This window comes from Arthrobacter sp. P1_B11 (assembly GCF_056406715.1).
The window spans coordinates 1-57671 of sequence record NZ_JBFTZQ010000024.1 but is presented as its reverse complement, the minus strand read 5'-3'; the positions used below and the strand labels follow the sequence as shown (position 1 = coordinate 57671).

Here is a 57671-nt window from a genome sequence, read left to right as displayed (position 1 = left end):
TGTCGTGATGATGCCGGCAGTCCGCGACTGGATCAGGTCCTGAACAGTGGCATCTTCCACCTCGGCCGTGTAGACGCCCTCCGCGGCGATGTCTGCCACGACGGCATTGCGGTTGGATCCGCGCAGGACCCGCTGGATGCCCTTCATGAGGTCCAGGTAGTAGTAGTTTGAGGTACTCGCCGTAATGACGGCGATGGAACTGCGCGTTTTCTTGCGGAGTTCCTGCGCAGCGCGGTTCGGAACGTAACCAAGCTCCCGGGCGGCCTTCAACACGAGCTTCCGGCTCGCGTCCGAGACATCCGCGCCGTTGCTCAACGCCCGGGAAACCGTGTAGGAAGACAGGCCCGTCACTTCGCTCAGGTCCCGCAACGTGGGTTTCTTTGCCATTTGCTCGATCGCCTCCTAATCGTTTAGGGGAAAGGCTCGGCGAACTCTCGTTCGCGTTACCTAAAGGATTAGGGTCAACGATAATGTGATTCTGTGCACACGTCAAGAAGCCGTCATTCACGAAGGCCGCACAGGCCGCAGCGGGGGCTGAAAGCAAGCTGGGGGCCCGTTCAGCCCGGGAGCTTTACGGAAGACCGGTTATCGGCGCCTCCCGGGATTCCTCCACGTGCCCTAACCGATGCGGTTCCCACCCTGCATGGCGGGCAATTGGCTGCGGCTGCATGCAGCAACTTGCGCCAAGGAGCCAATGTCCGCGGCGATCAAGGCGGAGTTGGCCGGGCGTCTGATCCGCGGAAGGTCGCCGATCGGCGCAAACGTATCACGAGTGCTCATGCTGGCAGGGTGTCGAATTCCGCTGTGACGCTGTGACGCTGTGGCGCGGGAAGCAGAGCAGCACCTCCCGGCCCACCACTCGCCGTCGTAGTACATGGAAAACACGGCGCAATGTTTCGAGCCCCGCCGTAGTCTGTTTAGATGCCTCGTTTTGCGCTTGATATTGAGTCCGTTCCCCGCCCCGTCCGTTCGCAGGAGCTGCTGGATGCCGTGAACCACCGGCTCGTCATTGCCGATGGGGCGATGGGCACCATGCTGCAGGGGCGCGAGCTGTCGCTCGAGGACGACTTCCTGGGGCTGGAAGGCTGCAACGAGATCCTCAACGCCACTCGGCCGGATGTCCTCGCGGACATTCATGACGCCTACTTCGCGGTGGGCATCGATGCAGTCGAAACCAACACCTTCGGCGCCAACTGGTCCAACCTCTCGGACTACGGCATCGACGACCGGATCGAAGAGCTTGCGCGCAAGGGCGCGGAGATCGCCCGCGAACGTGCGGAAGCAGCAGAAAAAGCAGACGGACGGATGCGCTGGGTCCTGGGCTCCATGGGGCCGGGCACCAAGCTCCCCAGCCTCGGCCACACCACCTACGACTACCTCAAGCAGACCTTCGCCCTGCAGGCCGAGGGCCTCATCGACGGGGGAGCGGATGCCTTCCTCATCGAAACCAGCCAGGACCTCCTTCAGACCAAAGCCGCGGTCAACGGCTGCAAGCAGGCGATCGTGTCCCGCGGCATCCGGCTCCCGATCTTCGTCGAGGTGACCGTCGAAACCACCGGAACCATGCTGATGGGATCCGAGATCGGCGCGGCCCTCACCGCGCTCGAGCCGCTCGGCGTCGACGCCATCGGCCTGAACTGCGCCACCGGGCCGGACGAGATGAGCGAGCACCTGCGCCACCTGGCGAAGCAGTCCTCCGTGGCAATCGCCTGCATGCCCAACGCTGGCCTGCCCGTCCTCGGTGCCAACGGCGCGCACTATCCGCTCTCACCCACCGAACTCGCCACCGCGCACGAGCAGTTCGTGCGGGAATTCGGCCTGGGCCTGGTGGGCGGATGTTGCGGTACGACGCCGGAGCACATGGCCGCCGTCGTCGAACGTCTTGCGCCCTTGCGCGCCAGCGCCGCTGTCACCAGCGGCGGGAGGGGCGCCGACGGCAGCCGCGTTCCCACCGAGCGTGAAGCGGGCATCGCTTCCCTCTACCACCATGTGAATTTCGACCAGGAGTCCGCGTACCTCGCCATTGGCGAGCGCACCAACGCGAACGGTTCGAAGGCGTTCCGCCAGGCGATGCTCGAAGAGCGCTGGGACGACTGCGTCGACATCGCCCGCGAGCAGGTCCGTGTGGGCGCGCACCTACTCGACGTCTGCATCGACTACGTGGGGCGCGACGGCGTGGCCGACATCAAGGAGGTCGTCTCACGATTCGCGTCGGCCTCCACGCTCCCGCTCGTCATCGACTCCACCGAACCGCCCGTCCTGCAGGCCGGGCTCGAACACATCGGCGGACGCCCGGTGGTCAACTCCGTCAACTATGAGGACGGCGACGGCCCGAACAGCCGCTTCGCGCGCATCATGCCGCTGGTGAAGGAACACGGCACCGCCGTGATCGCCCTGACCATCGACGAGCACGGCCAGGCACGCACCACCGAGGGCAAGGTGGCCATCGCCTCGCGCCTCGTCGACGCCCTGGTGGGCGAATGGGGGATGCGCGTCGAGGACATCATCGTCGACGCCCTGACCTTCCCCATCGCCACCGGCCAGGAAGAAACCCGCCGGGACGCCATCGAAACCATCGAAGCCATCCGCCAGATCACCGCGAAGTACCCCGGCATCAACACAACACTCGGCGTCTCCAACGTGTCCTTCGGCCTGAACCCGGCAGCGCGCATGGCCTTGAACTCGGTGTTCCTGCACGAGGCCGTGCAGGCCGGCCTGACCAGCGGAATCATCGACGCAGCCAAGATCGTGCCGCTCGCCTCACTGCCGGAGGAGCAGCGCAAGGTGGCCCTGGACCTCGTCTGGGACCGCCGCGAATACGACGCCGACGGCAACCTCACGTACGACCCGCTGGCCAGCATGCTGGATCTGTTCGCCGGCGTCGACACCGCAGCGCTGAAGGACCAGCGCGCCGCGGAACTCGCGGCGCTGCCCACCGGCGAGCGCCTGGAGCGGCGCATCATCGACGGCGAAGGCAAGGGCCTCGAAGAGGACCTGGACCTGGCCCGCGCCGAGGGACTAACCCCGCTCGGCATCATCAACGACTATCTGCTCGAAGGCATGAAGGTTGTGGGCGAGCGGTTCGGAGCCGGCGAGATGCAGCTGCCCTTCGTGCTGCAGTCCGCCGAGGTGATGAAGACCGCCGTCGCTCTGCTCGAGCCGCACATGGAGAAGTCGGATGCTTCGGGCAAGGGCACCATGGTGATCGCCACCGTGCGCGGCGATGTGCACGACATCGGCAAGAACCTGGTGGACATCATCCTCACCAACAACGGCTACAAGGTGATCAACCTCGGCATCAAGCAGCCGATCGCCGACATCATCGCGGCGGCCGAGGAACACGACGCCGACGTGATCGGCATGTCCGGCCTGCTCGTGAAGTCCACCGTGGTGATGAAGGAGAACCTCGCGGAGCTGCAGTCCCGTGGCCTCGCGAAGCGGTGGCCGATCATCCTCGGCGGCGCGGCGCTGACCCGCGCCTACGTCGAGCAGGACCTCGCGGGGCAGTTTGAGGGCGAGGTCCGCTACGCGAAGGACGCCTTCGAGGGCCTGTCCCTCATGGAGCCGCTGGTGCAGGTGGCCCGCGGCGCTGACCCCGCGGAGGTCGGCCTGCCCGCCCTGAAGAAGCGGATCCATAAAGGAGGCCCGAAGTTCAAGGTGACCGAGCCGGAGGCAATGCCCGGCCGTTCCGACGTCGCCGCCGACAATCACGTGCCTTCGCCGCCGTTTTGGGGCACCCGCATCGTGCGCGGAGTCTCGCTCCACGACTTCGGGGCGTTCCTCGACGAGCGCGCCACGTTCATGGGGCAGTGGGGGCTCAAGCCGGGCCGCGGCGAGGACGGCGCCTCCTATGAGGAACTGGTGGAACGCGAGGGCCGGCCCCGCCTGCGGTACTGGATGGACCGCATCCTCGGCGAGGGAATGCTTGACGCGTCCGTCGCGTACGGCTACTTCCCGGTGGTTTCCGAGGGGGAACAGGTGGTGGTGCTGCACCACGGGGAGGACCGCGACGGCGTCCTCGGCACCGCAGGCCTGCTCGCCCCCGACGGCGGCTCAGGCGGTCCGCTCGGCACCGAGCGGCTGCGGTTCGACTTCCCGCGCCAGCGCCGCGACCGGCACCTGTGCCTCGCCGACTTCGTGCGCTCGCGCGAATCGGGGCAGGTGGACGTCCTGCCGGTGCAGCTGGTCACCGCCGGCGGCAATGTCGACCAGGTGACTGCCAAGCTCTTCGCCGGCGACCACTACCGCGACTACTACGAGCTCAACGGCCTGGTCATGCAGCTCACCGAGGCGCTCGCGGAATTCTGGCATGCACGCATCCGCTCGGAGCTCGGTTTTGCGGCCGAGGAGCCGAAGGACAAGGCCGGCCTGTTCAAGCTCGACTACCGCGGTGCGCGGTTCTCGCTCGGCTACCCCGCGTGCCCGGACATGGAGGACCGCCGCAAGGTAACGGAACTGCTGCGTCCCGAGCGGATGGGCGTGGTCCTGAGCGATGAGCTGATGCTGCACCCCGAACAGTCCACCGATGCGTTCGTGTTCCACCACCCGGAGGCGAAGTACTTCAAGGTGTGAGTTGGTGTCGGTCCCTGCCCTGCGTCGATGGAGCCTGGGTGGAATGAGCCTGCCCGGCCTGCCTGTCCAGGCTGGAGACCGGCTTCACTCGCCGGAGTGCGGCGAGAATGGCCCGCCCCACGACGGCGATTCCGACGATCGTGGTGATGGCACGCAAGGTGTCCCAGCCCGCCGTCGACGTCACCAGCGAGTAGAGCAGGAAGCTGCTGAGGTTGGTGCCCAGCGGCGCGCCCGGCACGTAGGAGATGCCGGTGCCGGCGCCCACCGCGAAGGGCCAGAACCACAGGTTGGTCAGCAGGCCGAACAGGTAGGACGCCAGGATGCCGTAGCCGCACAGCATCCACAGTTCGGCTTTGCCCCGCACCCGCCGGGGAAGCAAGCCGGCCCCCGCGCCCACCCACGCGCAGGCGAAGATCTGGAACGGTGTCCACGGCCCGATGCCACCCCACAAGGCGCTTGAGAGGGCGATGGTGGCGGCGCCGAGGAGCATGCCGAAACGGGCACCGAACGCCCGGCCGGCCAAGATCAGCAGGATAAAGACTGCCTCCACGCCCCCGACGCCGGTGCTCGCCACCCGCACCGCGGAACCTACGGCGGCCAGGACGCCGAGCAACGCCACCGTGTGTGCGGAACGGACCGACCCGTCCATGCAGACAACGACGGCGACGGCGGCGAGCGGCGCAATGGCCAGCGCCGCGTACGGGAGGGCCGCAGCGGCATCCTCCGGAAGGGCCGCCGCCAGCAAAGGCCAGCAGAATGCTGCGAGAGCCAGAAGGTTTGCAGCTGCGAGAACTGCCAGCTCGACGCCCCGCGGCATCCGGATGCGGCGCCGTCTTTCCGCTCCCGGGGAGTCTGCTGGTTCGATGGCCCGCGGCCTTGGTCCGGTACCCGCTTGCCGGGAAAGCGGGAGGGGCGGTTCAGGTGCATTGGCCGGCACAGAAGAGGGCACGACGCCGTCACTCATCTGCAGGATCCGGGCGCCGAGGCCGTGGGAAAAGTCGAGGTCGTGGGTGGCGATCAAGACCGCCGCTCCGTCGTCCGCTGCCGCCCGCAGCGCTGCCGACACTGCTGTGCGCGCCGCAGGATCGAGTCCGCGAGTGGGCTCATCGATCAGGAGTACCTGGGGGTCGTCCATGGTCTGCAGCGCGATGGCAAGGATCCTGCGCTCTCCTGCAGAGAGATCCCGCGGATGCTCATGTCCAATGGGAATCCGGACGTCTCCCCGCAAACGGGCAAGACGAGATGCCGCGGCGCCAAGCGTGGGCTGTCCGCCGTTCTTTCGGCGCGTAAGGCGCCGATCCGCCGCGCGGAGCTCTGCTGCCACCGTATCCCTGGTGAAGAGGTCATCCGAGGCATCCGGGACGAGGGCGACGCGGCCGCCGTCGACCGTTCCGCCGTCGACAGTGCCTTCACCGGCTGTACCCTCACCCAGTGCGAGCGCCACAAGGAGGGACGACTTTCCGGCCCCGTTCGGCCCCACCAGGGCCACCACTTCACATCGGTGCAGGGTCAGGGATGCGTCGCGCACGAGCGACGTGCCCTTGCGGTGCACCGCGAGATTTGTCGCAGTCAGGACGGGCACGTGCCCGGTATCTGCAACGGGCGTTGGATGCGCAACCGTCGGGGAAGCGGATGGTGCAGCACCCGGCACCAGGGCGCCGTCGTCGATGGTCCACCACGAGTCGGCAACCGGGACGAGCCGCTCCGCCCGGTGCTCCGCCACGATGACGCAGACACCGTCGTCGCGGGCGAGGGCGTTGAGCACGGCGATGACGTGTCCGCGTGCCGCGGTGTCAAGGTCGGCCAGTGGCTCGTCAACCAGGAGCAGGGCCGGATGCTCCACCACCGCGGCGGCAATGGCCACGAGCGTTGCCTCACCCGCCGAGAGGGTGCTGACATTCCGGTCCAGCAGCGCCGACACTCCGATATGCTGCGCGACCTCCAGGACCCGGGCCTTGGCGGTCGTGGATGTCATGCCGCGCAGCTCAAGTGCGAGGGCGATTTCGTCCCGGACCCGAGTGGTGGCGAAGGCGGCGCGGGGATTCTGTAATACGACGCCGACGACGCGGGCGGTATCGCGGGGCGGCGCAGTGGCACGGTCCGTTCCGGCGATGCTAACGGTGCCGGAAATTTCTCCACCGTCAACGTGTGAGAGCAGGCCGGCGATGCCTCGCAGGATGGTGGACTTGCCGGAGCCCGTCGGCCCGGTAATGACCGTTATTGACCCGCTCGACGGCGTGAACCCGGCGACGCGCACCTGCGCGTCGCCGATGCGGAACTGTGCGTCCCGGACCAGAAGCGGTGCCTCGGTACCGCGGCCGGGTTGATGGGCTGCCCGGCTCCCGAAGCCGCGCAACTCCAGGGCCGCGGCAACCCGGCCGGCGTGCTCAAGGGTGCGCTCGAGCACGGGCACAAGGGCGCGGGGTCCGAAGCGTTCGCCCCGCAACCGAAAGGCCAGGCGTACGGAGGCCACGGCGTCGGAGAGCGCCGGGAGTGCCGCCCAGGCCACCACGAGCGTCCGGGCCAATCCCTGCAGGGGGCCGCCGCGGGCCAGGTGCACGAAACCGCGGGCCACGTCCACCCAAGCGTTGAGCAGGCCGAAACCGAGGATCATCCCGGCAATCGGCAGGGCGGACAGGACCGCCTCCCGCAGGCCAGGCGCCGTTACCGGACCGAGGAGGACCACATGGGCGTACGGGGCGGGCAGCGGCACCGCCGGCAGACTGAACAGGACCGGCTCACCAATGCCGGCCCCGTTGAAAAGGATGCGGTAGATGACCCGCGCCGCGATGAAGACGGCGGCGAGAGCCGCCGCTGCGCGTAACGGCGCGGGTCGAAAGGTCATGCCGCGGGTGCGGCCGGTGCGCCGTCCACCGTGTAAAGCAGCTCGAGGCTCTGGCCGGGGCTCACCTTCAGGGTGGCGAGGCCTTCCTGCGCGTATGCCCAGGCGCCGGAGGCCGGCTTCACCCAGAGAGCCCAGTAGGCGAAGGCGGCGGGCATCTTGCCGCAGTCTTCCCGGTACGTGCCGCCCTTGTGGGCGATGTCGAAGTCCGCGGCGGGCACACCGTTCACGCGGCAAACCAGTTCCTTGGGATATTGGGCAGTGCCCTCAGTCTTCACCTTTGCCTCCTCGAGCACCTTGGAAGCGGGAGTCGCCGCGTCGACGGGCACGCAAACGGATGTGTCAGCGGCAGCCTGCTTCAGGGCGCCCGAATCGACGATGACCTTCACGCCGGCGCAGGGTCCGGCCGCGGCGCTGGATGAAGCCGTTGCCGTCGACGCCGGGGCAGAGGTACTTGGCTGGGTGGCGGCCGGCGTGGAACAGGCGGCGAGGGTAAACAGGAGACCTGCGGCGGCGAGGGAGCTCGCGGCGGCGGTGCGGATCTTAGTCAAAGTCACGTGTCAAGGGTAGGGCGTTCCTTGTCCGGATCCGGACGCGTTCGCGTTGTGTGACGTTAGGTCTCTCAAATGCGCGGGGGCCACTGACGCAAAAGGGCCGACGGCGGCGGTAAGGCGGGTGCCGTCGTCGACCCTTCCGGGGGCGTTACTAAGCTTCTGACGCGGCCATCTTGACTGCGGACGCATCCTCCGGGGCTTCGGACTGCGCGGCGCCGTACTGCGCGGCGCCCGACGACGGATGTGCTGCGACTGCCGCGGCGTGCTCGGCCAGCACCCCGGTCTGGTGGCGGATCTTCAGGCGGTAGAGCAGGGTCCCGCCAATGATCACGGCGGCCACGAAGATCACGCCGCCCCACTGCAGGTACCACTCGAACGGCGGCACCGAGTTGTAGATCTCCGGCCTCGGCCAGATGAGGTTCACGGTCATGGCCCCGCCCCAGAGGACTGCCAGGATGTTCACGGGCAGTCCCCATTTGCCTGTTGTGAACCCGGCTTCGGACTGCTCATCCCGCAGCGGCCACTGCTTCAGGAGCCGCTTGCGCAGCAGGGGAACCGTGACCAGGAGGTAGGACAGGTAGATCAGGACGATGCTGATGCTGGACAGGATGGTGAAGATGGCCGGCTGCATGACGTTGACCAGCAGCGGGATGACGGCCATGACACCGATCACGATCGCCGCGACCTTCGGGGTCCTGCGGACCGGATCCACCTTGCTGAGCTGCCGGCTGAACGGCAGGTTGTTGTCCCGGGCCATGGCGAACATCATGCGGATGGCAGCGGCGTGGACGGCCAGCGTGCAGACCACCACGGCAACCACGATGCATGCCAGGAACGCCTTGCCGAATGGTCCACCCAGAACGGAGAGCACGATGTGCTGGAGGCCGCCGTCGGCAGCCCCCACCTGCGGGTCGCCCAGGTCCGGTGCGGCCAGGATGCCGAAGAGCAGGATCAGCCCGCCCAGCAGGAACGAGGCAGTGACGGCGCGCAGGATGGCCTTGGGTGCCGTGCGCTTGGGGTCCTTCGTTTCCTCCCCGAGCGAGCTGGCGGTGTCGAAGCCGTACATGACGTAGCCGGACGCCATGGCGCCGATCAGGAAGACGCCGAAGAAGCCGAGATCGTGGCCCTCGCCGAAGCCGTTGGTTTCGAAAAAGACCTCCGGGCCGCGCACAACATGCCAGGCCAGCGCGAGGATCAGCAGGACGGCCGCGGTCAGCTCCACGAAGACGCCGATGCTGTTGATTCTGGTCATCAGCTTCACGCCGAACGCGTTGATGAGGGTGGAGATGGTGATCATGATGGTGGCCAGCACCACGCCATTCATGGCGAAGTCGTAGGGGCCGGTGCCGTCACCGACGAACTGGAAGCCGGACCAGAGCTGCGGCAGGGTGATCTGCAGGGCCAGCGCCACGGATCCGAGCGCCATGATGGAGGAGAGCAGGAGCAGCCAGCCCGCCAGCCAGGACGAGGTCCCCGACGCGAGGCGCTTGGCCCAGTTGTAGACCGATCCCGCAACGGGGTAGCGGCCGGCCAGCTCGGCGAAACAGAGCGCCACCATCAGCTGGCCGACGAAGACGATGGGCCAGGACCAGGCGTACGCCGGGCCGGCCATGGAAAAACCAAAATAGAACAGTTGGAAGACGCCGGTGAGGATGGAGATGTAGCTGACGCCTGCGGCGAAGCTGGCAAACTTGCCGATGCTCCGGTCCAGGGTCTGGGTGTAGCCAAATTCGTCCATGCCGCTTGAATCAATACTCTTGCTGGGTTCCAAAATGTGAACTCCTAAGTCAGAAAAGTACGCTCGATGCAACCCGCGGCCGCCATTGGATGCGGGTGAAATCAATAGCCTCCGGAACTTGCCTCTCAGGCGAAGGACGGACTGAGCTCCACCTCTTTCCTTACAGCGCCACCGGTGTGGCCGGTGCGGATGAGCTCGGCGCAGCGCTCGCCGATCATCATGACGGTGATGTTGGGGTTGACGGTGACGTGTTCAGGCATCACGGAGGCATCCGCCACGCGCAGACCGGTGACGCCCTTGACCCGCAGCTCGGGATCCAGCGGTGACATCCCGTCGTCGGCCGGGCCCATCCGGACCGTGCCCACCGGGTGGTACACGGTGTTGTGGGTCTTGCGGATGTACTCCCGCAGCTCCTCGTCCGTCTGCGCCTCGACGCCGGGGGATAGCTCGCGGCCGGTCCATTCGGCCATGGCGGGCTGGGCGGCGATTTCGCGGGCCTTGCGGACGCCGGCCACCATGACCCGCATGTCGTGGCCTTCGGGATCCGTGAAATAGCGCGGATCCACCATGGGCTTGTCGCGGAAATCGCGGCTGCGCAGCCTGACGGTGCCGCGGGAGCGGGCGTGCGTGACGTTCGGGGTGAGGCTGAAGCCGTTCTCCGTGGTGGGGTAGCCGTGCCGCAGGGTGTTCATGTCGAACGGGACGGAACCGTAGTGCATCATCAGGTCCGGGCGGTCCAGGCCGTCCTCGGTGGGGGTGAAGATGCCGATCTCCCACCATTGGGTGGACGTTTGCACCATGGGCTGCCTGGCCTCGAACTGGACCACGCCTTCGGGGTGGTCCTGCAGGTTTTCGCCCACGCCGGGGGAGTCCACCAGCACCTCGATGCCGTGCTGGGCCAGGTGCGCTGCCGGGCCGATGCCGGAGAGCATCAGCAGTTTAGGGGAGTCGATGGCACCGGTGGAAAGGATGACCTCGCGGTGCGCGGAGAGCCGGTGGGTCCGGCCGAACGCGGAGTCCACCACGTCCACGCCGGTGCAGCGCTTGTCCGCGTCGAACACCAGCTGGCGGGCGCGGAGGCCTGTGAGCAGTGTGAAGTTGTCGCGGTCGACGATCGGGTGGATGTAGGAGACCGAGCTGGACGACCGGGTGCCGTCCGCGCGGCGGTTGATCTGGAAGAAGTTGGCGCCGTTGATCACGGTGGTGCCGGTGTTGAACTTTGTGCGGGGGATGCCCGTCTGTTGGCAGGCGTCCAGGAGCGCGACGCCGGCAGGATCCACCGGGGGCACGTTCATCAGGTGCACGGGCCCTGAGTCCCCGTGGTGGGGTGCGTCCGGCCCGGCATCCTCATTGGTTTCCAGCCGTTTGTAGAGGGGCCAGGCAGCGTCGGCGTTCCAGCCGGTGGCACCGTACTTGGACTCCCATTCGTCCAGGTCCTCCCGGGGTGCCCAGAAGGCGATGCAGGAGTTGTGGCTGGAACAGCCGCCCATCACCTTGGCGCGCGCGTGGCGCATGAAGGAGTTGCCGTTCTCCTGCGGTTCCACCGGATAGTCCCAGTCGTAGCCGGACTCCAGCAGCTCCATCCAGCGGTCCAGCTGCAGGATTTCGGGCAGGTTGCGGTCATCCGGGCCGGCCTCCACGAGGGCCACGGTCACGTCTGGATCCTCGCTCAGCCGGGCGGCGACGGCGGCACCCGCGGATCCGCCGCCGATCACGACGTAGTCGAACCCGCGCTCGGTGACGTCGTCGATGTTGTCGTAGTGCATCTAGTTCTCCTTGCCGTGGTCAGCAAACCAGCCGGTTACCTGCGGGCTGGTGTTCTGGTAGATGTGCTTGGCTTCCTGGTATTCGGCCAGGCCCGTGGGGCCCAGCTCGCGGCCGACGCCGGACTGGCCGAAGCCGCCCCACTCGGCCTGGGGGAGGTAGGGGTGGTAGTCGTTGATCCAGATGGTGCCGTGCCGCAGCCGGGATGCCACGCGCTGCGCCTTGCCGGCATCCTGGGTCCAGACCGCGCCGGCCAACCCGTAAATGGTGTCGTTGGCAGTGACCACGGCCTCGTCCTCGGTGCGGAACGTCTCCACGGTGACCACCGGGCCGAAAGCCTCGTCCACCACCACCGACATTCCCCTCTGGACACGGTCCAGGATGGTGGGCTGGTAGTAGAAACCGCCGTCGTACTTTTCTCCTTGCGGCGCCGCACCGCCGGTCCGCAGCCGCGCACCCTCCTGGATGCCGCGCTGGACATAGGCGTGGACTTTGTCGCGGTGGGCCGCGGAAATCAGCGGCCCGGTTTCGGCGGCGTCGTCAAAGGGGCCGCCCAGCCGGATGTCCCGGGCACGGCGGACCAGCTCGTCCACGAAGCGTTCGGCGATCGATTCCTCCACCACCAGCCGCGCCCCCGCGGAGCAGACCTGCCCGGAGTGGACGAACGCGCCGTTCAGGGCATTGTCGACGGCGGCGTCGAAGTCCGCGTCCGCGAACACCACGTTGGGGTTCTTGCCGCCAAGCTCCAGTGCCACCTTCTTGACGGTGCCGGCGGCGGCCGCCGCGATGCGCTTGCCGGTTTCCAGCCCGCCCGTGAAGGAGACGAGGTCGACGGCGGGGTGTTCGGAGAGCGGGGCGCCCGCCTCCGCGCCGGGGCCGGTCACGAGGTTGGCGACGCCGTCGGGCAGGCCAAGGTCGTGCAGCAGCTGCATTGCCAGGATGCTGGTGGACGGGGTCAGCTCGGAGGGCTTGAGGACGAAGGTGCAGCCGGCGGCCAGCGCGGGCGCGATCTTCCACGCCGCCTGGAGCAGGGGGTAGTTCCACGGGGTGATCAGGCCGCAGACGCCCACGGGTTCGTACACGATTTTGCTGACGACCGTGGGGTTCCCGGCGTCGACCATGCGGCCCGCCTGCTGCCCGGCGAGCCTGCCGAAATACTCGAAGCAGGCGGCAATGTCGTCCATGTCGATGCGGCTTTCGACCATTCGCTTGCCAGTGTCCAGCGACTCGGCGCGGGCGAACTTTTCACGGCGTTCGCGTAGTCCGGCGGCGACCTTGAGCAGGAAGGTGCCGCGCTCGGGTGCCGGCACGGAGGACCAGACGCCGGAGTCGAAGGCTGCACGGGCTGCGGCGATGGCGCGTTCGGCGTCCTCCCTGCCGGCCTCGGACACTGTGGCCACCGACTCGCCATCGGAGGGGTTGCGGATTGCGCGCACAGCGCCGGAGGCGGCTGGCTCCCATGCGCCGTTGATGAACAGGGTCGATGCTGTCTCGGTTCTTGCGATCCGAACGACGTCATGGGCTGGTGTGGCGTAAGTCATACGAGGGACAGTACTGCACATTGAACGAGTGTTCAATACTTTTCTTGAACAGTTGTTCAATGCTACTTATGGAGCTCACTCTGCCCGGTTGCCGGTGGTTCAGGACTCGTGAAGCCGGTGATCCTTGATGGTGCGGTCCTGAAGCGGCGCGAAGGCGATTTGCTCCGTCCGGGCGATGCTTCGCTGGATGGAGGCCTCATCAACGCCGAGAAGCGCCGTCAGCCACATGCCGTTTTGGATGACGACAATGTCAGCCGCCCGCTCCCTGCATGCCTCCCATGAAAGATCGGGTTGGGCGTTGGAAACCAGCGCAGCGAGGCCGTCGAGATAGCGGTCGAAGGCCTCGGCGTTGATCTGTGCATAGCCCTCGTCCGCCTGGGCGAGGGCCCAAAGGTGCAGGCGCAGGGACAGATAGCGGGTGGTCAGCAGATCAGCGGCTGCCACTCGCCGCAGGGCCTGGCGCAGCTGTCGCTCCGGGTCTGACGACGGGTCGGGCGCCACGAGCAGAAGGTCGTGTTCGTCGACCCGGCGCAGGGCTGCCCGTATCAGGCTCGTCTTGTCGTCGTAGTAGTAGTTCACCAGGCCCAGCGCGACGCCGGCTTCGCGGGCCACGGCCCGCATGCTCACACCCGAAATCCCATGGCGGGACAGCAGATCCAGCGCCGCCTCGAGAATGCGCGACTGCCTGTCCATTTGTTCGCCGGAGTTCACGGCATTGGTCCCCATCTGGCCAGACTATTGCCTAACCCGTAACGAGTGCACTTTCCGGGGTCGCATGACCTTGCTTCGAAGTCCCGTCCCACACGCCAAAAGGCACGAAAAGTTGTAGGCGGTCAGGACGTCGACCGCGTGTCGAACGCCGCTGCCGATTCCCGTAGAAGGCGCGCGACGGTGTCCACGGGCATGCTGGCTGACCGCCGGCGGTCGAACCGTCGCAGGACGATGCGTCGCGTGCCCAGTCCAGGGACGTCCAGGACGTCCACCCCGTCATGGCTGACGCCGCTCAATGCCAAGGTGGGTACGATGGCGACACCCTCCCCCGCCGCGACCAGTGCCAGTGCGGTCAGCGTTTCCTGATATTGATGCACCGTCTCCATCTGGGCACCGATGGACTGACGGAGCCGGCCGAGCACCGCAGCGTTGGCGGCTGAGGAGTCGACACCGAGCCAGAGAAGTGGCAGATGCCCAAGGTCGATGTTCTCTGTAGTGAGCAGGGCGCCCGCGGGAACCACCAGTTTCCAGGGCTCGTCCAGCAGGGGCTCCTCGATCATTCCGGCGGAAAGTGAACGCTGGCCGGCCGTCATCGAATCGAGCTCGACCACAACAGCGTCGAGCTCGCGCTGCCGGAGCAGACGTAACAAGTCAGGGAAGTCGTCTTCAATCAGCCGGATCTGCAATTGCGGGTACCGGATGCGCCACTCGGGCAAGCGCGGGATCACCACCGTGCGGACAAAGCTGGTGAATCCGCCCACCCGCACCACCCCCGCGACCTTGGCCCCGCCCTCCATGCGGGCGCGGGCGACGCTGAGGGCGCGTTCGATCTCTTCGCCGGCTTCTGCAACGGCCATGCCGGCGGGTGTCAAAACCGAGCCTTTGGGTGTGCGCACCACCAGCGCATGCCCCGTCTCGTCCTCTAGTTTGCTGAGCTGCTGGGACACGGCCGAGGGCGTGATTCCCAGTTCGTCAGCCGCGGCGAGCACCCCGCCGGTGCGGGCGATCGCAAGGAGAACTCGCAGCCGGCGCGGATCAATATCCATGTTAAGTAGTTCTAAACCACATCTTCAGAGGAATGCAATTGAACTACACGCATGTCGTGCTCATAATTGCTTTTGAAAGCCAAAACCAACAGCGGAAATCCAGACTGGCGGTCCAAGCGAATGAAGCCCTCGCGCGGACGGCGGAGCAAACGCTGATCCAGTGATTCAGTCGGCAATGGCCTCTACCAAAACGCCCACCTATAGCCCGCCAGCTCCACTCCGCCCGGCGGATGGCAACCGGGCACCACCCCTGAAAGGACATCATGGAACTGCTGTTTGAAATTTCCGGCTGGGCAGGCGCGGTTGCGATTCTCAGTGCTTTCCTGGCGGTGTCCATGGGGTGGCTGAAGGCTGGCAAGGGCTTCCAAGCCGCGAATCTCCTGGGTGCCTGTGCCTTCATTATCAATGGCGCCTTCCACGAAGCGTGGCCGTCCGTGGTCACGAATATTGCCTGGTTCCTCATTTCCGCAGTAGCGCTTCTTCGCATGCGGTCCGTACAGGATTCGCCGGCGGCCGCTGCCGAGGCCCCGCAGGTGCAGTTTCCTGGCGTCCCTGACACCACCGGCCAACTGGCCATCGTTGAAGCGCCTCGAGCAGCCAGCTTTACTTAGCCAGCTTTTTCTGAGCGGACGACGGCGGGAAGTCCCGCCGTCGTCCGCTTCATCGCCTGCTTCGCGCCTAAACCTGGCTGCGCGAAGGCGCCCCATCCGCTCTCGGGAATCTGAACTATATTCGGACAAGGGAGAGGACCAGATTGCATCGCAGGAACAGGGAGGCGGATCTCTGAATGGCGGGGATGCCACCAGCAACGGTGGAAGTGAGTGACGCAGTCGTCCAGTGCCTCGTCCGGGACCAGCGGCCCGACCTCGGCGGTCGTCCTTTGGCGCGGGTTGCGAACGGCTGGGACAACGCGACCTTCCGGCTCGGCGAGGACCTGGCCGTGAGGCTGCCGCGCAGGGCGGAGGCCGTTTCGCTAATACTGCATGAGCGGCGCTACCTTCCCGACATAGCCCGCCGCTCCCCGGTTGCGGTTCCTGTGCCCGTCCATGCCGGCCGGCCGACGTCGGACTTTCCTTGGCCTTGGAGCATCGTGCGGTGGGTCCCCGGAGCCGCCGCGGCCGACGTCGGTCCGGCAGACCGCGGGCGGGCCGCTGAGGGCCTGGCCGATTTTCTCCGGTCCCTCCACGTGCCCGCCGAAACATGCGTCCCGATGAATCCGTTCCGCGGCGTGCCGCTGACGGACCGTGACGCTGCGGTGGTGGAACGGCTCGGGGACCGCGAACGCTACCCGCAGGCAGCAGCGCTGAGAGCGGTGTGGGCGCGGACCTGTGCTGCTAAAGCCTGGGATGGTCCGGCGATGATGCTCCACGGGGACCTTCACCCGGGCAATATCCTTCTGGCGGACGACGGCTCGCTGGCTGGGGTCATCGATTTCGGCGACGTCGGGGCAGGGGACCCTGCTGTCGATCTTGCGGTGGGGTGGCTGATGTTCGACGCCGGCGCCCGCCGCCGCTTCATGGACGCCTTTGGCCCCGCAGTGGAACGGGACACCTGGATGAGGGCCCGGGGCTGGGCTCTCATCCTGTCCACCGCCATGCTGAGCAACTCCGACGATAATCCGCGGATGTTCGCTGTCGGAAAGTTCGGGATCAGGCAGATTCTGGAAAGCTGACATTGCCTGGAACTCCGAGGCCGGCGTTATTGTCAGTGCCTGCTGTCATGCTGTGCGTATGGAAGGCAGAGCAGTTGCGGAGACGTTGGAGGCCATGCAGGCCTCCCTTGCTGCGTTGGCTGCATTTGCCGGTCGCGGGGCCGGGAACGTGGCCCCGCCTGGTGCTGATCCTCTTCAGGACGAAGCGGACGCCTGCCTGGACGGTCTGGCTGAGGCGGGCACCATGGAAGCCATGATGGCCGCGCTGAAAGTGCACTTCGCCGCCGGATACGCCCACGCTGCCGCAGCCATGGCGGCCCCGGCGGTTTCGCCGCAGGAGCGCACGGCCCAGGAAATGGCAGTGACAGCAGAGGTGGCCTGTGTCATGACGGTGAGTGAGAGATCGGCAGCGGCGTTACTGGCGGACTCAGCCACCCTGACCACCGGGTTGCCACTGACGTTCGCTGCGCTGCGGGCAGGGAGCATTTCATGGCAGCACGCGCGGGTGATGTGTGATGAAACATCGGGTCTGGACCCTGCCGCGGCTGCTGCCTTGGAGGCTCATTTCCTGGACCCCGAAGCTCCCTTTGCAGCGCGTGGCTGCCCGGCGGGGGAGCTGGTGCCGGGAAGGTTCCGCGCCAAAGCGCGCAGCTGGCGTGAGCGGCACCATCCCGTAAGCATCGAAGCGCGCCACCGCAGGGGTGCGGAAGGCCGCCGGCTGGAATATGTCCCGGACCGGGACGGCATGGCCTGGCTCTCGGCCTATGTGACTGCGGATGTGGCAGCGGCTGTTTGGTCCCGTGCCACGGAAGCGGCGCGTACCCTGCAGGGGCCGACCGAATCCCGGACTCTGACCCAGCTCCGTGCGGACGTCGCCGCTGACTGGCTGCTGGTGGGGGTGGCGGAAGGAACCCCGTCGCCCAAGGCGCAGGTCATGGTGACCGTTCCGGTGTTGTCGCTCTTGGGCACCGGGACGGACCCGGCCACGCTGGACGGGTACGGTCCTATTCCGGCGAGCATGGCCCGCCGGCTGGTCGCGGATGGCGCCGGATCGTTCCTGCGAGTGCTGACCGATCCGGGCAGCGGAGCGCCGCTGGAGATCGGCCGCACCAGCTACCGGGTTCCGAAGGCGATGCGCCAATGGTTGCGGCTTCGGGATGGACGCTGCCCTTTTCCCGGCTGCAACAACCACTCCTTGGATAATGAAGCGGACCACCTGCTGGCTTGGTCCGAGGGAGGCGGCACCGGCATCACCAACCTGGGCCAGCCGTGCCGGAGGCACCACCGACTCAAACACACCTCAGCGTGGAGGCCAGGTGACGCCACCCGGGACCAGCCGCCAAGCTGGATCTCACCCGCGGGACGCTCCTATCCCAGCGAACAACAGGAGTGGGAACCGCCCGACTGGCCGCACGTACTTGCCAGTGCCGCCGGTCCCGGAGAGACCGGGCCACCATTACCGGTGGATCCCTTGCCTGGCTGGGCACTATTCATCGCGGCGTAGGGTTGACTCTCGACGGTCTTGCTGACGTCGACAACCAGCAAAACCTAACCCGTGCCCACCAGAGTGCAGCCACAGCGCGGGGCTAAATCAATGTCGGCGGCGGGGACGTCCCGCCGTCGGCTAGCTCTCCAGCAGCCCGCCGCCGGCCCAGCGCCGGAGCGCGAGCTTTTCTGCGTCGTCGAACTCCATGAGGGCAAGCCGGCACAGCTCTTCAACATTTCTTGTCCACGCGGCAGCGAGGTCCCTGGCCGGCATGTCGTCCGGGAGGGATCCGCCCGCGTACACCACGCCTTGGATCACGAAGTTGACGGCTGAGCGGGACACCGGCTGCCCGGCCGCAACACAGTCGTCCCGGACGGACCGTGCCAGTTCGCTGCGATTGCCTGAGTGCTCGCGCAACTTCGCCTCCAGCGACAGGAAAACCTGACGGAACTGTTCGGACGACAGCGCCGGCACGTCAGTGACCCGGGTGACCTGCTCCTCGATCGCCGGCCGGCCCTCGGGTGCCAGCGCGGAGAGCTCCGGCGAAAACCGCTTGGCGTCCCACACCCAGCCGGGCGACGGCGTGGACGAGTACTGCACGCCCTGGCCGATCTGGGCGATCCAGGCCCCGAACTTGCCGAAGCCGCCCCAGTCGGTCTTGAGCGACGGGTCTGCGGTCAGGGCCCTGTGCGCCGCAACCGCCCCGGTGACCGGGCCCGGCGCAGCCTGCACCAGGGCGCGGACCTCGTCGGCCGCCGCCGTCGCGGATCCTGGGACACCTGGTGCGGTGCGGAGCGGTGCACCAAGTCCGGCAGACGCCACCATGCGGGGGACTCCGGCCGGGGTCCCGTTGAGAATTGCCACGAAGTCGTGGGACTCCACCACGTTATCGGCCATCTCCCGGTACGCGAATGCTACGGCGCCGGCGGCAATGACGGTTGTCATGCGGTCAGCCGCCCGGAACCGCTGGATCAGGGACGTGAAGTCCGCATCCGCCGACGCGATGAAGAATTGCTCGACTTGTGCCGCGCCGGACAGGGCGTCCATCGCGTCCAGCACCAGATTGATGTCGGTGCTGGACTTGCCCCGTTGCGTGAGGGAGGGGCAATCGATCACGCGGAAACCCGCCCGGGTCCAGTACGGCCTGTACTTGGAGTAGACCACCGGATTGAGATAGCAATTGCGGATCAGGAAGCGCCGGGATTCCTCACCTGCGCCGCCATCGGCCAACGCTTCCGTCCAATGTTTGGGATCCTCTGCGAATCTCCTGGCCGCGGCCGGGTCCAATGCCATCAGGCCCGTGTAGACGTTGTCGAAGTCAACGAACATCGCGGCGCGGATGCCGGGCCGCCTGGACTGGTGTTGAGGTTCCGTCATCGGCTCAGTGTGCCAGCAAGAGCGGCGGACAGACCAGATGTGTCCCACACCTTGGCGCCCTTTGAACCGTGGCTTACCCCGCTGGCATTCTCGAGGCGTACTAGTAGACGGAACCTTCGAGGAGTTCCGAGAGCCTGCCGGCGGCGCGCCGGAGTTCCGGAACGCCGGCATTGAGGCCGCCTTCGCTGGCTGTCTCGACGGGACTGGTCAGGGCGATGGATTCGCTGGGGCGGCCACCCCTGTTGGGCACGGCGACGGCTACGGACAAGACGCCGGTGGCCCGCTCATCGGCGGAATAGGCGTAGTCGACCCCTGGTTCCGGCAGGCGCGCCCGAAGCTCGTCGGCCGTGAACGTACTGTCTTCATGCCCGGCTGCGATGGCTGCAGACACCACCTGCTGAAGTTCTTCCTCCGAGACCGAGGCCAGCAGGATCTTCCCGGCCGCCCCCACCGTGAGGGGGAGGCGCTTGCCCAGCGGCAGGTCGTAGCGGAGGGGCGAGTCGCCGTCGACGCGTGCCACGAGGATCCTTTCGAAGCCGAGCCTCGTGTACAGCGATGCCGTTAGCCCGGTCTGGGAGGCCACCTGCTGAAGGATCGGTCGCGCGGCCACGACCAGGGGGTCGTTCTCTAGATAGCTTCGGGCGGCAGGCAGGACCGCCGGCCCTATCCGGTAGGACTTGTCAGTCTGGCTGACCATGCCGAAGTCCTGAAGGACGCGCAGGATCCGCAGCGTGGTCGGCAGGCTCATGCCGCAGGCCCTGGCCAGGTCACTGAGGCGCTGTGGCCGCTCCGCGCGTTGCAGTTCGGCGTAGAGCTCCATTGCCCGTGACAGCGAGCGCATGTTCCCGGACTTCGGGCCGTCCTCGGGAGAGCTGGCTGAGTGTGTCGAAGTCACCGTCATTCTTTCATTGTATGTAACTTCCTTGCGCTTGACAGGGCCTGTGTCGCCTGTCACTATTTCTTCAGGCGCAATATTCTTTCATTCTATGAAATGAACTAACACGGAGCGTAAGAAGGAAAAGATGACAATGGAGTCAGTAGTGACCAAACCAAGGAGCACCAGCCGCGTCGCTCCCTCGGTGCTGACAGGCATCGGTGCGTTCACCGCCGTCGGCGTGTACGTCCTGGTCAGCTCGGTCGGCCTCGGCCTGTGGACATCGCTGGGCCCTGGCCCCGGCCTGTTCCCGTTCGCCATGGGAGGGGTGCTGGTGGCCATGTCAGCTCTCTGGTTGGTCCAGGAGCTTCGCCGGCCGAGCGAGAGGTCCGAGGGGATCGACCGGGGGGTAGTGATCGCCGTCGTGGTCAGCCTCGTTGTTCTGGCGTCGGTCATGGACTTGCTTGGCTTCCAGCTGAGCATGTTCCTGTTCCTGCTGTATCACCTGAAACTGCGCGGCGGCCGGACCTGGGTGTCTTCGCTGATCATCGCCCTCGCCGGAAGCGTCGGCGCGTTCTATGCCTTTAACTACGGCCTCAACGTCGCACTTCCCGTTTCGGCATTCGCTCCGCTGAACTTGATCGGACTCTAATCGTGGACACACTCAACGAACTGCTCGGCGGCTTCGCGGCCGCCATGACATGGCAAAACCTGATCTTCGCCTTCCTGGGCTGCCTGCTGGGCACCATCATCGGAGTCCTTCCCGGCGTCGGCCCCGTAGCAGGCGTGGCACTGCTGATCCCTCTCACCCTGAACCTGGATCCGACCGGCTCGATCATCATGCTGTGTGCCATTTTCTACGGCACCCAGTACGGCGGAACCATCACCAGCGTCCTTTTGAACACACCGGGTGAGGCATCGTCGGCGATCACTACGATCGACGGCTACGCGATGACCAAGCTCGGCAGGGCAGGTGCCGCGTTGACCCTGGCCGCGGTGGGATCCTTCGTTGGCGGAACCATCGCCACCATCGGCTTGGTCGCCGCCGCCAAGCCACTCGGTGAACTGGGCCTGCTCGTCGGCCCGCCGGAGTTCTTCGCACTCATGGTCGTCGGCATCTCCCTGCTGGTTGCCTTGGCCGGCAAGTCAATGGTCAAGGCCCTCATCTCCGGGGCCCTGGGCCTGCTGATCTCCATGGTGGGTATCGACCCTGTCGCCGGCGCCCCTCGCTTCACCTTCGGGATGGACCGGCTCCTGGACGGCGTCAGCTTCGTCGCCGTCATCGTCGGCGTCTTCGGGCTCTCCGAAATCCTGTCCTACCGCAAGAACGCGGAGACCCCCTTGGTGCACGCCCCCGGCATGCGCTCACTGCTCCCGACCCGGGCGGATTGGCGCCGCAGCGCCCCCGCCATGGCCCGGGGCACAGGCGTCGGCTTCGGCCTCGGACTCATTCCAGGCATGACCGGATCGGTGTCGTCCCTCCTGTCTTACGCCGCCGAGAAGAAGTTCTCCCGCTTCCGCCACCAACTCGGCAAAGGCGCGGTGGAAGGAGTGGCCGGCCCCGAAACAGCCAACAACGCACACGCCAACGCCGCCCTGATCCCGCTCTTCACCCTCGGCATCCCGGCATCCCCGACCATCGCCGTGCTGATGGGCGCCTTCCTTCAGCAAGGCCTGACGCCCGGACCCAGCCTGTTCACTGAACACTCCGACATCGCCTGGGCCATCATCGCCAGCCTCTTCATCGGCAACCTGCTACTGCTGCTGCTCAACGTCCCCCTGGTCGGCCTCTGGACCTCTATCCTGCGCGTCCCCACTCCCATCCTGACCGCCCTGATCCTGCTGTTCATGGTCATCGGTGCCTACACCATCAACTTCAGCGTCTTCGACGTCTTCGTCATGATCGGCTTCGGACTCCTCGGCCTGGCCCTGAGGAACCTGGACATCCCACTGGCGCCGATGGTCCTCACCCTGGTGCTGGGCCCGCTGATGGAACGTTCACTGCGCGAATCCCTGGAAATCTCCCAGGGCGACTTCAGCGTCTTCGTCAACCGCCCCATCTCCGCCGTACTGATCGGCCTTGGGGTGCTGATCATCTGCAGTCCGCTGCTGAAGTTCCGCAAGCCCAAGGCCCTCACCGAGGACCCCGAAGCCTAACCCTGCTTTATCCCCTACGTCCGACTACCTACCAACCCACACCTCTCTTCGAAGGAGAAGACCCTTGTCACGCATAAAAATCACCGCAGCCTTCGCCGCTGCAGCCCTCATCGCTCTCACCGGCTGCGGCGCCAACGCCGGCGCCTCCACCGTCTCCGGGGACGACTTCCCCAAGAAGGGCAAGTCCATCGACCTGATCGTGGCCTTCTCCTCTGGCGGTGCCGTGGACACCGCGGCCCGCCTCGTCCAGCCCATTCTGGAAAGAGAACTAGGCACGAACGTCGAGGTCATTAACAAGCCCGGCGCCGGCGGGCAGATCGGCTACACGGCACTGACCAGCGCCAAGCCCGACGGTTACACCATCGGCGCAACGGGCTCCCCGTCGGTCGTCGTCTCACCTCTGGACCCGGCCCGCGGCGCCAAGTACACCCGGGCCAGTTTCCAGCCCCTCGGACGGCAGGTTGTCGATCCGGCCGTCATCGCCGTGCAGCCGGACAGCCCCTACAAGACGCTGAAGGAACTCCTCGACGCCGCCAAGGCCAATCCGAAATCCATGACCGCCAGCACCACCGGACTGCAGACCGGCGAACACTTCGCCCTGGCCCAGATTCAGGAAACCACCGGTTCCGAGTTCGCCCCGGTGCACTTCTCCGATGGCGCATCCCAGGCCACCACCGCGTTCCTTGGCAAGCACGTGGATGTCCTGGTCGCCAACGTCAGCGACGTGACCGACCTGACCAAGCAGGGCAAGGCCCGTGTCCTGGGCATCATGACGGCCGAACGCTCACCCTCGCTGCCGGACGTCCCCACCTTCAAGGAATCCGGCTACGACGTCGAAGCGGGCACCGCCCGCGGATACTCCGCACCCGCCGGGCTCCCTGACGCCGTCGCCAAGAAGCTCGAAGCCGCCCTGCAGAAGGCCATCGAGGACCCTGCCGTCAAGGAAAAGATGAGCGCCCTCGGCCTTCAGACCAGCTACCTCTCAGGCGCCGACTACGAGAAGTTCTGGGCCGGACAGGAAGAGGACTTCAAGAAGGCCCTTCCGCTGGTCCAGAAGAAAAACTAGCCCCTCCTCCTGCCGCCACCCACGGAAGAATTCACCATGACAACGCCCGTCCTTGAAGACACCAACGCGGACTTCGCCCGCCCCGACCGGGCCCTAGTCGAGCGCCTCGCCAAGCTCCCCGCCGCCAACATCGGCGACGCCATGGACCGCCTCGGAGTCGCCGACTCAGCCATCCAGGCCATCTGGCCCGGCGCCCGCCTGGCCGGACCCGCCTTCACCGTCTGGACACGCCCGGGAGACAACCAGGGCATCCACCGCGCCCTGAAGCTCGCCCGACCCGGAGACGTCATCGTCGTTAGCGGCGGCGGGGACGAATCCCGGGCGCTGCTGGGTGAACTGATCGGTGAACGGGCCATCAACCTCGGCCTCGCCGGATTCGCCCTGGACGGCGCGGCCCGCGACGCCGAAGCCCTCGGCGAGATCGGCATGCCCGTCTTTGCCCGAGCCACCACCCCCGCCGGCCCCTACAAGGACGGGCCCTCCCGCTTGGGGACACCCGTCTCCTTCGGAGGTGTCCCCGTCCTGCCCGGAGACATCATCATCGGCGATTCAGACGGCGTCGTCGTCGTCCCCCGGGAACAGGCAGCAACCGTGGCGGAAGCCGCCGAGGCCGTCTTCGCCGACGAAACCGACCGCCGGGCCACCATCGTCGCCTCCCGCCACTAAGCAAGAAAGACACAAACTCATGACAGCATGCACCGTCATCGGTCTCGGAGAAGCAGGGGCAACCTATGCATCAGCCCTGGTCGCAGCAGGCCACAGCGTTACGGGATTTGATCCTGTCGCCCCGTCCACTCCGGCCGGAGTCGTCCGGGCGGCAACCGCCGGCGAGGCCTGCCTCGGCGCGGACATCGTCCTCGTCCTCACCGGGGCGGCCGCCGCGCGAAGCGTGGCCCAGGAATGCCTGCCGGTCCTCCCTGCCGGCAGCTGCTATGCGGACTTCACATCCTCCTCACCCCAGGTGATGCAGGAACTGGGGCGGCTGCCCGGCGCCGCCCTCTTCGCCGACGTCGCCATCCTCGGACCCGTCCCCACCCAGGGTGTAAAGACACCCCTGATGGTCAGCGGCCCCGGCTCACAGGCGGTGGCCCAGCTCCTGTCCCCGCTGGGCGCCGACGTCGACATCGCCGCCGGGGAACCGGGAGCCGCGATGGCCCACAAACTGCTCCGCAGCGTCCTGATGAAAGGCATGGCCTCAGTCGTCGTCGAAGCGGTCACCGCCGGACGGGCCGCCGGGCTGGAAGGCTGGATCCGCACCCAGATCGCCGGGCAACTCGCCGGCGACGGCCAGGCAGTCATCGACAGGTTCCTGACCGGCACCACCAAACACGCCCTGCGCCGCTCCAAGGAAATGCAGGACACCGCCAGCTATCTCTCCGAGCTCGGAGTACCCGCCGAAATGACGGCGGCCTCAGCCACCGCCATGACACGCATGGCCCAGGAAACGGCGCCGATGGCGCCGGCCTTGCGCTGACCCCGGCATCGGGCAGAATCATTTACAGGAACCAACGATGAACCTTCTAGTACGAAATTCCCTGTCAGGAGCAGCAGCATGATCGGCATCTGGGCCCTTGGGGCCTACCTGGCCGTCATCCTGCTCTGGACGACACTGATCAAACGCAGCGTCGGAGAAGCCATGATCCTCGGCTTCCTGGCCGTGCTCCCGTTCACGGGAGCCGCCGCGGCACAGATCGGCTGGTCCTCCCTGTACTCGGCCGCCACGGACGAAATCGTCTACGCCACCATGGCGTTCGTCTTCATGGGATACCTGCTCGACAAAACCGGCGTGCTGGACAGGCTCATCGACCTGCTGAACTCCCTGATCGGCGGCGTCAAGGGGGGCCCCGCCTGGGTGTCCACCGTGGCGTCCGCCGGTCTGGGCGGGGTCGTGCACAACCAGGCTGCCATCGCCGCGACCGTCGGCTCGGTGACCATCCCCTGGATGGAGAAATCCCGGCTCGACAAGCCCTCGGCCGCGACGCTCGTGGCCGGAAACGCCGGAATGGGCAYCACCTTCCCTTTCAGTGCCTCCATGTTCGTCCTCGTCGGGTCCGCCACCGTCGGCCCCCTGCTGAACGTCAATTCGCTCGTTCTTCCCCTGCTCATCGGCGGTCTGTGGTGCTTCCTGCACCGGCTGATTGTCACCTGGCTGCTGATCCGCAAGAGCGGGATGACGCCGCTGGACCCCGCACACCGGCTGACTGCCCGGATAGCCTTTGGGCGTGGCTGGGCCACCCTGCTGCTGTTCATTGTGGTGGCCATCCCGCTGATCATCACCTCCGGCGCCATCGCCACGGCACTGTCGGAGTGGACCGGAGGCGACATCACCAAAACCGTCAGCGTCATCGTCTGGATCCCGGTCGTCCTCCTCATCACCGGGGCCCTGCTGGGCAGGAAACAGCTTCCGGGCAGCGGCCGCGCCTGGTGGGCCCTGCTGCGGGAGTCCTCCCCGAGGTTCGGCATTGTGGGGATAACGGTAGTTTTCGCCTTTGCCGGGGCCAACGCCCTCGCCGCCACCGGGCTGCCAAAACAGATGACGGCGCTGCTCAACCAGCTGAACCTGCCCCTGTGGCTCCTCGCGATCCTCATCGGGCTGATCGTCATCGCCGTCGCCGCGCCGCTCTCCGCCACGGCCACGATGGCCGCCGTCGGAACCGTGGGCGTCGCCACCCTCGTTGCCGCCGGCGTCCCGGCGACCACCGCCGCCGTCGCCGTGCTGATCTTCTCTTCCTGCGAAGCGGCGGTTCCCCCTGGAGGCGCGCCGCTCTACGTCGCCTGCGGCATCGCTGATGTGGACCCGCTCAAGACCTTCGCCCGCCTGCTCACCCACTATGCCCTGCCGCTGCTGGGAATCGGCGTGCTGATCATCGTCGGCATTCTGCCGATCTAAAGGAACCAAGACATGCACCAGACCAGACGAGCCATCGAAGCCATCTTCGTCCTGACCCTCGCTGCACTCCTCCTTGGCGGCATTCTGTTCGTGGCAGGCCAGGCCATCGCCCTCACCACCGGCCAAGGCGATTGGCTGGGATTCTTCAACGAATCCATCAAACCCCCGCTGTGCATCGCGGCCTCCGTGTGCGCCGTCGCCGGCTTCCTCCTCAGCTACAAGCACCCCCAGAAACAGGGACAGACACGGCAGGAAGCAACCACACGATGACAAACCCGACCGGCGACGGCACCTACCCGAGGTTCGCCGAACTGCTCGAAAGGGAAGGCCGGCTTGCCGGGACATCCTGGGGATTGTTTCCCGAACCGGACCGCGGAACGCCATCCTTCATCGTCCAGGACACCATCCTGGAAGCCAGGAGCTGCATCAGGACCGGCACGGTCTTCGGCCTCGACTACCCAGCCGACGCCTTCGATCCCGGAATGTCACTCAAACGCAGTGCACCGCGCCACACGATCTACTCCTCCCATCCTGCCCACCGCGACGACTACCTGGACGGGTACTACCTCCAGGGATCTACCCAGATCGACGGACTGCGCCACCGCCGGGCGGACGACGTCGGCTTTTACAACGGCACCCCGGATGACCGGATTAGGGAAGGCACGCCGGACCTCGGCATTCAAGAATGGGCAGACAAACCCATTGCCGGCAGGGGAGTGCTGATAGACCTCGAGGGATATCGCGCCGGCCAGGGTTCTCCCATCGACCATGCTGGAGGCGAACCGCTCGGCCTTGACCTGATCCAGGCGGCAGCCGAGGCCCAGTCCGTCAGCCTCCGGCCGGGCGACATCGTCATGCTCCACACCGGCTGGTGCGAATGGTTCCTGGACCTGACACTGGAGGACAAACAACGGACCCGTGACAGCCGGCGGGCCACCGGCGTCGGTCAGTCACAGGAGTTTGTCGCCTGGGCGTGGGACCACCGGGTCGCGCTCCTTGCCGCCGACAACTTTGCTCTCGAATGCCTACCCCCGGTCCCAGCAAGCCCCTTCCTTAGCAGTGCCCCCCACGACCACGGCATGATGCACCAGCAACTCCTCGCCAAACTCGGCATGCCCCTAGGCGAACTATGGCGGCTCGGACCCCTCAGTCGATACATGAAAAGCGCCGGCAACTGGGACGCGTTCATCAGCATCAAGCCTCTGAACATCACCGGAGGAACCGGTTCACCCGCCAACGCCACCGCGTTTATGTGATTCCGGTTGAAGAGGCAGAGCGCACGGAACTGGACCAATGGCGCGACCTCAGCCTCAGGCCGGGCATCGACGGCTGAGGTGCAGCCGTCAAAGAGTCCTGGACACTCACACCAGCGGCCACGGGTACCGCATGCCGGTGCGGTCAACCGGCAGCACCCTTTCGTGCAGCATGCGCCGCACCCGGCGCTGCAGTGCGGTGACCTCCGCGTCGTCGAGGAGCTCGGCCACCTCGACAGGCACGGCCTCCGCGAGCGGAGCGATGTCCTCGAGCAGGGCGCCGTGGATGGGTTCACCCGCGAAGTCCCAGATCACGGTGCGCAGCTTGAACGCTGCCGAGAAGCACAGCCCGTGGTCTATGCCCCACACCCGTCCGTCATGGCCGCGCAGCACGTGCCCGCTCTTGCGGTCGGTGTTGTTGGCGATGTAATCGAACAGGGCGATCTGGGACAGGTCGCGATGGGTCTCTGGTGCGTCGGCATACAGAGTGAAGTAATGCTCGCTGAAGTCGCACTCGATGAACCACTGAAGCGAACCGATCCCCAACGGGGCGTCCTCGCGAATCACCGTCAGCGGCACGATTCCCCACTCCAGGGCCTCGCTGAGCAGGTACGCCGCGCGTTCCCGACGGTACAGTCCGGGCTCGAAATCGGACAGCGGCCGTTCCCCGGTTTCCGGCTTGTAGACCGCCCGAGCGGAGTCGTCCCCATAGGAGACCTGAACAAGGAACGTCTCGTTGCTGCTGCGCGGGAGGCGTCCGAGCAGCTCGACGCGTCCCGCGCCGAGCAGTGTCACCTCCCGCCCCGACACCCGCTATCCCGCCCTCAGCCCACTGAGGGGTTCCGACGTCGAATTCACCATGAGCACAGCGGGCGCCTGGCCCTCCACATACGCGATGGCCGAAACCGACCCCGGGCTGATGGCGATCCGCTGGAAGAGGTCCAGGTGCGTGCCCAGGGCGTGGGCCACAGCGGCCTTGATGGGATCTGCGTGGGAGAAGCATACGACGACGCCCCCGGCGTGGGCTGCGCACAGTGCCTCGAGCGCCCCGACGATCCGCGCCTGCATTTGCGTGAAACTCTCGCCGCCTGGGAAGCGGAAGGCCGACGGACTGTGCTGCACGGTCTGCCACTGCGGCAGGCCCGCCAGTTCGGCGAGCTGGACGCCGGTCCACTCGCCGAAGTCGCACTCGATGAGGCCGGCGTCCTCTTGCACCGCCAGTCCGGTGCGGGCTGCCGCGGGCTCCGCTGTCTCACGGGTGCGCTCCAGCGGCGAGGAGTAGACGCCATCGACCGGAAGGCCCGCGAGCCGTTCCGCGACCCGGTCAGCCTGGGCCCGGCCCCGGTCGGACAGATGCAATCCCGGGGCCCGCCCCGGCAGGACCTTGCCCGTGGTGGGCGTTTCCCCGTGGCGCACCAGCAGGAGAAGGGTTCTCTGCGGTCCCGACGGTGGTGCCGGTGGTGCCGCCGGCGCTGCTGCAGTCATCAGGATCAAGCGTAGCGGCAGGGGCCCCGACCGGGAATCGGAAGAATTTGCTCGATTCCCCGCACGTTCGAGGACTACCGTAGAGAGGTGAGTGACCGTCCCGATATCTTCACTGTTGGCGAACTGCGTGCAGCCGGCCACGTCCACAAGGACCTGCGCCACGAAATCCGCGACAACCTCCTCGCTGCGCTCGCCGCCGGCCGCGATCCGTGGCCCGGGATGTTCGGTTTCAGCCGGACCGTCCTTCCCCAGCTCGAGCGTGCCCTGATCGCCGGCCACGACGTCGTCCTGCTCGGCGAACGGGGACAGGGCAAAACACGGCTGCTCCGCACGCTTGCCGGGCTGCTGGACGAGTGGTCGCCAGTGATCGAGGAATCGGAGCTGAACGAACACCCGTACGAACCGATCACGGAGCACTCCCGAGCCCGCGCCATCACCGAAGGGGACCGGCTGCGGGTGGCGTGGCGGCACCGCTCGGAACGTTACGTCGAAAAGCTCGCGACGCCGGACACTTCCGTCGCCGACCTCATCGGCGACGTCGACCCGATGCGGGTGGCCGAAGGCCGCCGTCTCGGGGACCCGGAAACCATCCACTACGGTCTTGTCCCGCGCTCCAACCGCGGGATCATCGCCATCAACGAGCTGCCCGACCTCGCCGAGCGGATCCAGGTGGCCATGCTCAACGTGATGGAGGAGCGCGATATCCAGATCCGCGGCTACGTGCTGCGGCTGCCGCTCGACGTGCTCGTCGTCGCGTCTGCCAACCCTGAGGACTACACGAACCGCGGCCGGATCATCACGCCCCTGAAGGACCGCTTCGGCGCCGAGATCCGCACCCACTACCCGATAGAGCTCGACGACGAGGTTTCCGTAATCCGGCAAGAGGGGCGGCTGGTGGCCGATGTCCCGCCCGTCATCCTCGAGATCCTGGCCCGCTATACACGAGCACTGCGGCAGTCCCCGGCCATCAACCAGACCTCCGGGGTTTCCGCGCGGTTCCCCATTGCGGGCGCCGAAACGGTGGCCGCCGCGGCCCTGCGCCGGGCCAGTATGCGCGGGGAGGACGAGGCCGTCGCCCGGATCGTCGACCTGGAGGCCGCAGCGGAAGTCCTCACGGGGAAGCTTGAGTTCGAGTCCGGTGAGGAAGGGCGTGAACAAGGCGTCCTTGACCACCTCCTGCGCACCGCCACCGCCGAAGCGGTGCGGGCGCACTTTAAGGGTCTCGATATGGCCCCACTTGTGGCTGCGCTCGACGGCCACAAGACCGTAACTACCGGGGAACAGGTCACCGCGCGGGAGTTCCTCCAAAACCTCCCGTCCCTTAACGGTTCCCGCCTTTACGACCAGATCAGTGAGCGCCTGGGCGCGAAAAGCGACGGGCAGCGGGCTGCCGCCGTCGAACTTGCATTGGAAGGTCTCTACCTCGCCCGGCGGATCTCCAAGGAGTCCGACGACGAGGCGACGACCTACGGCTAGGTACAGGAGGGGTCATGGGCGTTCACAACCGGTCCTCCAAATACGGCCGGTACACCGGAGGGCCGGATCCGCTCGCCCCGCCGGTGGACCTGGCGGAGGCACTTGACGCCGTCGCCGAGGACGTCATGGCAGGCTACTCGCCCCGGCACGCCCTGCAGGAGTTCCTGCGGCGCGGCGGCCGGAACCGGGAAGGGCTCGACGACCTCGCCCGGCGCGTTCAACAGCGCCGGAGTGAACTGCTTAGCCATCACCGGCTGGACGGCACCCTCAGCGAGGTCCAGAAGCTGCTCGACACCGCGGTGCTGGAGGAGCGCAAGCAGCTCGCCCGCGACGCCATGATGGACAACACCGACCGTGCCTTCCGGGAGCTGCAACTGCAGAACCTGCCCCGATCCACGGCAGCAGCGGTCAACGAACTCGCCTCCTATGACTGGCAGTCGAGCGCCGCCCGGGAAGCCTACGAGAGGATCAAGGACCTGCTGGGCCGCGAAATGCTTGACCAGCGGTTCGCCGGCATGAAACAGGCGCTCGAGAACGCCACCGATGAGGACCGCGCAGCCGTGAGCGAGATGCTGCGCGACCTCAACGAGCTGCTCGGCAAACACCGGCGCGGTGAGGACACCGACGCGGACTTCCAGGAGTTCATGGCCCGGCACGGCCAGTTCTTTTCGGAAAATCCACAATCAGTCGAGGAGCTGGTGGACGCCCTCGCCCAGCGGGCTGCTGCCGCCCAGCGGCTCCTGCAATCCATGTCCCCGGAGCAGCGCGATGAGCTGATGCGGCTGTCCGCCCAGGCGTTCGGCTCGCCCGAACTCATGGCCCAGCTCGGTCAACTCGACTCCAGCCTGCGCGCCCTGCGCCCCGGCGAGGACTGGAGCGGCTCCGAACGTTTCGAGGGTCAGGAAGGACTCGGGCTGGGCGACGGCACCGGCGTGCTCCAGGACATCGCCGAACTCGACGAGCTGGCCGAACAGCTCTCCCAGTCGTACAACGGGTCGCGCCTTGACGACCTGGACCTCGATGCCCTCGCCCGCCAACTCGGACAGAATGCTTCCGTGACGGCCCGCACCCTCGCCGAAATCGAGCGGGCGATGCAGGACGGCGGCTACTTGCGCCGCGGGGCCGACGGCGACCTTAGGTTGTCGCCGCAGGCCATGCGACGGCTCGGCAGGTCGCTGTTGCGGGACACCGCCAGGCAATTGTCCGGCCGGCAGGGGCGCCGCGACGCGCGCGTCGCCGGGGCGGCCGGCGAGCAGACCGGGTCCAGCCGCCAGTGGGAGTTCGGCGACGCAGAGCCGTGGGACGTTACCCGTACCATGACCAACGCGATCCGCCGGACCATTGCCGACGGCGGTGATCCCAGCCGCGGCCTGCGCCTTGGCGCTGGTGACATCGAGGTGACGGAGACGGAGGCGCGCACGCAGGCCGCCGTCGTGCTGCTCGCCGACGTGTCGTTCTCGATGGCCGCCGAGGGGCGATGGGTGCCCATGAAACGCACCGCCCTCGCCTTGCACCACCTCGTCTCAACCCGGTTCCGCGGGGACCGGCTGCAGCTGATCACGTTCGGCCGCTACGCCCAGTCCATGGACATCGGCGAGCTCACGGCCCTTCCGGCCCTGCGGGAGCAGGGAACCAATCTGCATCACGGTTTGCTGTTGGCTGGCCGTTTCTTCCGCAAGCACCCTTCGATGCAGCCCGTCCTCCTCGTGGTGACCGACGGCGAGCCCACGGCGCACCTGTTGCCCGACGGCGAGTCGTGGTTCTGCTGGCCGCCGGACCCGGAAACCATCCGCGCCACGGTCGCCGAGCTGGACCGCCTAGGGCGTGCCGGCACCCAAGCAACGTTCTTCCGGCTCGGCGATGACCCAGGCCTCGAAACGTTCGTCCAGCGTATGGTCCGCCGGATCGACGGCCGGGTCGTTGCGCCCGAGGCCGGGGACCTGGGGGCTGCCGTTGTGGGGGAGTACCTCCGCGCCCACTTCCGCGGCCGCGCCTACGACGACACCGACTGGGCGGTTTAGAACTTCGCCCCGGACCGTCTACGCATGTGCATTGGCAGGAACGACTGAAGGGCCCATATCGCAGGCCGAAGCGGGTTCGCGGTATCGTTCAGCACCCGGCAAGCAGGCGCCGGACTGATGTCCCGTAAATTCCGTTTGGCATCCTCCCGGATTCTGCGAAACCGATGTAATTTGCCCCTGCGCCGATGCGGTTTGCAAAGAACCGATGCTGATTGCTGGTTCAGCGGCGTTGCCCTTGCGCAGGATCCGCAGGAGGCCAGTGACCGAGATGAGGAACCAGACGATGTTGGTCACTACGGAGGGCCAGGCGCCGTGGTAGGCGCCGTTGATGATGAAGGCGAATGAACCTAGGAGATTGCCCACTTGGAAGCGCCGTCCCGTCCGGACCCAGCCCATGGATACGGACAGGTAGGCGGTCAACATCACTGCTGCTCCAGTCCATCCCGCGATCTCGGACAGCACGTCCATGGTTCTCCTTCTGCTTTCTTTGTGTTCTTCAGGGCTGGCGGGAGCAATGCCAGGGCTTGAGGGGGTTGCGTGAACGTTATGTTCACTCCGTGAACGTTCAGCTAATTGTGGCACGGCAAAAGGCCGGATTCAACGCCGGCGCCTGCTTACCCCCCGCTTAAAACCTCTTTAACCTGAGGGCGGCCGGTCCGCCTGGCGGCGTGCTTCAGTTCGCCGGCGATGGGCCTGCTCGACCAGTTCAATCATCCACGGACGGTGCCCGCGGTGGAACGCCATCCCTTCAGGCAGTCCCTGGACGGAGGGGACGGAGTTGGCAATATCGATAGTGATGCGGCCACCGCCCAGCGGAGCGTTGGTGATGTGCAGGTCCCCATACGACTCCGGAAGAACGGGATCCATCCATACGCCGCCGGCGGAAACGACCGGGTCATACCGCATCAGGCTGGTCACGAGCTGGATCGGGGCGGTCGCTGCCCAGGCCTGCGGCGAGCACGCCGTTGGATAGGGCACGGGTGTGGCGAGCTGCTCCCGGCTGAAGCCGCAGAACAGCTCGGGGAGGCGGCCGTCGGAGTGCTCGGCCGCATCCATCATGCCGGTGGCGATCCGTTGCGCCTCGGCCACGAAGCCGTAGCGGAGGAGTCCGGCGGCGACGATTGCGTTGTCGTGGGGCCAGACCGATCCGTTGTGGTAGCTGGCGGGGTTGTACGCGCCCATGTCGCTGGCCAAAGTACGTACGCCCCAGCCGCTGAACATTTCCGGGGACATCAGGCGTTCCGCCACCTGCGGGGCCTTGTCCTCGTCAATAAGGCCCTGCAACAGGCAGTGCCCCATGTTCGAAGCGCACGCGTCGACCTGCCGCTTCTTGCCGTCGAGGGCGATGGCATAGTACCCGCGTTCAGGTATCCAGAACTGCTCGTTGAACTGTTTCTTCAGCCGCGCCGCCCGGTCGGCGAGTTCGTTCGCAAAAGCCGTGTCCCCGGCGTCGTACGCCAGCCACGCGCGCGACAGATACGCGACGTAGACGTAGGCCTGGACCTCGCAGAGTGCGATGGGCGGCTCGGCCAGGGTTCCGTCGGCGAAGTTGATGCCATCCCAGGAATCCTTCCAGCCCTGGTTGATCAGCCCCTGGTCATTGAGGCGCTGGTACTCGACGAAGCCGTCGCCGTCCCTGTCCCCGTAGTTCATGATCCACTCCAGCGCACGGTCCGCATGGGGCAGCAGGGCAGCTATGGTATCCGCGGCGAATCCCCAGCGGCTGACCGCCCCGAGCACCATCAGGAACAGGGGCGTCGCATCGACGCTGCCGTAGTAGTTTGATTTGCCGCCCAGAGATAGCCCGCTGGAAACGTCGAGCCGGACCTCGTGGAGGATCTTGCCCGGTTCCTCCTCGGTCATCGGGTCCACCACGGTTCCCTGGCGGTCTGCCAGGGTCTGTAACGTGCCCAGGGCCAGGGACGGGTCCACCGGCATCGCCATTACCGAAGCCCACAGCGAGTCCCTGCCGAACAGGGTCATGAACCACGGCGCGCCAGCGGCCACCACGACACGTTCCGGATGATTGGGGTCCTCGATCCGAAGAGCGCCCAAATCGTCGTAGCTGCGACGCAGGGTCCTTTCTATCGAGCGGTTCCCCATCTGCAGGACCGGAATCTTCGCCACCCAATCCCGTCGGCGCCGGTCCCGGGGGGACAATCCCTCCCCGTCAGAATGGACAAATGCCGTCGCGGAACCGGCTCCCTCGGTGCTGGGCAGCACGGTCAGGACTGTGCTCCAGTGTCCGTGCGACGGGACGGACACCCGGTACGTCACGGTATCCGCCGAAATGTCCGCACCGGGGGCTTGGACAACCACGCCCTTCCGGACGTCCTGCCAGACGCCCCGAACGGTGAGAGCGTCGGCGTCGGCCTGGCGGCTTTCTTCCCAGCGCCGCTGGATCCGTGCCTCTTTGACCTCGAAGAGGTCCGCGAAGTCCGCCTCGATCCTCAGTGCTATTACGCAGTCGGCCGGTTCCAGGGAGTAGTTGCGAACGGTGACCTGCTCCTGGATGCCGGCCCCCACTTCCCGCAGGCGCTCCACGATCAGGGGGCTGTCGGCGTAGCCGTCTGAGCGGGGAACCCGTCCGACAAACAGCGCCCGGTACGGCTCCTTCGTTTCGGCCGCCAGCGGCTCAAGCGGCTGGCCGTCAACCGTAAGGCTCCAGCCCGAGAGGATGCGGGCGTCTTGCACGAAGAGGCCATGGGGATGTTCGGCACGGATGTCCCCGTTCGGCAAAGAAATGCAAAAGGATGAACCCTCGACCAACGTGACCGTCCCGGCCCCCAGCGGGCCGGCCGCCGTATCAGCATTCCACCCAGCCATCGAGGCCACCTCCGAGCAACTAGCGACAGCGTGCCGTCACCTGTGAGTCCTGCGGCTGCCCGCGCCGCCGTTTCTCCGACCGACGCTACGCTTGCTGGCTCCCCCAAGCTAGGGGCTGGCGTCGGTAGTGCTTTGCGAGGTTAGCGTGGGTGACATTGGATGCTGATTTCTCTATTCGCCGTACATCAGACCAAGGAGGAATGCATCCAATTCCTTGCTGACGCTCCGGGAGGATTCGGTGCCGCCGGAGGCATCAATCTCGTCGCCCTCCAGGCATAGGCCCACCCACGGCAGGCACGTTAGCTGAGGGGAGCGACGGTGTGCCTGCACGTCCGTTTCAACCTGGCGCGGGGAAGCAGCAGCCGCGGCGAACGTGCGGACCGGGTGCTTCTGGCCGATGGCGACGGCCCGATGAATGATCGACATGATGTCTTCCTTTCTGACTGTGCCGCGGGGAACGTCTATGTTCTCTCGGCGGACATTTACGGGGAGCGGGGTCTAAGATAATTGAACGTGACGTTCATTTTTCGAACGACTGCGTTTCATTGTGGCATGGCTCACCTTGGGAATCAATGCCCTTCCGGAGAATCCTGCTTGCGCCACCGAACGAAACGCTAGGGTTCTGCAGATCTTGCCAAAATCGGCAGGCAAAATGATTGGAAGAGCTATGCAACTTGAAGGCAAGACCGCCCTGATCACCGGCGGGGGACGCGGAATAGGCCGCGGTATCGTGGACCGCTACCTGGAGGAAGGAGCCCAAGTCGCCGTGGTCCAACGCCAGCCACTCGAGCCCGCCCTCGAGGGGCACCCGGGCCTTCTCGGCATCCAGGCGGACCTGAGCGTCCCGTCCGCTGCAGCTGAGGTTGTCGATGGCACAGCTTCGCACTTCGGCGGCATCGACATCCTGGTCAACAACGCCGGGATCATGTTTGAGCGCAGCGTCTCCGAAATCCTGCCGGCCGAGTGGGATCTGATGATGGCCCTGAATATGCGGGCGCCGCTGTTTCTGGCCCAAGCCGCGTTACCGCACATGCGCCGGCGAGGCGGGGGAAGCATCATCAATATCGGCTCCATCGAAGGTCTGGCCGCCAACCCCGGCCATGCCGCCTACTGTGCGTCCAAAGCCGGCATTCACGGGATGACCCGCGCCATGGCGGTGGACCTGGGTGCGGACAATATCCGGTGCAATGCGATTGCGCCAGGATGGATTGCTTCCGAACTGAGCGAAGCCTACCTGGCCTCCCAGCCCGACCCGGCAGCCGCATACAGGGCCCTGGATCGCCTACACCCTGTGGGGCGCATAGGGCGCCCCGCCGACGTCGGCGACCTCGCCGTTTTTCTGGCAAGCGACAGGTCCAGTTTCATGACCGGGGAGATCATAGTGCTCGACGGTGGCAGGACAGCAAAGCTGTCCCTGCCATTTTGAAGCGGCCGGCACCCGAAAGGCGCGGGTCCTCCAAGAATGCCCGGCCCGCCCGCCCGGCAGGCGTCGTGCCTGGCCTTCAGTCCGCTCCTGGGGCCGCCTTGATGACCAGGGCTTTATCGAGCCTGCAGATCATGACTCTTCCCAGGCCGGCATCCTGGATCATCCAGAAGACGCTGCGGTCTATGGCAATCATGTCTATCCTCCCGGAGATGGCGCTTCCGTCACTCCGAAGCACGCGAACAGCGTCACCCCGGGAGAGATGGGACCAATCCGGTACTGGCCGGGAAGGAAGGGCCGTTCTGCGGGTAAGGTTCCTGGGCCCTCTTGGAGTCACCTTCAGGTCTGGGGAAGCTGATTGCAGTGCTTGATGTCGCATGATGGCCGTCCGTTGGGGCTCGCTCTCGAATCCTGATTCGGCTGATGGGGGCAGTGGGCTTGAACGCGGTCGCCGTTGACGGCACTGCCAGACCGCCCCACATCTCAGGGTGTTCATACAGTGAACACGACGTTCAAGTTACCGTGACGTGGGTAACTCGTCAAGAGCGCGCCACCTTCACCCGATCTGGTTCGCGACTCCGTTGAGAAAACCTCTTGCAAAGCCAGGTGAGTCGCGCCACAATAGGAATACGTTCATAAATTGAACGTTACGTTCAGAAATAAACGAGCCGGGTGCGTTTCCCAGCCGAAAGTTTGCTCCCGTGGAACCCCTGGTTCCCTTCCCGGTCAGTGAGGACCTCATCATGAATGCTCTCCAGCGGACTCTCGTCACCGCCGTCGCTCTTTTCCACCACGCCACTACCCAGCCTGACCCAGGCTCCGGCTCCGCATCACCCGCCGCGGCCGGGGCGGGAGTTATAACCTGCGGCCCCTGGGAAGGGTTGTACTTCGAGGGCAGCGCCTAGCTCCCCCGCGGTACATCGGATCTTAGGACGACAGTCAGAGGTGAAGACATGACCCACTGGCGGCAGAAGCCCAAGCGAAACGACCCCAAGGTGGTCGGCGAGGTCCTCCGCGAACGAAACGAAAGAAGAACAGCTGCCCTGATCGCCTGCATCAGCGAGATGAGCAGGAGGCAGGGTCCGGACGCGGTTACTCATGCCCTGGTTGCTGAACGCGCCGGCGTGCCCGTCCAGTACGTGCAATGGAAATACCCCTCGCGCGAAACGCTCATCGCCCTCGCTCGTGCCTAACCCTGCGGGCGCATCGCTCCCGGAAGCAGGTCAAGGGAGGGGGCCTCAGTTGCGGCCAGGATTTTGAAGCTGCTAGGACAAAGCCTTCGCGACGTCGCGGGCCGCCTGGCGCAGCTGGTCGATGGTGTCGGGCAGCCGGTCCGATTTGAGGCGCTGGACGGGGCCGTTAACCGAGAGTATGCCGACCAACGCACCCGCAACGTCGCGGACGGGGCAGGCGACCACGAAGAGCCCCTCTTCAAGCTCGTCGTCAAGGATGGCGTATTCCTGCTCCCGGACCTGGCGCAGCTCCTTCATGAGAGCCTTCCGGCTGGTGATCGTGTGGGGAGTGTAGGATTCCAGCTTCTCGGGCAGCTCCGTTGCGATTTGCTCATCGCTCAGTTCGGCCAGCAGGACCTTTCCTGTTGCACTGGCGTGTACCGGGTAGGTTCCCCCCAGGTAAAGGTGCGAGACGTTCAGGTAGCGTGAGGCCGAGGCCTCGGCTATCACGTCATAAGCCAACTCACCCCGGACCATGGCGAAGCTGAATGTTTCATTGAGCTTCGCTGCATATTCGTCCAGAACGGGCTGAATCCTGGCGACAGCACCGGTGTAGGGATCGGCAATCCTGCCCAGACGGGCCATCTGCCATCCCAACAGATAGCGGTTGTCGACGCGGTCCACGAAGCCTGTCTGCTCGAGGCTCAGGAGCAGGCGGAAGGCTGTTGGGCGTGTCATCCCCACAGCGTGGGCCAATTCGGTGACGGTGATGCCTTGCCGGTGACGGCCGAGTTCGCTGAGGAGCACGGTCGCCTTGATGACGGACTTGTTGGTCAGGTCCACGGACTCATCGGCAGTCGGCGCTTCGGCTCCTGCCAGTTCCTGCACGTCTGCGCTTCGTTCCGTTGCCATGTCCGCTCCCGGTTCGAGTACTCAAGGCGGGCGGCCTTGTGATGTCGATACCCATCCTATGCTCTTTCAACTAGCGAACGGCGCGTTCAACCGGGGCTTCGAACACCGGCGCTTCCCTGCCACAAATGCGGTATGCGAACTCGTCCAGCCCCCTTTGCCGGTGAGCAGGACCGCGGCCACGCTCTCGGGCAACGGTTCCCGGCTCCGCAGATTGCTGCTGGCTCCAACGACTTCTTCGCTGGTGCTCATGGAACTCCTAAGTTCGTACGTGCCGGGCTTTGCCGGCTGTAGTCCTCGTGTCAGCTCATGACCTTTGCTGCATTGACCTGCCTGGATGCAGCAACGGCGTTGCGGGCCGCGACGGACAGCAGCCCGGTGTCAGAGGCGGTGGGCATGAAGCGGAATCCGAGGGCGGCCATCCTTTCGGAGAGTTCCGGCTCTCCGGTGTAGATACCGGGGGTGACGCCTGCTGCTGTGCAGCGGCGCGCGATGTCCGCGAGGATCCCGTCCGGTCCTTCGCCGGTCAGTTCCTCCAGTGTCACTCCCAGGCTGAGGGACAGGTCGTACGGTCCTACGAAAATGCCGTCCGGTCCGGTGGCGAGAATCTCGTCGAGATTGGCCAGACCGGCGGCTGTTTCGATCATCAGGATGCACAGGGTGTCATCCTGCGGGTTGCCCGTGGCGGGCTTTGGGTACCGGGGGCTTCGGCGGGTTGGTCCGTAGCTGCGGTTTCCGCGCGGGGGGAAGCGGCAGGCGGCTATGAGTGAAGCTGCTGACGCCGCATTCTCCACCGTGGGGAAGATGATTGCGCCTGCACCCGCGTCCAGGATTCGGCCGATGATTCCCATGTCGTGACCGGGAACGCGGACGATGGACGGTACCGAAAACAGGTGCGCAGCTTCGATCAGCGGCTGCATTTCGTGGGTTTCCGGGCCTCCGTGCTGGCCGTCAACGCAGATCCAGCCGAACCCTTCGGCTGCCAGGGTGTCCACGACGGCAGGATCGCGGAAGCTGACCCAAGCCCCGGCATGGATCTCACCGTCGTCGAGGATTAGACGCGGAGTCCGCAGCCCGCTGTTCCGTTCACTTTCACCGTAGATCTTCATTTCTTCGTTCTCCTTGTTGTCAAAGGTTGTTTGGGGCGAATATGCGCTTCGAACGGAAGGGCGCCCTGCCGACGCAAGCCCGGTCAGAGCACCCTTCCGTTCGCGTTTGCGTAGCCGCAGAGTTACTTGACTGCCACCTTGGCCAGGGGCGCTTTGGCCAGGGGTGCTGAGGTGTCGCTCAGGCTCAGGCCTTTGGTCTCCGGTGCCAGGTACTGGGAGATGACAGCACCCAGCACACAGATGCCGGCGGCGATCAGCATCGTGGTTCCCACGCCCAAGCTGTCCACCGACATCGGGAGGATGAATGTTCCCGCTGCTGCGCCGATTCGTGAAAACGCAGTGGCGAAGCCGACCCCGGCACCACGGATTTCCGTGGGAAAGACCTCGCCGGGGTAGACCCCGGTCAGGGCCGTAGAGACGGCGTTGAAAAAGGAGAAGATGATGAAGCAAACCAAGATAACCATCGGCGAGACGTGTGCGAACAGGCCGATGACCACCAATGCGACGGCGGCGATCCACATCGGCGGGATGGACAGCTTGCGGCGTCCGACCTTTTCGATGAGGAACATCGCGGCCAGGGAGCCGGCCACCACCACGCCGTTGAGCAGCAGCGCTCCGGCCAGGCCATCTTCAACGCCCAGGCTCTCAAGCACGATCGGCGCGAAGGTGGCGATCGCGAAGTACGGGGTGACGTTGCAGACCCAGTACATGCACACGAAGATCGTCGCGTTGCGGTATTGCGGGGAGAAGAGTTTGCGGAAATTGGGCTTCTCCGCCTTCTCGTACGCCAGGTCCCTGACGTCTGCTTCCTCCATGAACTCCTGGGCAACGGCGAGCCCCTCCTCAATCCGCCCCTTGCTGATGAGCCAGCGCGGGGATTCGGGGGAACCGAGCCGGAGCAGGAAGACGATCAGGGAAGGGACGGTGCTCATGCCCAGGATGATGCGCCAGTCGGCGTGGATCGATGTGGACAGGTAGTACCCCACGGCGTAGGAGATCAGGTAGCCGACGTACCAAGCTACCTCCTGGAATGCCATGAGCTTGCCCCTCAGCTTGGCCGGAGAGAATTCGACGAGCAACGGCCAGCCGATCGCGTAATCGGCGCCAATTGCCATACCCATGACGAGGCGGATCAGGAACAACTGCCAGGCATCCGCGACGAAGAACTGAGCAGCGGAGCCAAGCAGGAAGATGGCGAGGTCGACGATGAACATCGGCTTGCGCCCGACCTTGTCGGCCAAGTAACCGCCGATGGGGCCACCAAAGAAGATGCCGATCAAGGCAGAAGCGCCGATCAGGCCCTGCCAGGTGGCGGAGAGGCTCAGATCCGACGTCAGCGCCGGCATGACGAGCCCGATGCCGCCCAGGATGAAGCCGTCGATGAACATGCCGCCGGCGATCACCGCGCTGAGCTTGTACAAGAACCGCCTCTTTTGCGGATCCGGGGCGACCGACGACTGCAAAGATGGCCTCGGGGCCGGGGTAACAGGTGTATTCACGATGGACTTCCTTGTAGATCGTGCTATTTCGAACGGGATGAAAGCTCGCCTGCGATGTCAGCGCGGCGGATTTGGGGGGCTGAGTAGTCAGGCCCGATTCGTTCATTTTTCGAACGTCGTGCTCAAAAATATGGCATGCGCCACATCCCGTGTCAATAGCTGTTGCGTAATCTCCCTGACGAAAAAAGAACCCTTGACAGTGAGCTGGCTTACCTTCTAAATTGAACGCAGTGTTCAGTTTATGAACGTAGATCCCTAGTTGTCGCCTTGCCAGGCACGAGTCCAAGGAAGCACCGCTGCCATGAAAAATGAACCCCTGAGCCTTTTCGCCTTTGACGTCTTCGCCCCGTCCCATCTGACATCGGGGTCATGGCGCGCTGAGGGCGACCAAGGCTCCCGCTATACGGACCTGCAGTATTGGACGGGCGTAGCGCAGATGCTGGAAAAGTCGGGCTTCGACGGCATTTTCTTCGCCGACAACCTCGGCTATCACGATGTGTTCCGGGGGAACAGTGATGCCGCGCTGCGCGACGCCGCGCAGTTCCCCATCAATGACCCGACCGTGTTGATCAGCGGCATGGCGGCCGTGACGAAGCACCTCACCTTCGGGGTGACCTGCTCGGCGACGTATGAACCGCCCTATCTGCTGGCCCGCAAGTTCAGCACCCTGGACCACCTGACTTCCGGGAGGGTTGGCTGGAACATCGTGACCTCGTACTCGGAGGCCGCGGCCCGCAACCTCGGCAAGGTGCAGCAGCTTAGCCCGGCTGAGCGTTACGACCTTGCCGATGAGTACATGGACGTCGTCTACAAGCTCTGGGAAGGTTCATTCGAGGAGGACGCCGTGGCCCGGGATGCCGAATCGGCTACGTACATCGACCCGGCGAAGGTGCACCCGATCAACCACTCCGGCCAGCACTTCACTGTGCCCGGCTTCCACCTGTGCGAGCCGTCCCCCCAGCGCACGCCTGTGCTGTTCCAGGCCGGGTCGTCCTCCAGGGGCATGGAATTCGGCGGCAAGCATGCTGAGGCCGTCTTCATCCAGAGCACCTCCGTGGAGGGTGCCAAGCGCTCAGTGGCCAAGCTCCGCCAGGCAGTGGCAGACGCGGGCCGCGACCCCCGCGACGTCAGGGTAGTCATCCTGCTCACTGTGGTGGTGGCTCCCACCGACGAAGAAGCCCAAGCCAAGTACCAGCAGGCCGTGGAGAACGCACCAATCGATGGAATCCTGGCACGCTTCAGCGGTTGGACCGGCATCGATATGTCCGAGTACGACTTGGACACCCCCTTGCGGTCCGTTGGAACGAAGGCAGGGCAGTCGATGGTGGACATGTTTTCCAAGGCCGACCCCGACCGGGACTGGACCCCGCGCCAGATCGCCGAATTCCTCGCCGTCGGCGGTACAGGTTCCACGATCATCGGCTCCCCGGAAACCGTCGCCGCAGAACTGCGCCGCTGGCGTGACGAGGCCGACGTCGACGGCATCAACCTCAGCTACATCACCAAGCCCGGCAGCTGGGAAGACTTCATCGAGCTGGCCCTGCCCGAACTCCGCGCCCAGGGAATCGTTTCCCCAGCCCGCCCGGAAGACCAGGAACCGGTAACACTGCGGGAAAAGCTCTTCCCCGGCCACAAGTACACGCTGGACTCCCACCCCGCCACCGAACACCGTACCAAGCACCTGAGCGAAGCCACCCGCTGACGCCCAGCTGAACCAGCAATATCAACGGAGATACTTCAATGACTAAACAGACAGACGTAGTCGTCATCGGTGCCGGTCTTGCCGGCCTCATCACTGCCCGTGAGCTCGGCAACCGCGGCCACAACGTGGTCGTCCTGGAAGCCCGCGACCGTCTTGGCGGCCGCTTGTGGACCGATCGCCGCCTGGGCCAGAACCTGGAGATCGGCGGCAACTGGCTGCACTGGACCCAGCCGCATGTCTGGGCCGAGGTCACCCGCTACGGCCTCGAGGTTTCCCGCGGCCCGCGCTCCGAGGAAACGTTCTGGCTCGCCGGGGACGAAGTGCGCCGCGGCACGCTGGAAGACTTCATGTCACTGATCGACCCCGGCATGACCCGGCTGCTCGAAGACACCATGAAGTGGCTGCCCCGACCGGATGCACCGCTGACGGTGGAGAACCTGGCCGACGTCGACCAGTACAACCTGCAGGAAATGCTGGACAAGCTGGACCTCTCCGAGGACGAGCGGAACGCGAATGAGGCAGCCTGGGTGGGCCACTTCAACGCACCCCTGGACCAGTGCGCCTACGTCAACGCCCTCCGCTGGACCGCCGCATCATCCGGCCATTGGCACCTCATGCACGAGGCCTCAGCGATCTTCCGTCTGAAGAACGGCAACGACACGCTGACCAAGGCGATCGCCGAGGACACCAACGCTGACATCCGCCTCAACGCCCCGGTGACCGCCGTCCGCCGCAACAGCGGGGGAGCCACCGTCACCTACGGCGATGGCCAGGAAATCGAGGCCAAGAAGGTCGTCATCACCCTGCCGCAGAACGTGCTGCACAAGCTCGATGTCCAGCCCGCCCTGTCCGACGGCAAGCTCGCCGCCAGCCGGGAAAAGACCGCGTCCCAGGGCGTCAAGGCCTGGATCCGGGTCAGGGGACCCATCAAGCCGTTCTTCGCCTACTCGGCCCAGGACAAGCCCCTGTCCGTAATCCGCACCGAATTCATCGGTGAAGACGACGCCGTCCTGGTCGGCTTCGGTGCCGACGCGGACCGCATCGACGTGACCGACATCGAACAGGTCCAGGAAGCCATCAAGGTATGGCGCGACGACCTGGAAGTCCTCGAGGTGGCCGGCCACCACTGGATGTCCGATCCTTACGCCGAGGAGACCTGGCAGATCCAGCGCCCCGGCCAGCTCACCAAGTACCACCGGGAACAGCAGGTCAGCGAGGGCGCACTGCATTTCGCCAGCGGCGACATTGCCAACATCTGGGCCGGCTTCTTCGACGGCGCTGTCGAGAGCGGCCTGCGCGCCGGCCGCAACATCCACGCAGAGCTCCAGGAACAGCCATGAGCGCCCCCGCACTCGAAGGTCGTCGGATCGACTCCGACCAATACCGGGCCGTCATGCGGCACCTGCCCACCGGCGTTGCCGCGATCTGCTCCACGGACCCGGTCACGGGGGCCCAAAACGGCATGATCGTGGGAACCTTCGCCTCACTGTCAATGGAGCCCCCGCTGGTGACCTTCAGCGTCACCCACACCTCCACAAGCTGGCCCAAAATTGCAGAGATCGGACGGTTCAGCGTCAGCCTCCTCTCCGATGACCAGCAGCAGGTCTGCCGTGCACTCTCGGCGAAGGGTGAGGACAAGTTCAGCGCCGTGAACTGGTCCGAATCCGGGTGGGGCACTCCACACATCCACGGTTCGCTTGCCTGGTTCGACTGCCGGACCGAGCAGCAGATCGTTGCCGGAGACCACCTGATCGTCGTCGCCAGCGTGCTGGAAATGACGCCCGGCGAGGGAACTCCCCTCATCTTCCACGGCGGTCGCTTCGGAAGCTTCCGTGAAATCGCCTGACCTGCGAAGCCGCCTGATCAAGGAGCACTGATATGGACATCACCCCAGCAACAGCCGCCACCCCCGTGGCCGACATCACGCCCGCCTACTACCGACAGGTACTGGGCAAACTTCCCACCGGCGTCGTGGCCATCACCGGCGTCAACGATGACGACGAAAGACTCGGCCTCGTCGTCGGCACCTTCCAGTCCCTGTCACTGGACCCGCCGCTGGTCATGTTCTGCGTCGACAAGTCGTCCTCCACCTGGCCGAAACTGCGCAAGCTCCAGAACTTCACAGCCAACATCCTCTCCGATGACCAAGTCAGTATCTGCCGGTCCCTGTCCCGCAAGGGACCCCAGAAGTTCGAAGGGCTCCCCTGCACCACAGGCCCCTTGGGAACCCCGCACCTGGACGGCGCGACTGCCTATATCGACTGCGTCGTCACAGCCGAGGTCGTGGTGGGCGACCACTACATGGTGGTCGGAGCCGTGACCAACATGAACGAAGGAACCGGCAACGCCCTGATCTTCAGGGGCGGCAAGTTCGGCCAGTACCAGCCCATCGAAATCCCGGCACCGGAAGTAGCAAGGAGTGCATCATGAACCGACGGGAAACCATTCTCAACGCCTGGAACCGCGCCTGGGGCGACGGGGACCTCACGGACTTCGAGCAGCTGCTCGCACCCGGGTACGTCCGCCGATCCAAGTCAGGCAGTGAAGATTACGCCAGCCTGAGGAAAACCATCGAGGCCACCCACGCAGCCTTCCCGGACACAACCACCGAGATCCTGCACATCATCGAAGACGGAGCCACCGCCGCGATCCACTGGCAGACCCAGGGCACGCATCAGGGTGAATTCATGGACGTCCCCGCGACCGGCCGGAGCATCACCGTTTCCGGCGCATCCTTCCTCCGCTTCGAAAACGACCAACTTGCAGAGGAATGGGTGGTCTGGGATCCACGCGAGCTCCTCTCAGCTCTCGGCATCTGGCACCTGGGACCCGGCAACGCCTAGGCAGAACGCCCACGGGCGCTTACCGACCACGGGCAGCAGCCCCTCCCGCACCGCCGCCCACACATGCTTTCAACCGCCCAGGAGGCGCGACAATGACTCTTCAAGGACATTCCCTCATCGCTGGGGAGACCGTCACCGGCACCAGCGGAACGACCTACGGGATTAACCCCGCCACGAACGAACAGCTGGAACCGGCCTACACCCTCATCAGCGAGCAACAGCTGAAAGCTGCCACGGACGCAGCCACCGATGCCTTTGACTCCTTCAGCACCCTCGAACCCGAGCAGCATGCGCGGTTCCTGGACGCAATTGCCGAGAACATCGACGCCATCGGTGATGAACTGATCGAGCGGGCCTCCACAGAAACCGGGCTCGGCGCCGACCGGCTGCGGGGCGAACGGGCCCGCACCACAGGACAGCTGCGGCTCTTCGCTGACGTCGTGCGACGGGGAGACTTCCGTGGTGTCCGCATCGACCCGGCTCTGCCCGACCGGGCTCCCCTTCCGCGGGCCGACATCCGGCAGCGCCAGATCCCGCTCGGCCCCGTAGCCGTTTTCGGCGCCAGCAACTTCCCGCTGGCCTTCTCCGTCGCAGGCGGCGACACAGCCTCGGCCTTCGCAGCCGGCTGCCCGGTGATCGTCAAGGCACACAACGCCCACCCCGGCACCGCCGAGCTGGTCGGCCAGGCCATTGTCAACGCCGTCCGCGACCTTGACCTGCACCCGGGCGTCTTCTCCCTTATCTACGGCTCGGGTGCGAGCATCGGCCAGGCGCTGGTGGCGGATCCCGCCATTAAGGCGGTGGGCTTCACCGGTTCCCGCGGCGGCGGTACCGCGCTGATGCGCACGGCTGCAGCCCGCCCGGAACCGATCCCGGTCTATGCGGAAATGTCCTCCATCAATCCTGTCTACGTTTTCCCCGGCGCGCTGAACGGGGACGTTGAAACGCTCGCCCAGCAGTACGTCGCCTCCGTCACCGGCAGCTCGGGGCAGCTCTGCACGTCGCCCGGGCTGGTTTTCGTTCCCGCCGGTGAGGCCGGAGACCAGTTCACGGCGGCCGTAACCGAGGCTGTCACGCAGCTTTCCGGACAGACCATGCTCAGCGGCGGGATCGCCTCTGCCTGGGAACACGGCCATAATGCGCTGGAGTCCGCCGCCGACGTCGAGCTGATCGGCCGGGGCAAGGGCGGCCCGACCGCGAACGCGCCAGCCCCCGCAGTGTTCGGGGCGGACCTGGATGTCTTCACCACAAACCCGGTGCTGCATGAGGAGGTCTTCGGCGCCGCCAGCCTCGTCGTCCGCTACAAGGGAGTTGAAGACCTGATCGAGGCCACCCGATTGCTGGAAGGACAACTCACGGCCTCGCTGCACGTGGCCGAGGAGGACTACCCCGTTGCCTCGGGCCTGATCCCTGCCCTGGAGCGCAAGGTCGGCAGGATCCTCATCAACGGATGGCCCACGGGTGTGGAAGTCGGCCACGCCATGGTCCACGGCGGCCCCTACCCGGCCACGTCCGATTCGAAGACGACGTCGGTGGGCACACTGGCGATCAACCGGTTCCTGCGCCCGGTGGCGTACCAGAACTTCCCGGAGCAGCTGCGCCCGGCACCCCTGCAGGATGCGAACCCGTGGAACGTCAACCGGCTGGTCGATGGCAAGCCCGAACAGGCTGGCTAGAAACTTCCGCGCACCTCATGCTTCCGGCCCCGGATAGACCTCTCCCAACACAGAATCATCCGGGGCCGGAAATCCACCTTTACCAGGCAGACAAAGGACTTCATCATGCCAACCATTACGCTCGAAAACATCGCGGACACCCTCCGCACGGCCCGCCTTCAGGGCGAACCGATCGCAGCCCCGACCGAGACGTGGCCGTCTCTTGACGCGGATGCCGCATTCGAAGTGCAAAAGATCAACGTCAGCCACGCCGTGGCCGACGGCGACCGTCTGGTGGGCTACAAGCTCGGCAACATCGCCAAGGTCATGCAGGACGCCTTCGGCCTCGACCAGCCGGACTACGGGCATCTGCTGGCCAGCACCTTCACCTACGAGGGCACCACGCTCGACCGGAATAAGTTCATCGAACCCTTCGTTGAACTCGAGCCCGCATTCGTGCTGAGAGGGCACCTCGGCGGCCGCAACACCACCATCGCAGACGTCATCAATGCCATCGATTACGCTTTGCCGGCGATTGAAATCATCGACTCCCGGGTCAAGGACTGGGCGATCGGACTCCCGGACACGCTGGCGGACAACGGCTCCACCGGGGCCATCATTCTCGGCGGCACCCCCCGGCACGTCACGGACCTGAACCTGCGCGACACACGGGGCGTCCTGCGGTTCAATGACCGGGAAGTTATCGCCGGGACCACCGGCAACATTCTCGGCAACCCGTTCGCCGCCGTCGCCTGGCTCGTCAACCGCCTCGCCGACTACGACGTCGAGTTCGAACCCGGGCAGGTCATCCTCCCCGGCAGCTGCCTGCAGGCAGTCCCCATGAAGGATGCCGGCCGCTGGTCAGGGACCTTCGAAGGCTGGGGCACCATCGAATTCGACGTCTCGGTTTAGCAGAGAGCCGAACCGGTGTGCCCGCCCCTGTACGGGCCGGGCACATCGGTCAGAACCTGCTTCAAGACGGTCTGGCTAGTCCTCGTTTCCCAGCCCCGCTTGCTCCATGAGTTCCGTCAGCCATGGCCGGTGTTCACGGTGGAACGCTATCCCTTCGGGCAGACCCTGAACGGTTGGTTCAGATCCCTTGATATCGATGGTGATGCGGCCGGCCGCCATTGGCGCATTGGTGATGTGCAGGTCACCGTATGAATCGGGGAGTGCCGGGTCCATCCAAAAGCCGCCACGGGAAATGTGGGCGTCGTACCGCATCAGGCTTGTAATCAACATGATCGGCGTGGTCGCTGCCCACGCCTGTGGGGAACAGGCCGTTGGATAGGGCACAGGCTCGGCGACCTGGTCACGGCTGAAACCGCAGAAGAGTTCCGGGAGACGGCCGTCGCTGTAATCGGCCGCCTCGAACAGGGCGGTGGCGATGCGCTGTGCCTCTTCCACGAAGCCGTACCGCATCAGTCCGACGGCGATGATCGCGTTGTCATGCGGCCAGACCGAGCCGTTGTGGTAGCTCGCGGGGTTGTAGGCGCCCATGTCGCTCGCGAGTGTTCGCACACCCCAGCCGCTGAACATCTCGGGGGACATGAGCCTTTCGGCTACCAGGGGGACCTTGTCTTCATCCATGATGCCGTGCCACAGGCATTGCCCCATGTTGGAGGCGCATGCATCGACTTGCCGTTTCCGGCCGTCCAGGGCGATAGCGTAGTAGCCGCGGTCGGGCATCCAGAATTCCTCGTTGAATTTCTTTTTCAGCTGTGCTGCTTCCGCGGCGAGCCGGGCCGCCAAAGGCGCGTCACCGGCGTCGTACGCCAACAAAGCCCGGGCCAGATATGCGCTGTAGGTCAAAGCCTGGACCTCGCACAGCGCGATAGGGGGTTCGGCGATACGACCGTCCGCGAAGTTGACGCCGTCCCAGGAGTCCTTCCAGCCTTGATTGATGAGGCCTTGGTCATTGAGGCGCTCATACTCGACGAAGCCGTCGCCGTCCCTGTCCCCGTAGTCCCGAACCCAGTCCAGCGCGCGGTCGGCGTGAGGCAGCAGTGCGGCGATGGTGTCCTTGGCGAAACCCCAACGGCTAACCGATGCGAGTGTCATCACGAACTGTGGAGTCGCGTCCACGCTGCCGTAGTAGACGGACTTGCCGCCCAGGGAAAGCCCGCTGGAGACGCCGAGCCGGACCTCGTGAAGAATCTTCCCCGGTTCCTCCTCGCTCATGGGATCCACCACCCGGCCTTGGCGGTCAGCCAGCGTCTGCAACGTGCCCAGTGCCAGCGACGGGTCCACCGGTAGGGCCATTTCCGAAGCCGTGAGCGAGTCCCGGCCGAAGAGCGTCATGAACCAGGGCGCCCCGGCGGCCACGACGATCCGCTCCGGATGGGCGGGATCCTCAATGCGCAGCGCGCCCAGATCGTCGTAGCTGCGGCGCAGAGTCCGTTCGATGGAACGGTTGCCTATATGCAATTTGGGAATCCTCGCTACCCAATCCTGGCGCCGACGGTCGCTGGGAGACATCTCACCTCGAACCGGACGAACAAACGACGCCACCGGTGCAGAGCCGTCGACAGTGGGCACCACGGTCAGCAGGGTGCTCCACTCTCCATGTGGCGGGACAACCACCCGGTAGGTCAGGGCCTCCGGGGTGACGTCGGCGCCGCTGGAATAAACGACGACGCCCTTCCGGACGTCCTGCCAGACCGCCCTAATGGTCAGCGAGTCCGCGTCCGCGTGACGGGATTCTTCCCAGTGCCGTTGGACGCGCGCCTCTTTCACCTCGAAGAGATCCGCGAAGTCCGATTCGACGTTCAGGTTTACCACGCATGCGGCTTCGTCCGAGGAGTAGTTCCGGATGGTGATCTCCTCAAGGACCCCGACACCCACTTCCCGCAGGCGTTCCACGATCAGCGGACTGTCCGCGTACCCATCGGAGCGGGGGACGCGGCCAATGAACAAGGCCCGATAAGGTTCCTTCGCCGATGCTGTCAGCGGCTCCAGAGGCTGCCCATTGATTGCCAGGTTCCAGCGGGACAAGATGCGGGTGTCCTCGTGGAAAACACCGTGCGGATGCTCCGGATGGATGTCACCATTCGCCGACGAAATACAGAAGGATGAACCCTCCACCAAAGTAACCGTGCCTGCCCCCACAGGCCCGGCAGCCGTGTCAGCATTCCATCCAGCCATCCCCGCCTCCTTCAACGGTTCAAGACCGGGGCGGCGTTATGCGAGTCTGGGTCCAGCCATCGATCGCCCTTACCCCGTTGGCTAGACGCTACGCCTGTACTGCCTCGGATAATAGGCACTCGGCCCGTCCAACATTGAGCCTGGTCGCAGTCGCGTCCTTCGACTCCTAAGTACTTCTGCTAATTCTCTGTCGCCCACCCGCACACGCACTTCGGGGGCAGCGGAAATCGATTGGTTGAACAGTGGTCGGGAGGGGAGAGGCCGCGCACTGACCAGAAAATGCACTGTAGGGCACCTCGCCAAAACGCAAACGGACGACGGCGGGACGTCCCGCCGTCGTCCGCTGTGTTGACCTTGTTTCGCTCCGATGTAATAAACGCGACTTCCCCGGAAACTAAGCGAGTGTACTCACAACGCATATTGGGGAGGCTCGACAGCTACATGAAAAAGACCATTCGCACCAGAGCAGGGCTGGTAAGTATCGCCGCAGCACTGTCCCTCGCGGTATCCGGCATCCTGCCTGCCCAGGCGGCAGACACACCGCACACCAACTGGAACTTCGCAATCGACTCAACCGCGAATGTGGTTGCTTATGATGGCGCCGGCACTCTCTGGTCCTATTCCTGGATGTCACCCGGGGTGACGCCGCAGCGCAGGGCCATTGGGCCGGCAGGGTCTACGGTCCCGAAGGTTTTCTTCGTTACCAACTGGAACTCTGACGATGCCGGTGTTCCGGATCTGATCGTGCAGAACAAGAACGGCACCCTGACATACCGTGAGGGAATCAGCACCGGCGGGTTCCACGATTACGCGATCGGCACCGGCTGGCAGAACTACGAGATCACCGTGGGCCAGTGGAAGAAGACGGACAAATACCCGTCCATCATCGCCAGGAACAACGCCACGGGTGACTTGTTCCACTACGGAAACCCGTCGGGGAAGGGTCTTTCACCGCGGGTGAGGATCGGCCGCGGCTGGAATGGGCTGTCCTTCAATCTGCTGGACTGGGATAGGGACGGCAACAACGACGTTGTTGCCAAAAATTCCTCCGGGCAACTCAAGTTGTACCGGACCAACGGTGCCGGATCGTTCATCTCCGAACCCCGCGCGACTATCGGCACCGGCTGGAACGCCATGAGCTCCATCCGCGCCATGTCAGGACTCACCGGCAACGGGACGGTCGGCCTGATGGCTCGGGACAGTGCGGGGGTCCTTCACTACTACCCGGCAAACAGGAGCGCTTGGGCGCCGCGGCAGACCTTCACCAAGGGCTGGGCTCTGTACACCATCGCAGGCAACTGACGGCGTGGTGTGTCACGAAGGACTTATTTTGGGACGCCTGCGAGCATTGCCGACGGGCGTCAGGGGCGCTGGAAACATCCCGTATTTAGGCCACGCCCGGGATTTATGGCGCGAATGGGCCTGAGGCGAGGGCGCGGAGAATTCGCCCGGCGTTCTGCAGTGCGTTGGTCGCCTGGGCTGGATCTTTGGATGTGTCTTGGGCCGTGAGGTCCCGCAGCGCTATTACCTTTGACAGGCCTAGTTGGCGGGCTGCTTGCTGGTCCAGGGTCGAGGCGCCAACGACTGCAGCCACCGGGGTGTTTCCTGCGCGGCTGCATACGGCGGAGATAAGTTTGCCGCCTGATGTCTGGTCGTCGAGGCGTCCTTCTCCGGTCACGAGCATGTCGCACTGCTGCGCGTGCGTGTCGAAGCGCAGCAGATCCAGGAAGTAGTCGGCTCCGGAGACGAGGGAGCCGCCCAGAAGGAGGAGGCCGAAGCCAATGCCCCCGGCGCTGCCGGCTCCGGGGATATCGGCGAGGGCGGGCGCGTCGATGTTTGGGATGGTGTTGCAGGCTTGGACGAGGGCGCGGAGGCCTTGGTCGAGCACCGCGACCAGCTCAGGGTCCGCTCCTTTCTGCGGTCCGAAGACGTGCGCGGCCCCTTGAACTCCGCATAGGGGGCTGGTTACGTCGCTGGCACCGATGAGTTCAATTCCATCGAAGTCGAATGCGGTCCTCAAATCGACGTGCGCTATTCGGTGAAGTGAGCCTCCGTCCGGTTCCAGCAGGCGTCCTTGTTCGTCCCGAAACTCCGCGCCGAGGGCGGCAAGCATTCCGGCCCCGCCATCGGTGCTGGCGCTGCCTCCGAGGGCAATGACGATGGTCTTCGGTTCCAGGAGCGCAGCAGCCAGGATGGCTTCGCCCAAGCCCCGGCTCGACGCCGCCAAGGGACGTAACGGGCCCTGCACCGTGGCAAGACCGCAGGTTCCTGCCACTTCCACCACCGCTGTTGTCCCGTCAAAGGCGATCTGGGTGAACTGCACTTCGCCGTCGGCGTTGTGGACCTCAACTGTTTGCGCCCGTGAGCCGGCGAACACGGCTGCCTCGACGCTCCCGTCTCCGCCATCGGCGAGGGGGAGGACTGTTACCTGGACCTGTGCGTCGGTGGTCAGGGAGTCGATTCCTGAGCGGATGGCTTCGGCGACGCCAAGCGCACTCAGGCAGCCTTTGAACTTGTCAGGGGCGACCAGAACGCGCGTGGCACGGGGGGCGGCGTCACGGGCATGCGGACCGGATTCCTCGCGGGGGCGGCCGGCTGTGAGTTGACTCATGCTGTTTCCTTCAGTGCGGTGTTGGGGAGGGCTATGCGTCGTTGCTGTGTCCAACAAAGTAGACATCACAAAACTCATATTGTCTAGCAATTTATATAATTTTGTCTGACAATCACAAGTGGATGTGCCTAACCAAAGGCGATAAAGTGGCGGGGAAACAGAGGAGTTCCCAGTGACAGCCCAGCCAGCGACCGCGTCCCGCGTCGATGTCATAGCCGATGACATGCGCTCGCGGATTCTGCGCGGCGAATACGTTGGCGATACCTCCTTCACCGAAACGGACGTCGCCACCCGCTACGACGTAGCCCGGCCCACCGCGAAGGCCGCAATAGAAAAGCTTGTTTCCGAATCAGTGCTCGAGCGCAGCACGAACAAGACGGCAAGAGTCATCAAACTCGGGCCCGAAGATGTCCGCGACATCTACTTCACGCGGGCGCGGCTTGAAAAAGCCGTCCTCCTGCAACTGGCGCAGGCACGTTCGGTTCCGGCCGGAGCAATAGCCGCCCAGCGGGAACTCGAACTACTGGACGCCAACTCCGGCTTTGACACCGTGGACCCGGACATGCGCTTTCACATGGCACTCGTGGACAGTATCGGCAGTCCAAGAACCAGCCGCATGTACGGCTCACTCGTCTCCCAGGTCAAACTCTGCATGGCCCAGATCCAGGGCCTCCAGCTCGTCCAGCCCGAACGCATCATCAAAGAACACCAACACCTGCTCGAACTCATAGAAGCCGGCGACGGAGCCGCTGCCAGCAACGTCCTCGACGAGCACCTTAGCCGCCCCAGAGAACGCCTCGTGGCCGCCGTGGGCGGAGTGCCGGGCCCGGAAGCGTTCCGCGACTAAATCCCGGGACTCGCCATCTCCTTCCCTGTTGGAGACGCGAGGGTGCCGGCCCGCCCCTGACGGTCACTTCTGATCCCTGCCGGGTTCACGGCTCACGCCTTCTGAGCGTTGCCAAGTTCGTAGATGGCGTGGTCCAGGAGGTCCCGCTGGATGGGGCGCAGCATGTATGAGCCGTGGAGGTAGGCGTCAATTTCCATGGTTCCCGCGTCTCCGCCGATGCTGAAGTAGTGCATCCATAACTCATCGACATCAAGGTCGGCCTGCCGGAATGCTTTGGCCGTCAGGTCCCGTTGAGCCTCGCCGTCCGAGTCAACGCTCATGGCGTTCGGTCGAGGTCCGTCGTCGGTTCAAGAGTCTCGTGGGCTACGGCGCTAAGAGGGATCTCCTGCGTGCGGGCGCGTGCGATCATGACCTGCAGGGCGGCCCTCTCGCTCACGCGGAGGCGCTCCATGAGCACGCCCTTGGCCATGTCAATCAGGCTCCGGCTGTGCAGGGCGTCCTTCAGTGCGTCACTGAGTTGCTCGGCGCGTTCCCGGGCCTGGAGGTTGGCCAGGATGAGCGCAGCAGGTCCGGCAAGAAGGGACAAGACCTGTTCGCTGCGTTCGTCGAAGGCGTGGGGCACATCTGCATAGACCTTCATCGCGCCAATAGCCTCGGGTTCACTGCGTCCGGTCACGTCCGGAACCAGGAGGGGAACGCTGATGCAGGACAGTAAGCCAAGACGGGCGCCCGCCCTGCTCCATTCCGGCCAGTGTTGATCATGGCGAAGGTCGTCCACCCGCACCGTCTGGGCGCTCGCCCAGGCCGCGAGGCAGGGTCCATCGCCGAGATCGTACTGCAGCCGGTCGGCCCGCTTCACGATGCTGTTGGTGGACGCTGTGCTCGTCGGCCGGCCGTGGGCATCGATGAGCGTGCCTCCGGCGCCGACGCTGCCGGGCAGGCTTTGGTGCGCTGCCTGTGCAATGTTGGCGACGGCCCGGTCAACCACTGGTTCTGTGAGCAGGAGGCCCGTGACCCGAGCGAAGATCTCGGGCAGCTCGCCTGCCATTGGGTGCTTCCGCGTCACTGGCTGGCCTCACATGTCATCAGGGTCGTGAGCATCCCTCTGGAGGGATACGTCCGGCAGGTGCTTCCCATCATAGTGCTGCGCCCTGCAAGGACTGCCGTGGGCTTACTGCTGTGCTTCGTCATCACGTTTCACCTGCTCTGGGAGCTTTGAGCCGTTCAAGATGTCCGTGGCTATCTGCTTCAGTTGTTGTTTGCTGGACCGTGCCATCTCATGCAGAAGAGTGGCAGCATCCTCGCGGCTGCCCCGGGTTTGGGCCATGATGAGGCTCAGGGCGGCGTCAATGATTGCCCTGGACTGCAGCGCCCCGTGCAGGCCTTCGGGATGGATCTCCAGCCGGTGCACCCGAAGCGCCAAGCGGAGAATCCGGGACAGCGGCACCGCATACGATTCCACCGCGGCAATGGTTGCCGCATTAAACGTGTGTGTGCTCCGGGCATAACAATTGAGAGCTGCCGCTGCGTTCGGTCCTGCATTTACCGGAACGGCAAGGACCGATGTGATGCCGTCGTCCGTGACCGCCTGTGAGTACCGACTCCACCGTTCGGACGTTTTGAGGTCCGAGACGAGGACGGTTCGGTTTTCCCGGAGCGCTGTGAGGCAGGGGCCGTCGTCGAATCCGTACTGTCTTTCGTCCATCTGCTTGGCACTGTCGCTGCTGCTGGCCGCGGTGACCGGCCGCCCGTCACGCTCGAGTGAAATCGCGCACAGCATCGGTTCGGGTGCGGCGAGTTTCGAAGCAGAGAAGACCGTCAGTTCAAGGAGGAAATCGTCAAATCCGGGGCTTTCCAGCAGGAGATCCTGCAGTTGTTCCATCGTCGGCGACGGGAGTTGCCCTGGCGCCGGTGGCCGGCCAGACTCAGCGGTCATCGCATGCCTCGATCCACTTGGAGCCGGGTCCCCCGATCCGTCTTTTTTGGCCGGATTCAACGTCCGGGGATGATCGCGGACTCCTTGCGTCCACGGCCATGACGCGACAAACAGGCCGAATACGACCCCGGGAGTCCTGAAGTTGGCTCCGCACTTGGTGATCGCTTCGCCGCTGATTCTGAGCCTACTCTCCATGGACCGCGCAGGAAACAAGTGCAAGCAGGGGCCCCGGAATATCTGCGGCGGCCTGGGCGCCGGAGGCCAGACGTGGAACGCTACATCCGCAGGTCGCGGATGTAGCGTTCCAGGTCGAGTCGCAGGGCGGATTCGGTATCCGGCCTGCTCCGTTTAAGCCGCTGGACGAGCGTTTCGGCGGTGGCGAGCACTTTCCGGCCGTTGTGCGTGAGCCGGATATTTGTGTAGCGGCGGTCGCCGGCGCGTTCTCTGCTCAGGAAGCCAAGCCCCTGGAGTCGGCGGACCACCCTGCCCAGGCTTTGCTTGCTCACACAGAGCAGCGCGGCGAGGTCGGACACGGTGACCGGCTCGAGTTCCGCCACCGACTCCATTATGTCCAGCGAGGCTTTGGTCAAGCCCAACTGCGTGAGGTTGCGGTTGATCTGCAGCTCATCCAGACGGGCAGCGATGCTGAGGAGCCGGTGTGTTGGCCAGCGTTCCGGTCCTGTCGAATGAGCCAGGCTCATGCTGGCTCACGTGTTTTGGACGTGGTCCTTGGCATCCGTGGCGGTCTCTTTGACCTCGGAGGCGGCAGTTTGCCCTTCCTCCTTGACGTGCTGGGCGGCGTCGGTGGCGGTGGCTTTGACGTTTTCCATGGCTTCTTGGGCGGGTTCCTTCAAACCCTGCGCCATGTCCTTGGCTGCTTCGGTCAGCTGCGTGGTGACCGGTTCCGCGGCGGATTTTAGGGCGTCGGCAGCCTCGCGTTCCTTCTCGCTCGGCGGGATCAGCGAGGAGACCAGCAGCCCGGCGCCGAACGCGATCAGGCCGGCGGCGAGAGGGTTGCCCTGGGTTTTGGCGGCCGCCTTGTGCGGGACATCGCCGATGGCCTCGCCTGCGTCGTGAAGGGTGGAGCCGACCGCGTCGGTGGCGTCACTGATGGCGCTTCCGGTGCTGTGGGCGGCGTGGTGTGCGGTGCCGGAGGCGCTGTGAGTGGCGTGTTCGGCGGTGCCCATGACTTTCTCCTTTACTCCGAAAACGGCGTCCTTGACCTTGCTGGTCTGGCGGTGGACGATGTTGGACGGTGTTACTTTGTCGGCCACGGCGTCCACGTTGGTGCCGAGGCGTGCGCGGGTGGCTTCGATGTCGGCGCGGATGGCGTCCGGGTTTTCACTCATCGGTGGTCTCCATTGGGTTTCAGGGTGGGCGGGATTTCCTGGACGGTCTCAACGGTCTGGGGCATGCCCTTGATGGCCTTGAGTTCCTTGCGTCCTACCGATGCGAGGACCGCGGCGATGATGCCCCAGATGACTGCAACGA

At 65.3% G+C, this 57671-nt stretch carries 51 protein-coding genes (1 of these 51 running past the window's edge); 25 read left to right on the top strand and 26 right to left on the bottom strand.

Annotation, left to right across the window (positions count from 1 at the left end):
* A protein-coding gene (locus AC1D14_RS17260) for a LacI family DNA-binding transcriptional regulator (protein WP_476968877.1) crosses the window boundary here: on the bottom strand, positions 1–387 show its 5' portion. The gene continues 669 nt to the left of window position 1, outside the view; 387 of the gene's 1056 nt are visible here — the first part of the coding sequence; it begins with the start codon at positions 385–387; its stop codon lies beyond the left edge, outside the window.
* A 534-nt stretch (positions 388–921) separates the two neighbouring features.
* On the opposite strand from AC1D14_RS17260, the gene metH reads away from it, so the two are divergent.
* Complete coding sequence (metH, locus tag AC1D14_RS17255) at positions 922–4572, top strand: methionine synthase (protein WP_476968876.1); 3651 nt, start codon at positions 922–924, stop codon at positions 4570–4572.
* Here metH and AC1D14_RS17250 read toward each other — a convergent pair.
* The 7 genes from AC1D14_RS17250 to AC1D14_RS17220 all read right to left on the bottom strand — a co-directional run bounded on the left by AC1D14_RS17250 (position 4562) and on the right by AC1D14_RS17220 (position 14768).
* Positions 4562–7417, bottom strand: coding sequence for an ATP-binding cassette domain-containing protein (locus AC1D14_RS17250; protein WP_476968875.1), 2856 nt, complete (start codon positions 7415–7417; stop codon positions 4562–4564). The genes metH and AC1D14_RS17250 overlap by 11 nt on opposite strands.
* Entirely contained in the window at positions 7414–7971 is a 558-nt protein-coding gene (locus tag AC1D14_RS17245) for a hypothetical protein (RefSeq protein ID WP_476968874.1), read from the bottom strand. Before AC1D14_RS17245 ends, AC1D14_RS17250 begins: the two co-directional genes overlap by 4 nt.
* A gap of 148 nt (positions 7972–8119) precedes the next feature.
* Positions 8120–9706, bottom strand: coding sequence for an APC family permease (locus AC1D14_RS17240; protein WP_476968883.1), 1587 nt, complete (start codon positions 9704–9706; stop codon positions 8120–8122).
* Positions 9707–9831: 125 nt separating this feature from the next.
* Complete coding sequence (locus tag AC1D14_RS17235; protein ID WP_476876799.1) at positions 9832–11472, bottom strand: GMC family oxidoreductase; 1641 nt, start codon at positions 11470–11472, stop codon at positions 9832–9834.
* Positions 11473–13011: an aldehyde dehydrogenase family protein gene (locus tag AC1D14_RS17230; protein WP_476968873.1), complete on the bottom strand. Its 1539-nt coding sequence runs from the start codon at positions 13009–13011 to the stop codon at positions 11473–11475.
* A 99-nt stretch (positions 13012–13110) separates the two neighbouring features.
* The gene (locus tag AC1D14_RS17225; RefSeq protein ID WP_476968872.1) at positions 13111–13737 is read right to left on the bottom strand and encodes a TetR/AcrR family transcriptional regulator; all 627 of its coding nucleotides are present in this window, start codon (positions 13735–13737) and stop codon (positions 13111–13113) included.
* 107 nt (positions 13738–13844) lie between these two features.
* A complete protein-coding gene (locus AC1D14_RS17220; RefSeq protein WP_476876798.1) occupies positions 13845–14768 on the bottom strand; it encodes a LysR family transcriptional regulator in 924 nt (307 codons plus the stop codon).
* Positions 14769–15031: 263 nt separating this feature from the next.
* Between AC1D14_RS17220 and AC1D14_RS17215 the strand changes: the two genes are divergently transcribed.
* The 3 genes from AC1D14_RS17215 to AC1D14_RS17205 all read left to right on the top strand — a co-directional run bounded on the left by AC1D14_RS17215 (position 15032) and on the right by AC1D14_RS17205 (position 17923).
* Positions 15032–15379 carry a CBU_0592 family membrane protein gene (locus AC1D14_RS17215; protein WP_230120995.1) on the top strand — a complete coding sequence of 116 codons (348 nt, stop codon included), beginning with the start codon at positions 15032–15034 and terminating at the stop codon, positions 15377–15379.
* 206 nt (positions 15380–15585) lie between these two features.
* Positions 15586–16440, top strand: coding sequence for an aminoglycoside phosphotransferase family protein (locus AC1D14_RS17210; RefSeq protein ID WP_476876797.1), 855 nt, complete (start codon positions 15586–15588; stop codon positions 16438–16440).
* Positions 16441–16498: 58 nt separating this feature from the next.
* Positions 16499–17923, top strand: coding sequence for an HNH endonuclease signature motif containing protein (locus AC1D14_RS17205; RefSeq protein ID WP_476968871.1), 1425 nt, complete (start codon positions 16499–16501; stop codon positions 17921–17923).
* A gap of 120 nt (positions 17924–18043) precedes the next feature.
* Here AC1D14_RS17205 and AC1D14_RS17200 read toward each other — a convergent pair whose 3' ends face one another.
* Positions 18044–19282, bottom strand: coding sequence for an NYN domain-containing protein (locus AC1D14_RS17200; protein WP_230120956.1), 1239 nt, complete (start codon positions 19280–19282; stop codon positions 18044–18046).
* Positions 19283–19382: 100 nt separating this feature from the next.
* Complete coding sequence (locus AC1D14_RS17195) at positions 19383–20183, bottom strand: IclR family transcriptional regulator (RefSeq protein WP_476876795.1); 801 nt, start codon at positions 20181–20183, stop codon at positions 19383–19385.
* Positions 20184–20304: 121 nt separating this feature from the next.
* Here AC1D14_RS17195 and AC1D14_RS17190 point away from each other — a divergent pair, with 121 nt between their 5' ends.
* From AC1D14_RS17190 to AC1D14_RS17155, 8 genes are all read left to right on the top strand, one after another.
* On the top strand, positions 20305–20808 hold the full coding sequence (locus AC1D14_RS17190; protein WP_476876794.1) for a tripartite tricarboxylate transporter TctB family protein: 504 nt from the start codon (positions 20305–20307) through the stop codon (positions 20806–20808).
* Between the two features lie 2 nt (positions 20809–20810).
* A complete protein-coding gene (locus tag AC1D14_RS17185) occupies positions 20811–22313 on the top strand; it encodes a tripartite tricarboxylate transporter permease (protein WP_476968870.1) in 1503 nt (500 codons plus the stop codon).
* A gap of 64 nt (positions 22314–22377) precedes the next feature.
* Positions 22378–23379 carry a tripartite tricarboxylate transporter substrate binding protein gene (locus AC1D14_RS17180; protein ID WP_476882245.1) on the top strand — a complete coding sequence of 334 codons (1002 nt, stop codon included), beginning with the start codon at positions 22378–22380 and terminating at the stop codon, positions 23377–23379.
* 36 nt (positions 23380–23415) lie between these two features.
* Positions 23416–24045 (top strand): RraA family protein, encoded by a 630-nt coding sequence (locus AC1D14_RS17175; RefSeq protein ID WP_230120965.1) that lies wholly within the window; start codon positions 23416–23418, stop codon positions 24043–24045.
* 19 nt (positions 24046–24064) lie between these two features.
* Positions 24065–24853 carry an NAD(P)-dependent oxidoreductase gene (locus AC1D14_RS17170; protein WP_230120967.1) on the top strand — a complete coding sequence of 263 codons (789 nt, stop codon included), beginning with the start codon at positions 24065–24067 and terminating at the stop codon, positions 24851–24853.
* Between the two features lie 78 nt (positions 24854–24931).
* The gene (locus AC1D14_RS17165) at positions 24932–26269 is read left to right on the top strand and encodes a TRAP transporter large permease subunit (RefSeq protein WP_476968869.1); all 1338 of its coding nucleotides are present in this window, start codon (positions 24932–24934) and stop codon (positions 26267–26269) included.
* A gap of 12 nt (positions 26270–26281) precedes the next feature.
* A complete protein-coding gene (locus tag AC1D14_RS17160; protein WP_476876791.1) occupies positions 26282–26539 on the top strand; it encodes a hypothetical protein in 258 nt (85 codons plus the stop codon).
* Positions 26536–27525 carry a cyclase family protein gene (locus AC1D14_RS17155; protein WP_230120973.1) on the top strand — a complete coding sequence of 330 codons (990 nt, stop codon included), beginning with the start codon at positions 26536–26538 and terminating at the stop codon, positions 27523–27525. The genes AC1D14_RS17160 and AC1D14_RS17155 overlap by 4 nt, the downstream gene beginning before the upstream one ends.
* Positions 27526–27630: 105 nt before the next feature.
* On the opposite strand, the gene AC1D14_RS17150 is transcribed toward AC1D14_RS17155, so the two are convergent.
* Together AC1D14_RS17150 and AC1D14_RS17145 are read right to left on the bottom strand one after the other, a co-directional pair.
* Positions 27631–28332 carry an SCO1664 family protein gene (locus AC1D14_RS17150; protein ID WP_476968868.1) on the bottom strand — a complete coding sequence of 234 codons (702 nt, stop codon included), beginning with the start codon at positions 28330–28332 and terminating at the stop codon, positions 27631–27633.
* 3 nt (positions 28333–28335) lie between these two features.
* Positions 28336–29007 (bottom strand): MSMEG_4193 family putative phosphomutase, encoded by a 672-nt coding sequence (locus AC1D14_RS17145; RefSeq protein ID WP_230120977.1) that lies wholly within the window; start codon positions 29005–29007, stop codon positions 28336–28338.
* 87 nt (positions 29008–29094) lie between these two features.
* Between AC1D14_RS17145 and AC1D14_RS17140 the strand changes: the two genes are divergently transcribed.
* Both AC1D14_RS17140 and AC1D14_RS17135 read left to right on the top strand, forming a co-directional pair.
* Positions 29095–30483, top strand: coding sequence for a sigma 54-interacting transcriptional regulator (locus AC1D14_RS17140; protein WP_476876789.1), 1389 nt, complete (start codon positions 29095–29097; stop codon positions 30481–30483).
* Positions 30484–30497: 14 nt separating this feature from the next.
* Positions 30498–32504 (top strand): vWA domain-containing protein, encoded by a 2007-nt coding sequence (locus AC1D14_RS17135; RefSeq protein ID WP_476968867.1) that lies wholly within the window; start codon positions 30498–30500, stop codon positions 32502–32504.
* Positions 32505–32522: 18 nt separating this feature from the next.
* Here the strand turns inward: AC1D14_RS17135 and AC1D14_RS17130 are convergent, their stop codons facing one another.
* The 3 genes from AC1D14_RS17130 to AC1D14_RS17120 all read right to left on the bottom strand — a co-directional run bounded on the left by AC1D14_RS17130 (position 32523) and on the right by AC1D14_RS17120 (position 35756).
* On the bottom strand, positions 32523–32972 hold the full coding sequence (locus AC1D14_RS17130; RefSeq protein WP_230120988.1) for a CBU_0592 family membrane protein: 450 nt from the start codon (positions 32970–32972) through the stop codon (positions 32523–32525).
* A gap of 168 nt (positions 32973–33140) precedes the next feature.
* On the bottom strand, positions 33141–35330 hold the full coding sequence (locus tag AC1D14_RS17125) for an amylo-alpha-1,6-glucosidase (RefSeq protein WP_230120990.1): 2190 nt from the start codon (positions 35328–35330) through the stop codon (positions 33141–33143).
* Positions 35331–35501: 171 nt separating this feature from the next.
* Positions 35502–35756, bottom strand: coding sequence for a hypothetical protein (locus tag AC1D14_RS17120; protein ID WP_230120991.1), 255 nt, complete (start codon positions 35754–35756; stop codon positions 35502–35504).
* Between the two features lie 241 nt (positions 35757–35997).
* Here AC1D14_RS17120 and AC1D14_RS17115 point away from each other — a divergent pair, with 241 nt between their 5' ends.
* Both AC1D14_RS17115 and AC1D14_RS17110 read left to right on the top strand, forming a co-directional pair.
* Positions 35998–36756 carry an SDR family NAD(P)-dependent oxidoreductase gene (locus AC1D14_RS17115; RefSeq protein WP_476968866.1) on the top strand — a complete coding sequence of 253 codons (759 nt, stop codon included), beginning with the start codon at positions 35998–36000 and terminating at the stop codon, positions 36754–36756.
* A gap of 950 nt (positions 36757–37706) precedes the next feature.
* Positions 37707–37946 (top strand): TetR/AcrR family transcriptional regulator, encoded by a 240-nt coding sequence (locus AC1D14_RS17110; RefSeq protein ID WP_230121065.1) that lies wholly within the window; start codon positions 37707–37709, stop codon positions 37944–37946.
* Positions 37947–38018: 72 nt separating this feature from the next.
* On the opposite strand, the gene AC1D14_RS17105 is transcribed toward AC1D14_RS17110, so the two are convergent.
* The 3 genes from AC1D14_RS17105 to AC1D14_RS17095 form a co-directional block, all read right to left on the bottom strand.
* The gene (locus AC1D14_RS17105) at positions 38019–38837 is read right to left on the bottom strand and encodes an IclR family transcriptional regulator (RefSeq protein WP_230121064.1); all 819 of its coding nucleotides are present in this window, start codon (positions 38835–38837) and stop codon (positions 38019–38021) included.
* A 299-nt stretch (positions 38838–39136) separates the two neighbouring features.
* Complete coding sequence (locus AC1D14_RS17100; protein WP_230121062.1) at positions 39137–39943, bottom strand: HpcH/HpaI aldolase family protein; 807 nt, start codon at positions 39941–39943, stop codon at positions 39137–39139.
* A gap of 122 nt (positions 39944–40065) precedes the next feature.
* Complete coding sequence (locus AC1D14_RS17095; RefSeq protein ID WP_476968865.1) at positions 40066–41364, bottom strand: MFS transporter; 1299 nt, start codon at positions 41362–41364, stop codon at positions 40066–40068.
* Between the two features lie 379 nt (positions 41365–41743).
* On the opposite strand from AC1D14_RS17095, the gene AC1D14_RS17090 reads away from it, so the two are divergent.
* The 7 genes from AC1D14_RS17090 (at position 41744) to AC1D14_RS17060 (ending at position 48554) form a co-directional block, all read left to right on the top strand.
* Complete coding sequence (locus AC1D14_RS17090) at positions 41744–43144, top strand: LLM class flavin-dependent oxidoreductase (RefSeq protein WP_230121058.1); 1401 nt, start codon at positions 41744–41746, stop codon at positions 43142–43144.
* 38 nt (positions 43145–43182) lie between these two features.
* Positions 43183–44484 (top strand): flavin monoamine oxidase family protein, encoded by a 1302-nt coding sequence (locus AC1D14_RS17085; protein ID WP_230121057.1) that lies wholly within the window; start codon positions 43183–43185, stop codon positions 44482–44484.
* Positions 44481–44990 carry a flavin reductase family protein gene (locus AC1D14_RS17080; protein ID WP_230121055.1) on the top strand — a complete coding sequence of 170 codons (510 nt, stop codon included), beginning with the start codon at positions 44481–44483 and terminating at the stop codon, positions 44988–44990. The genes AC1D14_RS17085 and AC1D14_RS17080 overlap by 4 nt, the downstream gene beginning before the upstream one ends.
* A gap of 32 nt (positions 44991–45022) precedes the next feature.
* Positions 45023–45574 carry a flavin reductase family protein gene (locus AC1D14_RS17075; RefSeq protein WP_230121053.1) on the top strand — a complete coding sequence of 184 codons (552 nt, stop codon included), beginning with the start codon at positions 45023–45025 and terminating at the stop codon, positions 45572–45574.
* A complete protein-coding gene (locus tag AC1D14_RS17070) occupies positions 45571–45987 on the top strand; it encodes an ester cyclase (protein ID WP_230121052.1) in 417 nt (138 codons plus the stop codon). The genes AC1D14_RS17075 and AC1D14_RS17070 overlap by 4 nt, the downstream gene beginning before the upstream one ends.
* Positions 45988–46079: 92 nt before the next feature.
* On the top strand, positions 46080–47663 hold the full coding sequence (locus tag AC1D14_RS17065; protein ID WP_230121050.1) for an aldehyde dehydrogenase (NADP(+)): 1584 nt from the start codon (positions 46080–46082) through the stop codon (positions 47661–47663).
* A 105-nt stretch (positions 47664–47768) separates the two neighbouring features.
* Positions 47769–48554 carry a 2-keto-4-pentenoate hydratase gene (locus AC1D14_RS17060; protein WP_230121048.1) on the top strand — a complete coding sequence of 262 codons (786 nt, stop codon included), beginning with the start codon at positions 47769–47771 and terminating at the stop codon, positions 48552–48554.
* Between the two features lie 75 nt (positions 48555–48629).
* Here AC1D14_RS17060 and AC1D14_RS17055 read toward each other — a convergent pair whose 3' ends face one another.
* Complete coding sequence (locus AC1D14_RS17055; protein WP_230121046.1) at positions 48630–50786, bottom strand: amylo-alpha-1,6-glucosidase; 2157 nt, start codon at positions 50784–50786, stop codon at positions 48630–48632.
* Between the two features lie 441 nt (positions 50787–51227).
* On the opposite strand from AC1D14_RS17055, the gene AC1D14_RS17050 reads away from it, so the two are divergent.
* Positions 51228–52088, top strand: coding sequence for an FG-GAP repeat domain-containing protein (locus AC1D14_RS17050; protein ID WP_476876782.1), 861 nt, complete (start codon positions 51228–51230; stop codon positions 52086–52088).
* Positions 52089–52191: 103 nt separating this feature from the next.
* On the opposite strand, the gene AC1D14_RS17045 is transcribed toward AC1D14_RS17050, so the two are convergent.
* Positions 52192–53397: a glycerate kinase gene (locus AC1D14_RS17045; protein ID WP_230121042.1), complete on the bottom strand. Its 1206-nt coding sequence runs from the start codon at positions 53395–53397 to the stop codon at positions 52192–52194.
* Positions 53398–53569: 172 nt separating this feature from the next.
* Between AC1D14_RS17045 and AC1D14_RS17040 the strand changes: the two genes are divergently transcribed.
* Positions 53570–54244, top strand: coding sequence for a GntR family transcriptional regulator (locus AC1D14_RS17040; RefSeq protein WP_230121040.1), 675 nt, complete (start codon positions 53570–53572; stop codon positions 54242–54244).
* 92 nt (positions 54245–54336) lie between these two features.
* On the opposite strand, the gene AC1D14_RS17035 is transcribed toward AC1D14_RS17040, so the two are convergent.
* From AC1D14_RS17035 to AC1D14_RS17010, 6 genes are all read right to left on the bottom strand, one after another.
* Positions 54337–54564 (bottom strand): hypothetical protein, encoded by a 228-nt coding sequence (locus AC1D14_RS17035; RefSeq protein WP_230121039.1) that lies wholly within the window; start codon positions 54562–54564, stop codon positions 54337–54339.
* Positions 54561–55292: a GAF and ANTAR domain-containing protein gene (locus AC1D14_RS17030; RefSeq protein WP_230121037.1), complete on the bottom strand. Its 732-nt coding sequence runs from the start codon at positions 55290–55292 to the stop codon at positions 54561–54563. The genes AC1D14_RS17035 and AC1D14_RS17030 overlap by 4 nt, the downstream gene beginning before the upstream one ends.
* A gap of 123 nt (positions 55293–55415) precedes the next feature.
* Complete coding sequence (locus tag AC1D14_RS17025; protein WP_476968864.1) at positions 55416–56180, bottom strand: GAF and ANTAR domain-containing protein; 765 nt, start codon at positions 56178–56180, stop codon at positions 55416–55418.
* Positions 56181–56455: 275 nt separating this feature from the next.
* A complete protein-coding gene (locus AC1D14_RS17020) occupies positions 56456–56881 on the bottom strand; it encodes a MarR family winged helix-turn-helix transcriptional regulator (protein WP_230121034.1) in 426 nt (141 codons plus the stop codon).
* A 6-nt stretch (positions 56882–56887) separates the two neighbouring features.
* The gene (locus AC1D14_RS17015) at positions 56888–57529 is read right to left on the bottom strand and encodes a DUF3618 domain-containing protein (protein WP_230121032.1); all 642 of its coding nucleotides are present in this window, start codon (positions 57527–57529) and stop codon (positions 56888–56890) included.
* Positions 57526–57671: phage holin family protein (locus tag AC1D14_RS17010; protein WP_476968882.1), on the bottom strand; the 146-nt coding region annotated here is incomplete at its 5' end. The genes AC1D14_RS17010 and AC1D14_RS17015, both read right to left, overlap by 4 nt.

Bases quoted from the DNA above. Each gene is read 5' to 3' on its own strand.
- metH (WP_476968876.1), top strand. From the start codon at position 922: ATGCCTCGTTTTGCGCTTGATATTGAGTCCGTTCCCCGCCCCGTCCGT.
- AC1D14_RS17250 (WP_476968875.1), bottom strand. From the start codon at position 7,417: ATGACCTTTCGACCCGCGCCGTTACGCGCAGCGGCGGCTCTCGCCGCC.
- AC1D14_RS17240 (WP_476968883.1), bottom strand. From the start codon at position 9,706: ATGGACGAATTTGGCTACACCCAGACCCTGGACCGGAGCATCGGCAAG.
- AC1D14_RS17235 (WP_476876799.1), bottom strand. From the start codon at position 11,472: ATGCACTACGACAACATCGACGACGTCACCGAGCGCGGGTTCGACTAC.
- AC1D14_RS17230 (WP_476968873.1), bottom strand. From the start codon at position 13,011: ATGACTTACGCCACACCAGCCCATGACGTCGTTCGGATCGCAAGAACC.
- AC1D14_RS17225 (WP_476968872.1), bottom strand. From the start codon at position 13,737: ATGGGGACCAATGCCGTGAACTCCGGCGAACAAATGGACAGGCAGTCG.
- AC1D14_RS17220 (WP_476876798.1), bottom strand. From the start codon at position 14,768: ATGGATATTGATCCGCGCCGGCTGCGAGTTCTCCTTGCGATCGCCCGC.
- AC1D14_RS17215 (WP_230120995.1), top strand. From the start codon at position 15,032: ATGGAACTGCTGTTTGAAATTTCCGGCTGGGCAGGCGCGGTTGCGATT.
- AC1D14_RS17205 (WP_476968871.1), top strand. From the start codon at position 16,499: ATGGAAGGCAGAGCAGTTGCGGAGACGTTGGAGGCCATGCAGGCCTCC.
- AC1D14_RS17200 (WP_230120956.1), bottom strand. From the start codon at position 19,282: ATGACGGAACCTCAACACCAGTCCAGGCGGCCCGGCATCCGCGCCGCG.
- AC1D14_RS17195 (WP_476876795.1), bottom strand. From the start codon at position 20,183: ATGACGGTGACTTCGACACACTCAGCCAGCTCTCCCGAGGACGGCCCG.
- AC1D14_RS17190 (WP_476876794.1), top strand. From the start codon at position 20,305: ATGACAATGGAGTCAGTAGTGACCAAACCAAGGAGCACCAGCCGCGTC.
- AC1D14_RS17175 (WP_230120965.1), top strand. From the start codon at position 23,416: ATGACAACGCCCGTCCTTGAAGACACCAACGCGGACTTCGCCCGCCCC.
- AC1D14_RS17170 (WP_230120967.1), top strand. From the start codon at position 24,065: ATGACAGCATGCACCGTCATCGGTCTCGGAGAAGCAGGGGCAACCTAT.
- AC1D14_RS17160 (WP_476876791.1), top strand. From the start codon at position 26,282: ATGCACCAGACCAGACGAGCCATCGAAGCCATCTTCGTCCTGACCCTC.
- AC1D14_RS17155 (WP_230120973.1), top strand. From the start codon at position 26,536: ATGACAAACCCGACCGGCGACGGCACCTACCCGAGGTTCGCCGAACTG.
- AC1D14_RS17145 (WP_230120977.1), bottom strand. From the start codon at position 29,007: ATGACTGCAGCAGCGCCGGCGGCACCACCGGCACCACCGTCGGGACCG.
- AC1D14_RS17135 (WP_476968867.1), top strand. From the start codon at position 30,498: ATGGGCGTTCACAACCGGTCCTCCAAATACGGCCGGTACACCGGAGGG.
- AC1D14_RS17130 (WP_230120988.1), bottom strand. From the start codon at position 32,972: ATGGACGTGCTGTCCGAGATCGCGGGATGGACTGGAGCAGCAGTGATG.
- AC1D14_RS17125 (WP_230120990.1), bottom strand. From the start codon at position 35,330: ATGGCTGGGTGGAATGCTGATACGGCGGCCGGCCCGCTGGGGGCCGGG.
- AC1D14_RS17120 (WP_230120991.1), bottom strand. From the start codon at position 35,756: ATGTCGATCATTCATCGGGCCGTCGCCATCGGCCAGAAGCACCCGGTC.
- AC1D14_RS17115 (WP_476968866.1), top strand. From the start codon at position 35,998: ATGCAACTTGAAGGCAAGACCGCCCTGATCACCGGCGGGGGACGCGGA.
- AC1D14_RS17110 (WP_230121065.1), top strand. From the start codon at position 37,707: ATGACCCACTGGCGGCAGAAGCCCAAGCGAAACGACCCCAAGGTGGTC.
- AC1D14_RS17105 (WP_230121064.1), bottom strand. From the start codon at position 38,837: ATGGCAACGGAACGAAGCGCAGACGTGCAGGAACTGGCAGGAGCCGAA.
- AC1D14_RS17100 (WP_230121062.1), bottom strand. From the start codon at position 39,943: ATGAAGATCTACGGTGAAAGTGAACGGAACAGCGGGCTGCGGACTCCG.
- AC1D14_RS17090 (WP_230121058.1), top strand. From the start codon at position 41,744: ATGAAAAATGAACCCCTGAGCCTTTTCGCCTTTGACGTCTTCGCCCCG.
- AC1D14_RS17085 (WP_230121057.1), top strand. From the start codon at position 43,183: ATGACTAAACAGACAGACGTAGTCGTCATCGGTGCCGGTCTTGCCGGC.
- AC1D14_RS17080 (WP_230121055.1), top strand. From the start codon at position 44,481: ATGAGCGCCCCCGCACTCGAAGGTCGTCGGATCGACTCCGACCAATAC.
- AC1D14_RS17075 (WP_230121053.1), top strand. From the start codon at position 45,023: ATGGACATCACCCCAGCAACAGCCGCCACCCCCGTGGCCGACATCACG.
- AC1D14_RS17070 (WP_230121052.1), top strand. From the start codon at position 45,571: ATGAACCGACGGGAAACCATTCTCAACGCCTGGAACCGCGCCTGGGGC.
- AC1D14_RS17065 (WP_230121050.1), top strand. From the start codon at position 46,080: ATGACTCTTCAAGGACATTCCCTCATCGCTGGGGAGACCGTCACCGGC.
- AC1D14_RS17060 (WP_230121048.1), top strand. From the start codon at position 47,769: ATGCCAACCATTACGCTCGAAAACATCGCGGACACCCTCCGCACGGCC.
- AC1D14_RS17055 (WP_230121046.1), bottom strand. From the start codon at position 50,786: ATGGCTGGATGGAATGCTGACACGGCTGCCGGGCCTGTGGGGGCAGGC.
- AC1D14_RS17050 (WP_476876782.1), top strand. From the start codon at position 51,228: ATGAAAAAGACCATTCGCACCAGAGCAGGGCTGGTAAGTATCGCCGCA.
- AC1D14_RS17045 (WP_230121042.1), bottom strand. From the start codon at position 53,397: ATGAGTCAACTCACAGCCGGCCGCCCCCGCGAGGAATCCGGTCCGCAT.
- AC1D14_RS17035 (WP_230121039.1), bottom strand. From the start codon at position 54,564: ATGAGCGTTGACTCGGACGGCGAGGCTCAACGGGACCTGACGGCCAAA.
- AC1D14_RS17030 (WP_230121037.1), bottom strand. From the start codon at position 55,292: ATGGCAGGCGAGCTGCCCGAGATCTTCGCTCGGGTCACGGGCCTCCTG.
- AC1D14_RS17025 (WP_476968864.1), bottom strand. From the start codon at position 56,180: ATGACCGCTGAGTCTGGCCGGCCACCGGCGCCAGGGCAACTCCCGTCG.
- AC1D14_RS17020 (WP_230121034.1), bottom strand. From the start codon at position 56,881: ATGAGCCTGGCTCATTCGACAGGACCGGAACGCTGGCCAACACACCGG.
- AC1D14_RS17015 (WP_230121032.1), bottom strand. From the start codon at position 57,529: ATGAGTGAAAACCCGGACGCCATCCGCGCCGACATCGAAGCCACCCGC.